The organism is Sphingomonas olei (genome assembly GCF_045369765.1).
Lineage (GTDB): Bacteria > Pseudomonadota > Alphaproteobacteria > Sphingomonadales > Sphingomonadaceae > Sphingomonas > Sphingomonas panaciterrae.
In genome coordinates, this window is sequence record NZ_JBIQEU010000017.1 from 1 (window position 1) to 56,627 (window position 56,627).

Here is a 56,627-nt window from a genome sequence, read left to right on the forward strand (position 1 = left end):
GAAGCCGGCGGGCGCTACGCGCCCTTGTCTCCATCAAGGCGACGCGGCCCTTCGAGAGGCCGCTTCCCAATGTGCTACGGAACCGAGCTGACCAGTCATGCCGTCCTGGCCTGGTGCCAGGACACCGGTGTCGAGTGGCACTACATCGCGCCCGGCAAGCCGCAGCAGAATGGCTTTGTGGAATCGTTCAATGGTCGCTTGCGCGACGAGTGCCTGAACGAGCACCTGTTCCCCTCGCTGGCTGCAGCGAGACGGATCATCGAGGCATGGCGGACCGACTACAACACCGTGCGTCCGCACAGCAGCCTCGGCGGTATGGCACCCGCCGAGTTCACCAACCGCCCCTGCCAGGGGCACGAGGACACCGAAGCTAACTTATCAGCGGCCTGAAACCGGGGAGCAGGTCACCTAGGGTGCGAGTCCGCCGGCATGGGCAAGAGAACCATGCCGGTGGCATTTACACATCCCCACGATCATCAGCCGTTCGGCCCCGGCGTGAAGGTGCTCTATCGGCGGCGGACGTTATAGATGCAGGTGTCACAACCGAACGTGGCTGTTGAAAAATTCAACGCGCGCTGTTGGTGCTACTCCAGATATTCAGCCCTCCATAAAGCGCCAAGAGTGCCATAAGCTTGGCCAGTGGACCAAATACGTCCTCCAAGCTTGCACCCATCTGATTCAAAGGAACGAAAATATGCATGGCGCAGGTGGCGGGGGAAAACCAGGCGAGCGCAGAAAGCCAGCCCGGCATTGCGTGGAGTGGCCAGGCAAAACCCGCTAGAAACACGAGCGGCACAGATGTCGGCAACAGGATCTTCAATGCATCGTCGCCGCTGTTGAACAACTTACCCAGCAACAGCCCGAGCGCCGCCACGGTTGCCGCAAAGACAGGAACTGCGACGAGGAGCGCCGGCAGCGCCCCAGCGTGCGGGATATCCTGGATCCAATAGATCATTCCGAAATAGAGCAAGGCGGACAGCACGCCGACAAGGGTGCATGCCGCCCACATGCCAAGCGCGGCTGCGACGGACATCCGCCGTTCCCTGCGGCGTTGGCGTTCCGCCATCAGCCGGGCGCAGGCGAGCAACAGCGTCTGCTGCAGGATGATGTTGGCAACCGCCGGGAAAATGTAGTCGCGGTAGCCGAGCGTGGTGTTGAACAACGGGTGGACAAGGATCGTCGGCATCGCCGCAAGCCGGGCACCGCCTTGCGCCGCGCGCCAGCGGTCGATCGCGCCGGCCAGCGTCGCCGCGACGCCGGTGCCGATGCTCTGCGCACGCAGCAGATACGTCCCGTTCAGCCACAATGCGATGCCCGCCGTACCTCTACCCGTCAGCGCGCCGCCGGTAAAATCGCGCGAGATCAGCAGGATGCCGTCCGCCTTCCGGTCACGCACGGCACCGCGCGCGGCGACCATGTCGGGAACCTCGCCGACGACGCGGACGCTGCGCGTTTCGCCAAGATCGTCGAGCAGGCGGCGCGCGGCGGTCCCGCCGTCGCCGTTCACAACCACCACGGGCAGCGCGCGGGCGGACTGGTGCGCATAGGGCGCTGGATAGTAGAAGGCATAGAGCAGCACCGACAATATCGCGAGCGATAGGAGATCGCGCGTCGTGACGATCGTCAATAGCGTGTGTTCGAGAGCCGCGCGAAACGTCATCGGCCTTCCCGGTCACGGCGGATAAGGATTATGCCCAGGCCGCCTGCGACCAGCGGATACAGCAGCAGCGTTCCCGCTGCCTTCAGGAACGGCCCGGCGGAGGCACCAAGCACCTGATCCATCTGCAGCGTCATGTAGTGGGTCAGCGGCAACACCTGGTGCCAGACCCGCGCGAACAGGCCCGCGCCATCGATCGGCAGCGAAGCGCCCGAATAGGCGAGCGCCGATCCCGCAACGATGACAGCGCCCGACAAGGCGGTGGCAATGCTGCGCGTTGCAGCGACGAGCAATAGCGCGACCGCCGCGGTGGCGACGAACAGCAATGCTTGCCCCGCCACGATCAGCAGCAGCGATCCGTCTGCGCGATAGCCTTGTGCGAGCGTGAGCCATAGCAGCCACGCAACACCCCAGAACGTTCCCGCAATCACATGAGGAGAAAGCCGCCCGGCCAGCGTTGCCGCAACGCCACCCCGTACGGCGAACGCGGCGAACGAGCCATCGTTCATCAGCACCCCGATGCTTCCTACGCAGGCAACCGCGATCAGCAGGTGCAACACCCCCGGGCCCAGCAGCAGTCCTAGATACCATTCCAGGCTGAGCGATGGATTGCCGAGCACCGTCACCTGCACGCCGGGCAGCAACGCCGGATCGATCGCGGCCAGTCCCGCCACGCCGTGGGTGGACGCCCCGTACTGCGCCAGCGTGGCGGCGACTGCAACGCGCAGGTTCGTCGCCGCGAGTGCCCCCGTCGACAGGAACGCCGCCTGATGGAATATCTCGACCGGGGCGCGACCGGCATTACGGGTCCCGACGCCCCGGGGGATCACCACGGCGGCGACCGCCTGTTCGCGCCGCATCATCGTCACCGCGGCAGCAACGTCGGGCACCCGGCCCACGATCTGCAAGCCTGGGGAGGCGTCGATGGCGCGCACGATCCGCCGGGCCAATACACCGCCATCGCGGTCTACGATGACGGTAGGCAAATGGTGCGGCGATCCGGCAGAGAGCATCGCCGCCATCGCGCCGAGCAACATCAGCGGCATGACGGTCAGCAACGCCAGATCGACAGGCGTCGAAATGATGCGGCCCCATTCGGCCCGGCACGCATTATACACGGTGACCATTGCGGGCGTCACGCCGGTGGTTCGAACAGGACGCTCATGCCCGGCCGCAACCCTTGCGCCCCGCCTTCGGGTTTCAGCGTGACCTCGAACGCGCGGACGTCATAGCCGCGCGACTGGCGCGTGGCGCGCCATGTCGCGAAACTGCCCTGCGGCGCAATGTGGCTGATCCGGAACCGTAGGTCGCGGCCGAGCGCCGGGACGTGGCCGACGAGAAGGCGACCGGGCGTCAGTCCGTGATAGGCATCTTCGCGCACGGTCAACGCAACGTGCGGGTGATCGACGTCGATCACCTGAAACGCCGGCAGGATCGGGCTCACGATCTCGCCGGGGCGCAGCAACCGGCGTGACACCTCGCCGTCGATCGGAGACACGAGCCGCTTCTCGCGCTCCAGTGCGGCAGCGGTCGCGGTCGCGGCTCCGGCGGCGCGGACCTGCGCGTCGGCGATCGCGCGATTTTGCGGCCTGATGCCGGCGCGTGCCTTGTCGTACTGGGCCTTTGTCGCCTCCGCCGCACGGCCGGTGCTGTCGCGCGCGGCATGAGCCTCGTCGCGGCGCTGCGCGGCGATAACACCTTGCGCATAAAGCGTGTCGGCACGGCGGCTCGACACCGCTGCTAGGTCGGCCGTCGCCTGTGCCGCCAGCCAGGTGGAACGCAACGAGGTCAGGTCTTCCGCCCTGGCCCCCTCGATCGCCACCGATTGCAGCGCCCGTGCGCTGTCGAGCGCCGCCTGCGCCTGCTGCTGACCACCATCGATCTCCGGCGCCGACAGGATCGCCATCACCTGCCCGCGGCGGACCCGGTCGCCCTCGTCCACCGCCAGCGTCTCCACACGAGCCAGCGCCTTGGTGGCAACATTGATCTCATCTGCCTCCACCTCGCCTTGCCATTGTTCGGGCGCGGGACGGCTCGCCAGCCACAGCCCGAGGCCGACGATTACGACGACGACGGCGATGCCGATCCACAGCAACCAGCGCGCGCGGCGCGAGGGGGCGGCAGGATCGACGTCGACTGCCGGATCGGTCATGGGCGGGCATCCGTGGGCAGATGGATGTCGGCGCCGGCGATATGATCCGCGAACGTATCGAGTTGGCCCGATGCTGACAGGAGCGCCGCCAGCGCGAGGTCATATTCATAGGCGATCGCCGCCCGCTGCGTGCGGGCCGTGGCAAGGGCGGCTTCCGCGGCCAGCACCGCGGTCATCGTTGCTTCTCCCTCGCGGAACGCAATCTCCTGCACTCGCAAATTCTCCTGTGCAGCCGCGAGCGAACTGTCGGTCAGCAGAAAGGCGCGCCGTGCCGATTCGACCAGATCCCACGCGCGCAACGTCGCGGTAATCGCGCTTTTGCGCGCTTCACGCGCGGCATCGTCGGCGGCCGCGGCGTTTGCCTTTGCTGCGTTCAGGGCATGGCGACGATCGACGTTGGACAGCAATGTGTAGCGCACGCCGACTCCGGCCACCCAGTCAGGCTCGGTCGGCAATGCATTCGATCGGTTGAGATTGTATTCGCCGAACGCGAACGCCTGCGGGCGGTAGCGCGATCTCGCAAGGTCCACGCCGGCGCGGGCGACCGCACCTGCCGCGTCGGCCTGCCGCGTCTGTGGTAATCTTGCCTCGCCGCCGGTGAAGCTGCCCGCGGGCGCAAGCGGATGACTGACGACAAAGAGACCGGTGGTGGGGCGTACCCGGTCCACCTCAAGCAGGCGGGCAAGGTCGTCCCGGGCACCATCGTGGGCGATCGCGGCGCGCTGCCAGGTTCGCTCGGCGGTGTCGCGCGCGACCTGCGCCTCGAGCGTGCGCGCGTGAGCAACGACCCCAGCGGCCTCCATTTTGCGAACGTCCGACAGCAGCCGGTCGAGTGCGTCGCGGCTTTCCCGCGCCGACGCGGCGAGCGCCGCAGCGGCCTGTTCGCCGAAATAGACGCGGATGAGGTTGAGCTGCGCGAGGTCGCGCCCTTGCGCCGCGCGCGCCGCGGCGATGTCAGCGGCTGCGCGGGCGCCGCGCTGGATCGCAGGTATCGCTCCGCCGGAATAGAGCGGCAGTACCCCCTGCACCGTTGGACGGAACACATCGTCACGGTAGCGATAGCTCAGCTGGTCGGGGATCGCGGTGAACAGGCCGGGCAAAGCCTGCCCGATCCTGCCCACGATGTCGGATGCAATCTGCTGAAACGCAGGCGGGACGGTCATCGGGATGCCGGACAGGAAATCCTGCGTCGCATCGCGCGCATCCTCTTTCTGTCCGGTTAGATCGACCGCCAGCGTCTTCTGATATTCAATGTACTGCGCCGACGCGGTAACGACCGGACGCCTGAGCGTCGCTACCGCGGCTGCCGTTTCGCGCGCAGCATCTTCTGCGTGGTCGGCGGCCGCCAGCGCTGGCGAGGTCGTTTCCAGGCGTCGGCTTGCCGCATCGAACGTCATGGCGACGTCCTGTGCTGCCGCGCCGGCAGCGATTGGCATCAGCGATGCCGCGATTATTGTCGCGCGTGCCATCCCGAACCCTGCCCAGCCCCCGATCATCGTCAATTCTGTCATCCCGGCCATACGCGGCAATCGACGAACCACGACCGCGATGATCCTGTTCTATTGATGATCGAAACGATCCGCGACGGCAAGATCGGCCGGGGTGGGCGGCGTCTTGCGCCACGAACCAGTGCGTCCCCGCTCGACGCCATAGGCGTACAGGCGTCGCATGTAGGTCGTCTCGAACAGGCGGTCACTGGGTGCGACGTCGTTCCCGATGAACGTCAAGTTCCAGTCGATGCCGTGGCGATGCGCGTAGACGTAGCTGGTTTCCGCCAGTGTCAGCAGCGCTGCCTGCTGGTTGAGCGCGAAGGCGCGCTTCAGGATTGGGACGAGCCGCGGCGTCACCATCTGAAAATCGCCGCCAAGCCTGCTGTTCATCAACAGGTAGACGTGCAGCCGGGCGGCGTCCCCGATCGGCGCGTCGCTGACCGCGAGCTGCGGCGGGATTGCGAGGATGCCAGCGGTCGTCCCGCCATCGGCATGAAGCTCGCGTACGGGCGCCCCGTTGCTGGACGCGTCGATCACCACCGGGGGAAACACCACAGGAATGGACGACGATGCCAGCAATACCCGCCGGAACAGCTCGACCTTGTCCGGCAACATGCTGGCGGCGATTGCCCCCATATCCCAGATCACGCTGCGTTGCGCGTCGAGATTGGCGGTGGCGACGAACAGGCGGCGCCCCTTGGCCTGTTCCTCCGCGATGCGCGCGACAAGTTCCGGTGTCACCTCACGTGCGATCAGTTTCGCAAGCGGTGCGGTGGAGGCGACACTGGTCGATCCCGGTATCGCAAGTGGGAAGCGGGGATGGAAGATGTCCCTTGCGGATACACTGGTGTAAAACCGGGCGATCGATGCATCGCCTTCCTTGCCCAGAAAGGCAAAGGGAGCGATCAATGCCCCGGTGCTGACCCCGGTGACAACGCTGAACTCCGGACGCGTGCCGCTCTGCGTCCAGCCGTTGAGCACACCGGCGCCATAGGCACCCTCGTCAGCACCACCCGAAAGGGCCAGCATCGTTACCGGCTGCCCGGCCGGCACATCGGGTCGCATCCGCTGCGCGGCATCCGGCAGATCCGCCCAGAAACGGACGTCCGGCGCACCGGCAATAGCGGCCGCGGCACTTTGCGCCCCGGTAAACGGCACGCGCTCCACCGTGGTACATCCACTGACAAACGCCATTGCGGCTATCGTAACGGCGCGGAGGATCTGTCTGGTCATCGCATGGCTCCACTAGCCGTAGTTGCTTCAGTGTCACGAAGATAAAAATGCTGAGCAAGATCGGGACGAATACGCACAAGTTGCCTGGACCCGCGATCGATGCACACCAGCGTAGACTCAACTATGGCAACGTCTTCGCCGTTTCGCTCGAAGCGAGTTTCAAAGTGGGCACGACATCCTTGATGACCAATGACGCGCACTACGGCGACGATCAGATCGTGCAGCACGGCGGGCCTGTGATAGACCACGTCATGACGGTGCGCGATCCAGGCGAGCGTCTCTACCTGTTCTGGCGGCGCGGTCTTGTGCCAATAGGCGTTGACCGCTTCTTGCATCCACATGAGATAGATGGCGTTGTTCACATGATCGAGATCGTCGATCGCTCCCGGACCGACCCTGATCGGATGCCGATATTTAACGTAGCGGCCCGGACCATGGTCAGGCATCTCAGTTCCACGATCCTGCCGCGATCCATCGCAAAGCGGTGAGCGAAGGCATGAACATATATTCGCCGCCACGCAGCCGGTTGTACGTGGTGACACCGTCTATACGGCGACGAACCGGCTCGGCAGGCACGGTGAAGCGTCCGGGTTCCTCATGCAGGCCGACCACAGGATCACGCTCCTTCCCCAGGTCGATGAAATTACCGCGATTGATCCATTCCTGCTGCAGAAACTCGATCGTGTCGAACGCACGTGCCGAGATGAAGATGAAGAAGATGCCGCGATCGTCCTCGCCATCGTCGGCAGCAGTCAGGTCGGCCGACCATTTCGGACCGAAGGTGGAAGAGCGGCGGATGATCCGGTGGATGTTTTCGTCGGTCAGGATCGTCAGTCGCTCACCGCGCGGATTGAGGCGGCGCATGTGCGCGCCATGCGGACAGACAATTCCCGCCTTGTCGCCCGAGAAATCAAAGTCGTTGCGCCGGGCCGGATCGGCGCCCAGCTCTTCGTCGTCGCGGGTCGGCGACAGGATCAGCGGTGCCCCCGATCGCCAGCGGCCGAACATCTTGGCGGCCAGCAGCTCCTGCGCCGCCTCATCGTTTGCCTGGCCGCGCACGAAATCGTTGAATGCGCCCGGTCGACTGTCATACTTACGCAGCACGACATAGGAACCGTTCCGCCCCAGCGCGTCAGGCTGCGGTATCTCCAGCGGCGCTCCCGTTTCGCTGTCCTCGCCCAGGATGAACTCGCCCGGCGCGATCGCGCGCTCCTGCCCCGGCTGTGGATCGACCCCGGCACCCGCGACGGTCGGCTGCGACACCGAGTCACGAAAGCCGAACGGGTTCTTGGCATCCGCATCGGCTCCGAAACGATGTGTTCCGATCAGCGTCACGCCGCTCGATGCATGATATTCGGACATTGCCCGGTCGGTGGCTTCGTCAAGCCGGGCCTGATCCGAAGCGAAGATGGTGAGCGCGATGTGGCAGCGATTGTCGCGATACGCCTCCTCCCATTGCTCGGGAGCATTCTCTCCCGCGTCACGCAGCTGCTCGGCGCGCGCCGCCATTCCCTGACGAAACGACAGAGGAAAGCTGGCGAGCGAGCCTTCGGGCACCCCAAGCGCCTTCAGACCCGCGTGACTGATCGCCACGCCGGTCCATGCCGTCAGCTCTTCGGTCCAGTCTGCTGCGGCAGGGATATGCGGCGCGAGCCTTCGCAGGAGATCGCGGCCACCCGCGGCGTCGTCGACGTGAAGCATTGCGTGAATGCCGACATACGGTTCAGGCCGCGCGCGCAGGATCAACGCCTGAATGTCGTCCAGCTGCAGCGTCACGCGGTCAGGGCGGAAGCGGTCCTTGAGGTGCTGGAGGATACCCATCAGTAATCCACTCCGTGCGGCACCGACACCTGCCTGGACAGCAGGGCCAGCGCGTCCCGTGTCGCGGGGTCCACAGCGGTGTTGCCGGCCATTGTATCGAGGAAGGCATCGAGCGCCGTCTCCATCCGCTGCAGCCGCCGCACGTCCACAACCGTCACCTGCGGGTTGGCGACGAACCAACCGGCCGCGTCGATCTGGTGATCGGCGATGAAATCCTTCACGTCAGGCGAGGCAATCCCCGGCCACCCTTCGACATTGGCGAACAAGAGATCCATCAGGTCAGGGATCTTGGTCGCGAAGTCGTTGATATAGGTATCCCAGTCACCGTCGTACGCCGTAGCGAACAGGATGCGCGTGTCGTCGTCGAACAGGACGAAACGCATGTCATGCAGCGTCGAAACTTTCTGGGCGCCGTCGAAATTGCCGCCGGTCAGGTTGAAGATGCGACGCAGCCGGTCGCCGCCGCCAGGCTTGAGTTTGGCGATTGCAGTCAGTTCGGACACATTGCCCGATTGCCGGCCGGCCCGGCCCGCCGACCCGGCGGTGCCCTTGAACAGAGGGTTGTGGTTGCGGATCAAGCCTTCGATCGCGATCCGGGCCAGCGTGGGGGCATCGGCGGCGATTTCTGCGGCGAGGCGACGGAACTCTTGCAGACGGGTTTCGTCATCAAGCCTGGGATCTTTACTGTCGGCCATGAACGGCTCCTTCTGGTTCGGATCAGTCCGGAATTTCATCAAGCGAGCGTGGTTCGCGCCGAGCCACGGCATTCAGCCTGTGCCGCTGGCTGGAGGACGATTCATACGCTGCCTTGCGGATTCGCATGATGCCGCCGAGCGGCCGATGCGCCGCGACCCCGTTCCACGGGTTGAAGGCGAGCGAGGGCCGCTTGCCGCGAAATTCGCTCCGCTCAGCCGGGCTGATCCTCCTGCACGCGTAACGTCGCCAGCGCGGCGAGGCCCATTACCCCGGCGGCGAAGGCCATCGTCCATACAGGCTCGTTGGGGAACAGGTGGCGGACGATCGTGCCCATCACGGTCGCGACCAGCAGCTGCGGCACGACGATGAAGACGTTGAACAACCCCATGTAGATGCCGAGCTTCGCCCGCGGCAGGCTGGACGCCAGGATAGCATAGGGCATCGCCAGTATCGATGCCCAGGCGATGCCGATCGCGACTTCGCTCAACAGCAACAGCTTGGCATCGCGAACGAACAGGAAGGACAGATAGCCGAGCGCGCCGATGGCGAGGCACAGCGCATGAGTGCGGACCTTGCCGATCGCGCGCGCAAGCGGCCGGAGCAGGAACAGCGCGGCAAGCGCCGCCACCGCATTATACGCGGCGAACAGGATGCCGACCCAATTGCCGCCGGCGTTGTAGGCGGCGCTGGTCGGGTCGCTCGATCCGAACACATATTGCGCGACGACCGGCGTCGTGTAGATCCACATGATGAACAGCGCAGACCAGGTGAAGAACTGGACGAGCGCGAGGCGCTTCATGATCGGCGGCATGCCGGCGAAGTCGCCGACGATGTGCGTCAGCAGGTTGTCGCTGCGCCCGCGCGCATGGAGCTGCGCTGCGACGATCCGGGCGATGCCATAGGCGGCGAGCAGGCCGGCGAGGACGTAGAGTTCCTTTTCCATCCCGACCGCGAAGACCAGCGCGGCGATGGCGACGCCGCCGGCGATCCAGGCGAGCGCGCCTGCGGTCGATTGCGGCGGGGCGGGCGTTTCGGCTGCGGTTGCGGTAGCGCCGTCGAACGCCGCGATTTGCTCGGGCGAATATTCGCGCGTCGTCAGCACCGTCCACAGCACCGCCAGGAATAGCGCCGCGCCGCCCGCGTAGAAGCTGTAGCGCACGGTATCGGGCACCCCGCCGCCTTGTCCGACATTCGCGACGCCCAGGTGATCGAGGACATAGGGCGTCACCGATCCGACCACCGCGCCTGCGCCGATGAACGCGGTCTGGATCGCATAGCCCGCGGTATGCTGGTCCTTGTCGAGCATGTCGCCGACGAAGGCGCGGAACGGCTCCATCGAAACGTTCAGCGACGCATCGAGCATCCACAGCAGCACCGCCGCCGCCCAGAGCGCGGGCGCGGTGGGCATGCCGAACAGCGCCAGCGCGGCGAAGACGCTGCCTGCAAAGAAATACGGCCGCCGCCGCCCGAACCGGCCCCAGGTGCGGTCGGAATAATGACCGATGATCGGCTGGACGATCAGCCCGGTCAGGGGGGCTGCGATCCACAGGAAGGCCAGATCGTCCAGGCTTTCGCCCAGCGACTGAAAGATGCGGCTCATGTTCGCGTTCTGCAGCGCGAAGCCGATCTGGATGCCGAAGAAGCCGAAACTGATGTTCCAGAGGCCGGCGAAGTCCTGCCGCGGGCGGCGGTTTGCTGTTTCGGTCATCGTCGCCTCTCTGGAGTCAAAACCTCCCCTCCCTGGATAAGGGAGGGGTCGGGGGTGGGTCGGTATGAGGCCGGGCAAATCCGCTGCGGCTGGCCAACCCACCCCCAGCCCCCCCCTTGTCCAGGGAGGGGAGACAATGCGGCCCGCGCTTAGCGCCGCCGCTTGCCCTTCGTCGCACCCGGCGCGACGAAGCGGATCGCCTGGCCGCCGCCCGGGGCCAGTGCCAGCGTCAGCGTGTCGCCGCGCTTCACCGCCTTGCTCTCGATCGTGATCGCGTGGCGGTTGGGCGTGCGGTAATCGGCGTTCGGCCCGTCGCGGTAGATTTGCGCGGTGTAGGTCTTGCCGGGATCGAGGAAGTCGAGTGTGATCGTCGTCGTGCGCGGCTGTTCGTCGCCGACCGACCCCAGGAACCAGTCGTTCGTGCCCTTCGCCTTGCGCACGATCGTCACGTAATCGCCGACTTCGCCGTTCAAAACGCGGGTGTCGGTCCAGTCGGTGGGGACATCCTTGATGAACTGGAAGGCGCCCGGATATTGCGCGTATGCTTCCGGCGTATCGGCGACCATCACCACCGGCGAGTAGATGACGACGTAATTCGCCAGCTGCTTGGCGAGCGTCGAGGGGATGTCGCTGTTCTCGCTGCCCTTGAGACTCACGATGCCGGGCGTGAAGTCCATCGGACCGCCCAGCAGCTGGGTGAAGACCATGTTGGCTTCATGCTCGGGCGGATTCTTGCCCGCCCAGCTCATATATTCCATGCCGCGCCCGCCTTCACGCGCGACCCAGTTGGGATAGGTGCGGCGGAGCCCGGTGTCCTTGACCGGTTCGTGCGCGTCGACCGACACCTTGTACCTGGCCGCGGTCTGCACGACGCGCAGGTGGTGGTTCACCATCCACTGGCCCTCATGCCATTCGCGATACTTCGAGCCATCGGGGTCGACGCGCTCGATCTGGCCGGCGTCGGTGACGTAGCCGGTCTTCACGAACCGCTCGCCATGATCGGCGGCGAATTTGAACGCGGTGTCGAGCTGCTTGTCATAGTGGCTGACCGAGCCACCCGTCTCGTGGTGGCCGATCAGGCGGACGCCTTTGCCGCGCGCGTATTCGCTCAGCGCCTTGATGTCGAAATCCTCGGTCGGCTGGCTGAAGTTCATGTCGTTGCCGTTGCCGAACCAGTCGCCGTCCCAGCCGACGTTCCACCCCTCGACCAGCACGTTCTTGATGCCGTTCGCCGCCGCGAAGTCGATATATTGGCGGACATGCGCGTTGGTCGCGCCGTGGATGGGCCCGCGTGACCAGCTCCACACGCCCTTGATCATGTTCCACCAGACGCCGGCGAACTTGCCCGGCTCGATCCACGACACGTCGCCGAGCTTGTTCGGCTCGTTGAGGTTCAGCGTCATGCGGCTGGCATAGTAGAGCCCCGGCGCGTCGTCGGCGATGGCGATGGTCCGCCACGGCGTCGAAAAGCCCGCGTCGCGGCTGACCTTGGGTGCGCCCGATCCGGGCGTCAGGTTCGCCTTGAACTTCGTGCCTTCGAACCGCTGAAGATTCATCGCCGAATAGTCGACCAGCGCCGCCTCGTGAATCGCCAGATGCGTGCCACTGGCGAGCTTGAACGTCGCGACGGTCTGCGCGGTGCCGACGCTGGAAATCGGCGTCGCGTTGTACAGATACTCCTCGCGGTTCCAGCCGTACGCCGGCTTCCACCAGGCGACGCCGTCTTCGACGATGGCGAATTCGGTCAGTTCGTCGGCGATGTTGGCGTGATGCAGGTTCGGCTGGTCGGGGAGCGTGTAGCGGAAGCCGACGCCGTCGTCGAAGATGCGGAAGGTGACCTGCATCTCACGCTGGTCGCGCACCTTTTCCTTCAGGCGGACGACCAGGTCGGTGTGGTTGTCGCGGATCGTCTGCCATTCGCCGAACGGCTGGGTCCAGGTCGTGTCGCTCTTCGTGGTCTTGGCATCGACCAGCGCGAAATAGCGGTCGAGCTTGGGCGCGTCGGTGAACAGGAAGCCGAGCGCGCTATTGGCGATGATCGGCTTCCCCTTGCGGTTGATCGCATAATAGGCGCGGCCGTCGCCCTCGACCGACACCGACACAGTGATCGACTTGTCGGGCGAACTCGCGGTCGCGACCACCTCGGCCAGGGCGGGCTGTGCGGCGACCAGCGCCAGCAGGCTCACGAACATCCGGGTCATTGCGTAGTCTCCCTTGCGATCAGCCCCGCGGGGCCGGTCAAAATCCATCCGTCGACCGTGCCGACGCGTTCGATGATCTGCCACCCTTCGACATCCGCGGGCGCCATATCAACCGGCGTGGTGCCGAAAGTGAAGATGCAGCGCAGCCGCTCGCTGGCGCACCGGCGTTCGAAGACGAGCACGTCGTCGGTCGCGGTCATTACGGTCATGTCGCCGCGCATCAGGGCGTCGCTGCCGTGGCGGACCTGGAGCAGGCGGCGGGTGAGGTGGAGGAGCGATGCTGCGTCCGCCTCTTGCCGGTCGACCGCCAGTGCGGCGTGGTCGGGGCCGGTCGGCAGCCAGGGTTCGGCGGTCGAGAAGCCCAGCCCCGCCGCATCGGCCGCCCAGGGCATCGGCGTGCGCGCGCCGTCGCGAGACAGGGTCAGCGGCCAGTTGGCGATCGCCTCGGGATCCTGCAGCCGGTCGAAGGGCACGTCGACCTGGGTCAGCCCCAGTTCCTCGCCATAATAGAGGATGATCGTGCCGCGAAGGCAGGCGAGCAGCAGCATTTTCATCGCCGCGAAGGCACGGGGGTCGCGCGTCCCCGCCCAGCGCGACACCGCGCGCGGCGCGTCGTGATTCTCGAACGCCCAGCTCGGCCAACCGGCATCGGGCGCGTCGGGCCAGGCGTGCACCGCCTCGGCAACCACGCGCGGGGTCAGTTCGCGGGCGTAGAGGAAGTCGAAGCCGTAGGAGCTGTCGAGGCGCCCCGGCGCGGTGAACGCCTTGCGTTCGCGTTCGCTGTCGTCGCCGCCGACCTCGGCCACCGTGAAGGTCGCGCCATAGTCGTCGACCACGCCGCGCAGCCGTTCGAGAAACAGCGGGATGTCGGGATGCGACTGGTTGTGGACATGCAGCTGGAAATCGAACGGCCGCGTGCGCACGCCGTTGCCGGTCGGCGCGGGCGGATTGTCGGTCAGCGCCGGGTCGTGCATCGAGAAGTTGATCGCATCGACGCGGAACCCGTCGACACCGCGGTCGAGCCAGAACCGCGCGACATCGAGCAGCGCGTCCTGAACATCCGGGTTGTGGCAGTTGAGCTGCGGCTGGCTGCTCAGGAAATTATGCATGTAATATTGCCCGCGCCGCGCGTCCCACGTCCACGCCGGGCCGCCGAACACCGACTGCCAGTTGTTGGGCGGCGCCCCTTCGGGTTTGGCATCGGCCCAGACGTACCAGTCGGCGCGGGGGTTGTGGCGGCTCGACCGGCTCTGCGCGAACCAGGCGTGCTGGTCCGAGGTGTGCGCGTAGACCTGGTCGACGATGACCTTCAGCCCCAGCGCATGGGCGCGCGCGACCAGCGCATCGAAATCGGCGAGCGTGCCGAAGATCGGATCGACGTCGCAGTAATCGGCGATGTCATAGCCGAAGTCGGCCATCGGCGACGTGTAGAAGGGCGACAGCCAGATTGCATCGACGCCGAGCGACGCGACATAGTCGAGATGCGCGGTGATGCCGGCCAAGTCGCCGACCCCATCGCCGTTCGCGTCGGCAAAGCTGCGCGGATAGATTTGATAGATCGCCGCACCACGCCACCAGTCGGCGGCGGTCGCGGTGTCGGTGTCGGTACGGGTCAGGATGGTCATGTCGGGTCCGAAGCACAGATGGCATAGCCGAGCGGCGGCAGCGTGACGGTGACGCTGCCGGGCGCGGCGGCGGTGGCGGCGCAGGGGCCGGACAGCGCGGTAAAGTTGCGCGAGCCGACTTCGACCTGCACCTGCGCACTGACCGGCGTGGTCGCGGTGTTGAACGTCAGCAGCACTTCGCGGCGCGTGTCTGGGTCGATCCGCGAGATGGCAAGCAGGCCCGGCGTATCCTGGCGATACCGGATCACGGTCGATCCGCGGCGCAGCGCTGCCTCAGCACGGCGGATGCGGGCGAGCTCGGCGATCTGGCGGAACAGCGGGCCGTCGGTGCCAAAATTCTCGGTCGCGGTGGTGCGCGTCGTGCCGACCAGCCGGTTGTCGTTGTAGCTCGCCACGCGGCTGGCGAACATGTCCTCGCGCGCGTCCTGGTCGCCGCCGTCGCCCGCGAACCCCTGCTCATCGCCCGAATAGATCGTCGGTACGCCGCGCAGCGTGAGCAGCAGCGCGTTGGTCAGCTTCACCCGGTCGAGGATCTCGGCTTCGGAGGCAGTCGGGAACGCCTTGCGGATCGACGTTGCAACGCGGCCGTCGTCGTGATTGCCGGTGAAGGTCGGCAGGATCCGCGCGGTGTCGGCGCCCTTCGCGTAGATCGCGTCGCCGTCGAACAGATGTTCGAACAGGATGGTACCGCCGGTCCCCACGACGGTTGCCGCCACGGCCTCCTTGAATGCGAAGTCGAGCACCGCCGGCAGCGCCGCCGTCCGCGTCCATTCCGCCAGCGCGGCGGGGCGGATATCGTGCTCCGACACTTCGCCGAACATGTGGAAATTGGCGATCCCCCTGGCCTTGGCCCGTGCCTCCATCGCGGGGACGAAGGCCTGCCAGAATTTGGGGTTCACATGCTTAGCGGTGTCGATGCGGAAACCGTCGATGCCATAGCGGTCGATCCAGCCGCCGAAGATGTCGATCATGCCGGCGACGACGCGCGGGTTTTCGGTCATCAGATCGTCGAGCCCGACGAAATCGCCCATCGTCGAGCTTTCGTTGCGATACGTCGTGTCGCCACGATTGTGGTAAAGCGTCACGTCGTTCAGCCACGCCGGCACCTTGATCGCCTTCTCCGCTGCGGGCACGACGGGCGTGTAGGCGTAGGTCGGGTCGGTCAGCTTCGCGAAGTTTTCCGCCGTACGGATGTCGTCCCCGGCAAACCCCGAATTGATCGCCGCACCGGTCACGCCGCCGCGCCGTTGATAGGGATAATCGGCGCGCGATCGGTACAGGCACTCACCCTTGCCGGCGCATTCGCGCATCTGAATCACGTCCGCCGTATGGTTGACGATGATGTCCATATAGACCTTCAGGCCCCGGGCATGCGCAGCATCGACCAGCGCGCGGAAATCGGCATCGGTGCCCAGATGCGGGTCGACGGTCGTGAAGTCGGTGATCCAATATCCGTGATAGCCGGCGCTCTCCTGGCCCAGCCCACCCTGCACCGCCTTGTTCTTGAAGATCGGCCCGACCCACAAAGCCGTCGCGCCGAGCGCCTGGATATAGTCGAGCCGCCGGATCAGCCCCTTCAGGTCGCCGCCATGGTAGAAACCCTTGGCGGTAGGATCGAAGCCGGTCTGAAGCGGGCCGCCCTTCAGGCCACCGCGGTCGCTGGCCGGGTCGGCGTTGTCGAAACGATCGGGCAGGACGAAGTAGATGATCTCGTCCTCGGGGGGACGGGCGCGATACGCCTGCCCATCCCCTTGCGTATGCCATGGCACGATGCTCCCAGATCCGTTCGCCCTGAGCTTCTCGAAGGGCTGCCCTTCTTCGGACCTCGAGCTTGCCGTCGAGGAAGAAGGCAGTGCTTCGACAAGCTCAGCACGAACGGGGTGAGGGCTGGTGGCTGCGACCAGCGCTAGGAGCAAACTCACGCCGCCAGCCCCTGCGGTGCGGCGCAATGCCGCGCGATAAAATCGGCATGTCCGGGCATCTGGGCCACCTCGCGCGCGTTGAGTTCGGGCAGGATGTCGAGGAACTCCGCGATCTGCGCCGCCGGCATCGCGTCGGCCAGCGGATGCCAGGCATCGGGCATCACGCCCTGACCGATCAGCACCTGAAGCCAGCCGACCTCGGTAAACAGCTCTTCGCGCTCCCGCGTGATCTGCGCCGACGCTGTCCACAAATCGAGCTTCGCCCGCAGCGTGTCGGGCAGCGCCGTCTCGCGCCGCTCGCGCCAGAACGGCTCGTCGCGGCGGTTGGCGATGTAGTGGAGCAGGATGAAGTCGCGGATCCGCTCATATTCGAACACCGCCTGGCGGTTGTATTCGTCGCGCAGCGCCGGAGCGATCTGACGACCGGGGAGCAGCTTCAGCACACGTTCGATCGCCGACTGGATCATGTGGATGCTGGTCGATTCGAGCGGTTCGAGGAAGCCCGACGCGAGGCCAACCGCGATGACGTTGGCCTTCCACAGCTCGCGCCGCCGACCGGTGGTGAAGCGCAACGGCCGCGGGTCGGCGAGGGCTGCGCTGTCGAGGTTCGCCAGCAGATGGTCGCGCGCCGCCTCTTCGCTCAGATGCTGCGAACTGTAAACGACGCCGTTACCGGTGCGGTGCTGGAGCGGGATGCGCCATTGCCAACCGGCACCATGCGCGGTCGCGCGGGTGTAGGGCGTAAAATCCTCCGCCCGCGCCGAGGGCACCGCCATCGCGCGATCGCAAGGCAACCAGTGCGTCCAATCCTCATACCCCGCGCCCAGCACGCCTTCGATCAGCAGTGCGCGGAAACCGGTGCAATCGAGGAACAGGTCGCCGTCGATCCGGCGGTCGCGGTCGAGCAGCAGCGCGGTGACGTCGCCGCTCTCGCCATCCCGCGCGACCTCTAAGATCCGCCCCTCGACCCGCGTGACGCCGCGCGCTTCGGCGAAGCGGCGAAGGTACGCGGCGTAGAGGCTCGCGTCGAAATGAAAGGCGTAGGGCATGTCGGGCAGCACCGACGCCGTCCGGGCCGGCCCCCGCTGCATCCGCCCGGCGAGCGCGGCCTGGTTGTTGAGCGAATAGGCCGCTAGCGGCTGCGCGACACCATCGCGCTGCCCCCTGAGCCAGGTGTGATGGAATGGCGTCAGCCCGCTGTCGCGCCCGATATTGCCGAACGCGTGCATGTAGCGCTCGCCCGGCGCACCCCAGCCGACGAACTCGATGCCCAGTTTGAACGTGGCGCCGGTCGCACGGACGAACTCGTCCTCGTCGATGCCCAGCGCCTGGTTGAACAGCCGAATCTGCGGGATCGTCGCTTCGCCGACCCCGACGATGCCGATCTCGTCGGATTCGACCAATGTGACGGTGAAGCCCGGCCCCAGGAACCGCCCGAGCGCCGCGGCACACATCCATCCCGCCGATCCGCCGCCGGCGACCACGATGCGGATCGGTGGGTTGGTCACGTTACGCCTCCATCACCTCAACCCAGTCCGTTCGTGTCGAGTAGGGATCGAGCTTGTCGAGAGCCCGTATCGAGACAGCTTTTTCGATACGCCGTCTCGACACGCTCGACGGCTACTCGAAACGAACGGCGCAGGCGCGGTTCGATCAGAACTTGTACGTCACGCCCAGATAATAGTCGCGCGTGTACCGCTGATATTCGCGCACCAGTCGGGGATCGCTCGCTTCGCTGGTGACGAACGGCTCGTCGGTCAGGTTCTTGCCCTGCAGCAGGATCGACAGCCCCGTCAGCGGCCCGGATTTGAACTCGTATCCGATCTGCGCGTCGAGCACGCCTTCGGCCTTGCCCTGGCGGAATTCGGGGTTGGCCGACAGGCCTGCCAGTTCGGCGAGGAAGCTGGAGCGATAGCGATAGGTCGCGCGTGCCTGGAAGCCGCCCTTTTCGAAATACGCCGTGCCCGTGCCGACCCATTTCGACTGGCCCGGCAGCGTGATCGCCTGCGTCGGGTTCGACCCGTATTTGATCGCGCTGTCGACATAGGTGCCGGTCACGAATACGCCGAAGCCGTCGAGCGCGTTCGTAAACATCTTGAACGGCAGCGATGCCGTCGCTTCGACGCCCATCACGTCGCCGCCGCCCGAATTGGTCGGCTGCGAAACGAGACCGAACTGCGCGTTCTGGCTGCGGATGACCGCCTGCTGCGCCGGGGTGAGCGCGCTCAGCAGCCCGGAGAAGTCGTACAACGTCGAGCTCGACGGATCGACGAAATCGGTCAGGTGCTTGTAGAAACCGGTCAGCGCGACATAGCCGCCCTGGTCGAAATATTTCTCCAGGCTGATGTCGATGTTGGTCGACTTGTACGGCCGCAGGTTGATGTTGCCGCCGGTCGAGCTGAACGGGCTGTTCTGCGGCAGGCTGCCCAGACCGATCTTCGACGTGTTGATCCCGACGTCCTGCGTGATCCGCTCCTGGTCCAGACGCGGGCGGACCATCGTCTGCGCCGCGTTCAGCTTGACGTAGAAGTTCGGGACCAGTTCGACCGACATCGTCGCCGACGGCAGCACGTTGGTGTAGGTCGTCTTGCCGAACGCCGGCGCGGTGGTGACGGCGCCGCCGTTCAGGCTGGCGATCGCCCCGCTCGAGCTCTGTTCGGTGTGCACCACCTGGACGCCCAGCGTGCCCTTCAGCGGCTTGCCGCCGGCCAGACCGTCAATCACGATCTTGCCGTAGCCGGTCCAGACATTCTCGGTGACGACATTGTCGCGCACCAGCGATGACGGGCGATTGTCGAACACCGGGTTCAGCAGCGCATAGACCTTGAGCGGGTCATAGGTCAGCATCTGCGGCACGCCGAGATAGTCGAGGCTCACCTTGCGATCGAGCAGCACGTCGGCAGGCACCACCAGGCTGGTCGGCGTACCGCTGGCGACGGTGCAGTTGGTCCCGCCGCCCTTCGGGCACAGGAAGAAGGAGGTGTAATTGCTCTCCTTCTGCCGGCGGCTGAAGTTGCCGCCGATTTCCCAGCCCTTGATGACGCCCAGATTGCCGAATTCGCCGTCCAGGCTGGCGCGCAGCGACTTCAGATCGTCGGTGAAGTCGGGCTGGTTGAGGAAGCCCGCCTGCACCACCGCGGCGGTGCCGTTATAGCCCCACCCGCGCGGGTCGGTCAGGCGAATGATGCTGGTGTTCGAATAATCGATCGTCGGCACGATGTCATAGGTGCCATCGCCGTTCTGGGTGATGCGGATCGTGTCCTTCGCCCCCGCGCCATTGTACCCGGCGCCCGAATAGGTCTCCAGTAGGAAGTCGGTGCGCGTCGCGCGGCTCCAGCTGGCGTCGACCTTCAGATGCGTCGTCTCGGTGATCGCAAAGTCGTTGTTCCACCCCAGCGACAGGTTTTCGGCGGTGCGGCGGTTGTAATCGTTGCGCTGGACCGCGGCGACGTTGCTGATCGTCGCGGCCGTCACCAGCCCGTTCGACACGGTATAGCCCGGCGCGATCACGGTCGTGCCGTTGTTCTGCGTGCCCGACCAGTCGGGGTTGATCGGGAATTCGATGCCGCGCAGCCGCTGCGTTTCCTCGAAGTTCGAATAGAGCACGTCGAACGTCGAATGGAAGCGGTCGGACGGACGCCATTCGATCGTCGCGACGCCGCCATAGCGCTTCAGCAGGTTCGACTGGACATAGGGCTTGGCGCCGCCGAGGATCAGGTTGCCGCCGGCCTGCGACGCGGTGGGGAAGCCCCAAGCGGCATAGCGTTCGATCTGGGTCGGGGTCTGCGTCGCCGAGGCGCCGATCGCGATGCCGAGCGTATCGTTCGCGAACTGGTCGACATAGGTCGCCGACGCGCGATAGCCGTAGCGGGTACCGTCAGGGTTCAGCGTCTTCTTGTCGTTCATCTGCCCGCGCGCCGACAGCACGACGGTCTGCTTGCCGGAATCGAGCGGGCGCAGCATCCTGAGATCGACGGTGCCCGAGATGCCGGCCGCGATCAGCGCCGGGTCCGCGCCCTTGTAGACGTTGACGTTCTGGAAGAATTCGGACGGATACTGGTCGTATTCGACGCCGCGGTTGTCACCGACCGTCACCTGCTCGCGACCGTTCAGCAGCGTCGTCGAGAAATCGGGGCCGAGGCCGCGGATCGACAGGCGCTGGTCGCGACCTTCCAGACGCTGGGCGGTGACGCCCGGGATGCGCGCGAGCGAGTCGGCGATCGACACGTCGGGCAGCTTGCCGACGTCTTCGGCCGAGACCGAGTCGACGATCATCGTCGCGTTGCGCTTGGTGCGGGCCGATGCCTCCAGCGCGCCGCGGATGCCGATGACGGTGATCTCGGCGCCCGCATCCTCTTCGGTCGTGCCGGGCGCGACCGGGCCGCTCGGCGGGTTCTGGACCGGCGCGTTCTCGGCCTGCTGGGCGAAGGCCGGCATGGCGATGCCGAGCGCGATGGCGCTCGCGCCCAGGACGAACCCGGCGCGGCGGCGCGTGGAAATGGTGCTGGAATACCGCATGGAAGTCCCCTCCTGTCGCCCGCGTCGCATCTTGCTGCACGCTTGTCGGGCACCGTCCCCGTGGACGGCCTCGTCCCGCGATGTGGAACACGGCGCGGGTTTGGGGAAGCGGACGGCATACGTATTCAGCCCCCTCCCTTTACCTATGTCAGTCGCACGCTACGGTGGGCGGACAGGGGAGAGTATGTCGCAGGACAAGCCGACATCGTTCGACATCGCGGAACTGGCGGGCGTGTCGCAGCCGACCGTCAGCCGGGCGCTGCGCGGCGACAAGACGGTCAGCGAGGCGACCCGCATTCGGATCGAGGCGGTCGCGCGGCAGCTCAATTACAAGGTCGACAAGAACGCCTCATCGCTCCGCCGCGGCATGACCAACACGCTGGCGCTGCTATTCTTCGAAGACCCCGCGCTCGATGATTCGCTCATCAACCCGTTCTTCCTATCGATGCTGGGGTCGATCACCCGCACCTGCGCCAAACGGGGCTTCGACCTGCTCGTGTCGATCCAGCAGCTGTCCGCCAACTGGCACGTCGATTACGAGGACAGCCGCAAGGCCGATGGGATCATCCTGCTCGGCTATGGCGATTATTCGGCGTACCGCGTGCGGCTCGACCAACTGGTCGCGCAACGCACGCATTTCGTCCGCTGGGGATCGGTGCGGCCGGGCCAGCCAGGAACGACGATAGGCTGCGACAATGTCGAGGGCGGGCGGCTGGCCGCGCAGCATCTGATCGACCGCGGGCGCAGGCGCATCGCGTTCTTGGGCGACGCGTCCGAACATTATCCCGAATTCGCCGACCGCTACCGCGGCTATGCCGACGCCCTGCGCGCCGCCGGCCTGCCGGTTGATCCCGGCTTGCAGGTCGATGTCGTCGCGTTCGAGGATGCTGGGGAAGACGCCGCGCGCCGCCTGATCGGCCGTGGCATCCCGTTCGACGCGATCTTCGCCGCATCCGACCTGATCGCGATTGGCGCGATGCGCGCGCTGGCCGACGCCGGCCTGTCGGTCCCGCGCGACGTCGCCATCGTCGGCTTCGACAACATCCCCGCCGCCGCCAGCGCCAACCCGCCGCTTACCACGATCGCGCAGGACTACGGCCACGCCGGCGAAGTGCTGGTCGACACGCTAATCGCGCAACTTGCCGGTCGCGATGTCGCCGGCGAGACGCTACCGCCGCGGCTGGTAACGCGCGCGTCGAGCTGACCTGCGCCGCAGACCGGACCACAAGTATCTGACGCACCTGCCCGCGGCAGTATTTCGAAATTTGAAGCATGATTAAGCGCACTTAATATTTCATCTTGGCTGCGTCTCGCCTTTGGAATTTGCTAGATGTTCCCAGGTCCGCAGCAAACGCGCACCCCCTTGCTATCCGGCGGCTGTAAGGACCGATCGCAGCGTGTCTCAGCCACCGTCCGCCAGATCGGTCGTCCCTGAACCCTCCGCCAGGTTATCGTAGTGTCCTGCCGCGCCATCTCCGCAGCAACGGCGCTTGCCTTGACCCAGAGGCCCGGTATCCGCCTGGCGAACTCGGCCTTCTGCCGGTCGGTTATCCCGTACGCGACCAGCATGAGGCTGTACGGGGTAGTCCGCGACCTGCCCGTTCGGTCAGAGAAGGGCAGGCGACCGCGGAGGAGGTAGATGTCGGCGGCCGCTGCGACCTTGCTCTGGAAGAAATCGCTGTCGGTCCTGACCGGCACCAGGCACAGTACCATCTCGACCTCGCCTGCGAACCACTGCTCGTACGCTCGGGCCATCCAGTCGAGGTAGCCGGAGTAGGGCGGGTTCATGAAGACGAGACGGCCGGCCCAGGAGTCCTTCAGGCCGTCATCGCCATTGGCCAGTAGGAAGCGGCGCCGCGCTACGACCGGGCTCAGCACATGTCCGCACGGGTCAAGGTCGATCGGACCGAAGACCTCAATCACCGGATTGATGAACCTCTTCGGCGTGAACCGCGCGTCGCGGTCCTCCTTATCGCCGGGACCCCAGTGCGACCGCTCCTGAGCGTGGCGGCGCACCTTGGGCCTGACGACGGCGAGCAGAGAAAGCAGGTTCTCTACCGAACCCTCTCCGGCCTCGAGTTCGACGATCTGGTTGGGCAGCAACGATACCTTTGCCGCGAGATCTTCGACAGACAGCCTAAGCGCATCGCGGCGATTCCGTAGCTTCTCGGGCAGGTTGCCGCCCCGAGCAAGGCCGGCAACCTTGAACGGCAGAGCCTTGAACACCGCATTCAGCGTGGCAACCGGTCCGCGGCCCGCTTCCAGCTCGACGATCGCCTCGGGAGCGACACCGGCCATCTCGGCCAGGTTCGAAACGGAGCGGAATTCCGCGATGCGCGCCTTGACGAGCTCGTCGACCAGATTGCTGCGACGAGGGGCACGGCCCCGCGGCTTTACGACTACGTCCACTGTCTCACCATCTGCCGCGGTCTTGGTCGGCTCGTTCTCTGGTTCAACGACGCAGTTGGTCATGACGATCTCCCTGGATGATATCTCACGCACCGGTCCGTCCAAGCTGATGCCTTGTCCTTCGGAATCGATGTGAACACGGACGACTGTAGGTCAGCTCGCCGGCCCGCGATGATCTTCGTTGAGGATGTGGTTGCCATCGACCGCGTAGGTTGCGTGGTATTCGCCTTCGAGGTCGAGATAGAAGCCGCGGAGGCGCTTCCACCGCATGACTGCAAGCGCCGCAGCCAGCGCGTTCATGTCGGCGATCTGGATGTTGCTGCGGTAGATCTCGAGGTCGCCGCCCTTCATCGGGATACGATCCCGATCGTGAACATGCGCGCGCATAGCCGGCGTGCTGGTGGTAACCCGCACGAGCCCCATCAGCCGGTCATCGACGATCGACAGGCCGAGCCCCGCGTCGATGAACGGCAGTCCGCGCTCTTCCAGCGCGGGAACCAGGAACGCACGCGCCTCGACGCTGTCGACGCACAGGAACACGAAGTCGGCCGCGTCGAGTAGCGCGAGGTTCTCGGGTGTCAGGTGCGTGGCATGTGTAACGATCCCGGCGTGCATGCGCCCGTAGATGCGTGCAAAATACTCCACCTTCGGCAGGTTATTTCCGACGTCCTCAGGCGAAGCCGCGCCGGGGCTGCGGTACGCATTGTGCGACTGCATGACGTCGCCGTCGATGAGGTGGATGGCATCGGCCGGCGTTTTCGCGATTTGATCGAGGATATAGGAGCCGGTGCCGCCGAGCCCCAGGATCGCGACGCTGCCGCCAACCAGCTTCTGCGACACCGCTTCGATCCCGGCGCGGGTCGTCGCGGTGTCTGGATAGACGAAGGGGCTAGCCGACGGCTGCATGCTATCAGCTCAGCACGGTGGCGTTGGCGTTGAAGAGCATGCCCTGAACGATCGGCACGACATCACCGGGGTTGAGCGACCCGGCCGAGCGGTCGGGCACACCACGCCGGTAGGTGACCGATAGCGCGGTGACGGTCTGGCCCGGGTTGACGGTGATGGCGAGGCCGACGATCTGCTCGAAAGTCGCCACGTCCGCACGCATTGCGTGCCACTTGCCATTGAGGCAGATCATCGTCCGCTCGGCCGCGACGACCGGCCTGGCTGCCGAACGGTCCTCCTCGCCGACGAGGTACAGCGCGCGACGCTGAACGGTGGCAGGGGCCGGCACGCCGTCGGCGCGGAGCGCCGCCGGCGGGCGAAGGCTGGTCGACGCGGTGCCTGCATGCTGGGTCATGATGCTCTCCTTCACTGCTGGTGAATGTTGACCGGGACGCCGAGCCGCGCGGCGGCAGCGTCGTATTGGGCTTCAATGATCGCCGTCCTGAGCTGGTCATAGGTGTCGCGCGGCGAGTGCCACGAGCCGGTCCACCAGACAGGACGCGAGTTGCGGAAACGAGGCTCGTCTCCGCCGGCAGAGCGGCTCAATTGGCCGCGCTCCACGATATCTTCCCAGCGAACGGCCGGATCGGCAGGCGGAATATCGAGGTCTGCAAGCACCTCGGCAAAGAGCGACACTATGATCTCGCTGCGCTCGTGAACGGACGCCTTCTGCATCGGAATGGTCGTGAGCTTGTCGGCGAGCGGTGCAGGGAGAAGCTCTGGCGCGTCTGCCTGAATGAGCCAGGTGACCTCGCCCAGGTCGATCACGGTCCCGATTTTTTCTTCCACAAACGCTCGGCTCAGCTTGGGGTCGACCAGCGACGCCAGCGCCACCGCGGCATCGGCGTTGATGTCGGCGCCGATCACCGTCACGATCGGGTTTGCGCATCGGGCTGCTGCCATGGCGGTGACGATCGGCGAAACCCACAGGGCCTCGCTCATGTCGGTCGAGCCGGAAATGCTGGTAGCGATCACAGGATCGGACAGATCGAGGAAGATGTGTTGCACGCCAGCCGCGCGGGCGAGCGATCGTGCCGCATGCGAGCGACCGGCACCCGCAGGTCCCGACAGCAGCGCGGGTGCCATGCGAAACCAGGGCCGGCCGGCTGCCAGCAGGTCGTCACACGTGGTGCGCACGGCATGAAGGAAGTCCGGCTGCCACTCGTGTCCAACCAGGAACGGGATGCCGGCGGGTCCGAGCCGATCGCCACCGAACAGGGCGAACGGCTCGCCGAGCCCGAGCGGCGGTACGCTATCGCTCACCGAACCCGCTGCGCGACCAGGCGGGCGCGGTCGAGAAGTGGATCGGGATCTGCAATGACATCGACGGCGCGAAGAAGCTGGAGGAGCTCCAGCAATTGATGATGGGCGAAATCAGCCATCGGGTGAAGAACAGCCTCGCGCTGGTCGCCTCGCTCTTGTCGCTGCAGGCGCGCACCGCGGGCGACGACCTGCGCGCCGCGTTGCAGGATGCCGCGGCACGGGTGCAGGCGGTGGCGATCGTGCATGACCAATTGTGGCGACAGGCTGATGCCAAGGCGGTCGATCTTGCCGTGTTCCTCCCCAGCCTCGTCCTCGCGGTCGCCAGGACCGCGCCCAAGCATGACACGGTGGTCAGGATCGACCCGGCGCTGGTCTCGGCGAAGATGGCGGTCCCGATCGGGCTGTTCGTCAACGAGCTGGTCACCAACGCGTACAAATATGCCTATGCGGAGGGCAGCGAGGGCGAGGTGCGGGTCATCGGGACGACGATCGGCGAGGAACGCTATCGCCTTGAGGTGGCCGACCAGGGCCGTGGGCTGCCCGAAGCCTTCGATCTCACCCGCGCGACGACCAGCCTCGGGATGCGCGTGATCACCAGCCTCGCGGCGCAGCTCAATGGCGAGCTTGCCGCCGCCTCCGCCGACCCGGGCGCGCAGTTCGTGCTGGAGTTTCCGCTGACGCCGCGGATGGCCGCGGGGCCGGGATGATCCGCCGCGGCCTGCGCGCCGCTATTGCCCGTCCGGCCGGCGCAGGCGCTGGGTCAGCTCCTGCAGCTTCACCAGCGTCACCTCGCTGACGTGATGTTCGATCCCTTCCGAATCGGCATGGGCGACCGCATCGTCCAGCCCCAGCGCGCGGAGGAATTCAAATACGATCCGGTGCCGTTCACGCGAGGCATCGGCGAGCTCGCGCCCGCGGTCAGTGAGGAAGATCGAGCGATAGCGCTTGTTTTCCACCAGCCCATCGCGGCGCAGCCGGGTGATGACCTTGGAGGCGGTCGCCTGTGATACGCCGAGCCGCTCGGCGACATCGGTCAGCCGCGCTTCCCCCTGTTCGGCGATGAGGTCGCCGATCAACTCGACATAATCCTCGGAAACTTCGGTGAGATGCGCGGCTCGCGTCTTGCGGAAGGCAGCAGCACGATCGGCGGCGGACAGCGTCATGCCGCCCCCTTAGCCGCTCCCCCGGAAGAATCCCAATCGGAACTTGAACTCGGGCAACGTATTTAGCAGTGGCTAACTCTCTTAGCAGGAGGTTTGATGCTTGGTGTGACCTTGGCCCTGGTGTTAGGAGGCGTGGCCGCGGCAGGGGATTCGCAGGGGAGACCGGCAGACGCCCCTGCGCCGGGTGCCAGCGACGGCCAGATCGTGGTGACGGGCACACGCACCCCGCGCACCATGCGCGAGGCGCCGGTCAGGACCGATGTGATCGGGGCGGCGGTGCTGGAGCGGTCGGGCGCGCGCAACCTGGCCGACGCACTCGATTTCCTTCCCGCCGCGCGGACGGAGAGCAATTGCCAGAATTGCAACACGACCGAGATCCAGCTGCTCGGCCTGTCCGGCGCGTACAACCAGATCCTGCTCGATGGCCTGCCGCTGATGACCGGCGTCGGCGTCGTCTATGGCGTGGAGCAGATCCCGGCGGTGCTGGTTGACCGGGTCGAGGTGGTGAAGGGCGGCGCGTCGGTCCTCTACGGCCCGGGCGCGGTTGCGGGCGTGGTCAACGTCGTGCCGATGCGCCCTGAAAAGGACGGTATCCGCGCCGCGCTCGACGTGCAGCGGGTGGACCGGAAGCTCACCGCCTTCGGCTCGCTGATGGTGGCCAAGACCTTTGCCGGCGGGTTCGTGAACCTCTTCGCGCAGGGCGATCACAACCCGGGGATCGACCTCAACGATGATGGCTATACCGAGCTTGCCCGTCGCAAGCTGATCACCGCAGGCGCGCGCGGCGAATGGGCGGCCGGCGCGGCGACCACCGTCGCGTTCGATTACCAGTTCACGAGCGAGGACCGGCGCGGTGGCAATCTGCTCGACCGGCCGGCGCACCTCGCCAACATCGCCGAGCAGATCGACAGCGACGTGCATCGCGGCTCGCTCAGCGTCACGCAGCAGCTCGGCGCCGATACGCGGCTGGTCGGCACCTATGCCCTGTCGGTGCTCAACCGGCGCAGCTTCTACGGCGGCCTGGGGGAGGTGGAGACGAACCCGGATGCCCCCGGCTATGACCCGGTCGCGCTGGCGGAAGCGGAGGCGGCCAGCCGCACCCAATATGGCCGCACCGGCGACACCTTCCATTATGGCGAGCTGCGGCTGGAGACGCGCGCGGGCGCGCACGCCGTGCTCGGCGGGGTGCAGATCCGCAGCGAAAAGGTGGTCGATCGCGGCGAGGATGCCGATGGCCGGCGGCTCGCGACGATCGTCGACGATCGCTTCAGCACGCTCGGCGCCTTCGTGCAGGACGAATGGTCGCTCAGCGAGGGACTGCGCCTCGTGCTGGGGGCGCGGCTCGACAAGAATTCCGAGATCGACGACGTGATCGTCTCACCGCGCATCGGGCTGTGGGCCTCGCCCAGCCCGCAACTGGTGCTGCGCGCCAATTACTCTACCGGCTACCGCGCGCCGGAGGTGTTCAGCGAGGACATTCACGTCGACGTGCTGGGCGCTGAGCCCATCCGCATCGTCAACGCGCCCGGCCTCACCACCGAACATGCGCGCAGTGTCGCGGTCGGCTTCGATTGGCGGCCGACGTGGCGCGACGGCGCCTTCACGCTCGACGGGCAGGCCTATTGGACGCAGCTGCGCGATACCTTCTTCCTCGGCGAAATCCGCGAGCGGGCGGACGGCAGCCTGTTTCGCGTCCGTTCCAACGCCGGGGGCAGCCGCGTGCTGGGCGCGGAAATGAGCGCGACCTATCGCTTCACCCCGACGCTGAACGCCAGCATCGGCGGCGCCTATATCGACGCGCGCTACGATGCGGCGCAGGTGATCTTCGACGATGACGCGACGCAGATTGCCACCCGGCGTTACCTGAAATCGCCGCGGCTGACCGGGGTCGGGCAGGTCATGTGGCGCGTCACGCCATCCTTCGACGCCTTTCTCGCGGCGCGCTACACCGGGTCGATGCCGGTGCTGAACAACCGCCTGGCGGAGCTTCGCAACAGCGACCCGTTCCTGGTGTTCGATCTGACCGCGACGCGCCATATTCCGATGCGCGACGACGGGTCGGAAATCGACGTGACGTTAGGCATCCGCAATCTGACCGACGCCCGCCAGCGCGACCTGGAGGTCGGCGCGGGGCGCGACAGCGACTATGTCTATGGCCCGCGCCTGCCGCGCACCTTCTTCGTGCGGATCAATGCGCGCCTCTAGGCTGCTGCTGCCGCTCTTGGCGTGGCTGGTGATCGGCGCGGGGCCTGACGACACGCTGGCGCGGACCGCCGGCAGCGCGTTCGAGCGGCTCGATCGTGGACGCGTCACCCGCGCCACCGTGCCTGCGGGCACGCGCATGCTGGCGGTCTATTATGGGGCAAGCTGGTGCGGGCCGTGCCGCGCCTTCGTCCCCGAGCTGATCGCTGCCTATCCCCGGCTGCGCGCGCGCGGCATCGAAATGCTGTTCGTCGGCGATGACGCCAGTTGCGCCGCGACGCTGGACTATGCCCGCACCAGCCGCATGCCGTGGCTGCTGCTGCCGTGCGATCGCGCGCGCCACGCGGTACTTCGCCGGCTGGGCGGAAAGGCGCTGCCCGGCATCGTCGTGCTCGACCGCACCGGCAAGCCGGTGGCGACCAGCTGGCAGGCGGACGGCGACAGCATGCCGCGCGCGACGCTTCGCCGGCTGCTGGGATCCGCCCCCGCCGACAGGTGACTTCCTACCGCCCCTGCTTGGTGCCACACTCCCTTCGACGCTGACGCAGGAACACACCCGGATCGCGGGGAGATGGGGCGCCGCGACGTGGGAGAGGGGATGATGATGACCGAGGACGTGCTGGAACCCGATCTGCCGATCATCGACCCGCACCATCATCTGTGGGATTTCACCCCGAACCCGCCGCGCGACAGCGACCATCCCTTCGGCGCGATCGTGAAGCAGAGCCCGCGCTACCTGTTCGAGGAGCTGCTGCGCGATTGCCGGCACAGCGGGCATAATGTGATCGGCACCGTCTTCCTCCAGTGCGGCGCCTTCTACCGGGCGGACGGGCCGGCCGAGATGAAGCCGGTGGGCGAGGTGGAATTCGTCAACGGCGTCGCGGCGCGCGCGGCAAGCGGCATCTATGGCCCGTTCCGCGCCTGCGCCGGCATCGTCGGACAGGCCGACCTGACGCTGGGCGCGGAGGTCGGCGCGGTACTGGATGCTGAGATCGCGGCGGGCAACGGCCGGTTCCGCGGCATCCGCCACATTGGCGCGCATGATGCCGATCCCGAGGTGCTCGGCCCGCTCGGCCATGCGCCGCCCGCGCTTTATGCCGATGCCCGCTTTCGCGAGGGGTTTGCCGAACTGGGCAAACGCGGGCTGACGTTCGACGCCTGGGTGCTGGAGCCGCAGATCGGGGAAGTGACGGCGCTTGCCCGCGCCTTTCCCGACCAGCCGATCGTGCTCGATCATGTGGGCACGCCGTTGGGCCTCGGCGTCTATGCCGGGCGGCACGATGACCGGTTCGCCGCGTGGAAGGGGGCGATCGAGGAACTCGCGACCTGCCCCAATGTCACGATCAAGCTCGGTGGCCTCGCCATGCCGTTCTGCAAGCTGGGGGAGCTGGGCCCGGAGACGCGGACCAGCGCGGCGCGGCTGGCCGATCTGTTCCGCCCCTATGTCGAAACCGCCATCGACGCGTTCGGCGCCCGGCGGGCGATGTTCGAAAGCAACTTCCCGGTCGACCGCTGGGGCGCCGACTACGGTACATTGTGGAACGCCTTCAAGCTGATCGCGAAGGGCGCCAGCGCGGACGAGAAACGCGAATTGTTCGCCGGCGCTGCCGCACGCTTTTACCGCGTCGAGCATCTGCTCGCCTGACAATCCGACCCAAGCACGCCTATAGCGGCAGCCATGACCGATCGCCTCAAAGTGCTGCTGCAATATGCCCTCCCCAAACAGGGGCTGACGACGCTCGCCGGGCGGGTCGCCGGGATGAAGGGCGGCGCGGTGACGACGCGGCTGATCCGGCTGTTCGCGGCACGCTACGGCGTCGACATGAGCGAGGCGGCGAACCCCGACGTCGCCGGCTATGCCACGTTCAACGACTTCTTCACCCGCCCGCTGCGCCCCGGCGTCCGGCCGATCGCCCAGGCGGATTTCGTCTGCCCGGTCGATGGCGCGATCAGCCAGTTCGGCGCGATCGACGACCATCATATCGTCCAGGCCAAGGGGCATCGCTTCACCACGACGCAGCTCGTCGGCGGCGATGCGGCGCTGGCGGCCGAGTTCCGGCATGGCAGCTTCGCCAATCTCTACCTGTCGCCGAAGGACTATCACCGCCTCCACATGCCGTGCGGCGGCCGGCTGGTGCGGATGATCCACGTCCCCGGCGCGCTGTTCTCGGTGAATCCGGTCACCGCGCGCGGGGTGCCCAACCTCTTCGCCCGTAACGAGCGCGTCGTGTGCGTGTTCGATTCGGCGCAGCACGGCCGCTTCGTCATGGTGCTGGTCGGGGCAACCATCGTCGGCAGCATGGCGACCGTCTGGCACGGGGTGGTCAATGTCAAGCGCGGGCGGGCCATCTCCGAATGGCGCTATGATGACCAGAACATCGTGCTGAAGCAGGGCGAGGAAATGGGCCGTTTCCTGCTCGGCTCGACGATCGTCATGCTGTTCCGCCCCGGTGTGATCGCCTTCAACCCCAATTGGGCGCCGGAGCGCAGCGTGCGCCTGGGCGAACGGATGGGCGACCGCCCCGCCTGAGTACGTCTGGCCTGAGCGCGCCCGGCCTGAGGACGTCCAGGATCGCAATTTTTGCCGCCAATCCACCTTGGCTTGGGGCGTCTGATTGCGCACAGGCACCCGCCCGGGTGCCCGATCGCTGCCCCGGCAACAGAGGAACCCCGTGTTGCGACCGTCGCTGTACCTGAACGACCTTGAGATCGGCCAGCGTTGGGCCGGTGGCCCGATCACGCTCACCGAGGCGGAGATCATCCGCTTCGCCGAGGAATTCGACCCCCAGCCGATGCATGTCGACAAGGAGGCTGCGGCCGCGGGCCGGTTCGGGGGGCTGATCGCCAGCGGCTGGCATGTCGCCTCCCGCGTCATGCGCGATTTCGTCGACACGGCGCCGTTCGGCGACACGCCGATGCTGGGGCTGAAGGTCGATGACCTGCAATGGCGGACGGCCGTGCGCCCGGGCGACGTTCTGTCGATCACGCGCGAGGTGGTCGACATCGCCGTCTCGCGCAGCAAGCCCGACCGCGGCGTGCTGACGATGCGCATGACGGTGACCAATCAGGATGGCGCGGTGGCGATGACCTTCCTGAACCTCATCCAGATGCCGGTCTCGGCAGGCTAAGTCGACGTGCTCAAGCACCAAGGGGCGGTCGGTCCGTCGCTTGTCCGCAAAGGCTGCGACCCGCGACCGGCTCCTCTTGCGATAAGAAATACCACCTGGTACAGAAAGCTGCTTGACGCAGCCTGAACCGATTTCTATACCAGTCGGTATCAAAGGGGTGCCACAGGGGTATCCAAGCGAAAGGCCGCACCATGGCTGATTGTCTGACCGGAGTGGTTGGCGCGCGTTAGCAGGCGCCTGTGAGCAGCCCCCACCGGGTGGTCCGGGTAAATAGTTAGTGCATTGTCGTCTCCGCCGCCATTGTCGGGCGGAGGTGGAGCGAAGCGGAACCGGAGACCGACAATGGTGGTGTCGCCGCTTCTGGTGCCGGTGGGCGGTAGCCCAAGCTGCTGTGCGGCCGGACGGTGTTGTAATGACGCCGCCACGCCTCGATCAGCACCCTTGCCTCGGCGAGGCTGTAGAAGATTTCGCCGTTAAGCAGCTCGTCGCGCAGCGAGCCGTTGAAGCTCTCGTTATAGCCGTTCTCCCAAGGCGAGCCCGGCGCGATGTAGAGCGTCTTCACGCCGACCTGCCCGAGCCATTTCTGGACCGCGGTGGCGATGAACTCGCTGCCATTGTCCGATCTGATGTGCGCCGGCGGGCCCCGAGCAATGAACAGCTCGGCAAGTGCTGCCAGTACGTCCTCATGCTTGAGCTGGCGCGCAACGATCAGCGCCAGGCACTCGCGGCTCGCCTCGTCGATGATGGTGAGGATGCGAAACTTACGGCCATCATGCGTCCGCCCTTCGACGAAGTCGTATGCCCAGACATGCCCCGGATATTCGGGTCGCAGCCGGACGCACGAGCCATCGTTTAACCAAAGCCGGCCACGTTTAGGTTGCTTCTGTGGCACCTTCAGCCCCTCACGACGCCAGATGCGTTCGACGCGCTTGTGGTTCACCGACCACCCAGCAGCATGCAACAGCGCGGTCACCCGACGATAACCGTAGCGCCCGTATTGCTTGGCCAACTCGATGATGTCCTCGGTCAACGCCTGTTCGTCATCTGCCCCGCACGGCACCTTGCGCTGCGTCGACCGATGCTGCCCGAGCACGCGGCACACGCGTCGCTCGGATACATCCAGCGTCTCCTTCACCTGATCGATGCAGCGCCGACGCCGTGCGGGGCTCAGAAGTTTCCCCGTGCCGCCTCCTGCAGGATCAGCTTGTCCAGTGTGAGGTCGGAGATCGCACGGCGCAGCCGCAGGTTCTCCTTCTCCAGGTCCTTCATCCGCCGAGCCTGATCCGTCTTCAGGCCGCCATACTCTTTGCGCCAGCGGTAGTAAGTCTGCTCGCTGACCGCGATCCGCCGGCATGCCTCCGCGGTCGTCCCGCCCTGGCCCAGCACGATTTCAACCTCACGCAGCTTCCCGATGATCTCCTCGGGCTTGTGCTTCTTGGCAGGCATTCGTCGTCCCTTCCTTGATCCAGACTGTCATAGTCAATGGACCACTCAGAAGGGGGCAGCTCACAGGTCAGTCGCCCTTCAACCAGATACTCGTGGAAAACACGCGCACCTATCTGGGAACCCCGGCGGGCATTCCGTTCATCCGCGATGCCGCGCGACTGGTCCCGGCCACCGCGGGCGGCACGACGTCCGTTGTCCGCAATGCGGCGGGCCAGATCCTGGGTTTCGATCGCAACAGCAATCTGGTGCCGTTCAACATCGGAACTCCGACGCAGGACCCCACCACGTTTCTGGGCGGTGACAACCTGAACTTCGCCGACATCACCAACGCCCGCGTGAAGGATGACCGGTTCAACGCGGTGGCGCTGGCGAAATTTGACTTTTCGGACCGGATCACCGCCTTCGGCGAGGCGTGGTATTCCCGGAACAAGGCCACCAATCTCGCTGGTCAGCCGGTTTACAACACGGCCTTCTTCAGCGCGAGCGACCCAGGCGCCTTTGACGTCAACGGCAATTTCATCATCCCGCTGAACAATCCGTTCCTGACGCCGCAGGCGCGGGCATTGATCGTGCAGAACCTGACGGCGGCGGGGCTGCCCGCGGGCGACACGGACGTTTTCTACCTTGGGCGCGCCAATACCGATATCGTCTCCGGCGTGGCGCGGCTGGATCAGGAAATGTACCGCTTCGTCGGCGGGCTGCGCGGCGATTTCTCGCTCGGCGAGCGGGTGTTCAACTGGGAAGTGTCGGCCAATTACGGCCGTACCAACAGCCGGTCGAGCCAGCCCTCGCTGGTGGAGCCAAACCTGCGGCGGGCGCTGAACGCCGGCTTCGACGCCAATGGCAATATCGTCTGCCTGCCGTTCAACCCGGACCCGAGCAACCCGGCGTCGCCGCCCAATGTGCCGCAATATAACGGCACCATCTCCACCACCTGCGCGCCGCTGAACCTGTTCGGTAGCGGCGCACCGAGCCAGGCGGCGCGCGATTATGTGACCACCAATGCGCGGACCGAGGCGATCACCTCGCAGCGCGATTTCCTGGCGACGCTGACCGGGCCGGTGTTCAAGCTGCCGGGCGGCGATTTCGCGATTTCCGTCGGCTATGAGAACCGCCGCGAATTCTCCCGCTTCTCGCCCGATGAATTCTACACCGAGGCGCTGGGCCGCTCGATCCCGATCCTTCCGGTGCGCGGGTCGTACACCACCAACGAAGTGTTCGGGGAGTTCCGCGCCCCGCTGATCGGGCCGGATCAGAACATCCCGTTGATCTACCAGCTGGAGATCAACGCGGCGGGCCGGTATGTCGACAATTCGGTCGCCGGCGGTGATTTCACCTGGACGGCGGGCGGCCGCTGGGCGCCGGTCGACGGCTTTGCGGTGCGGGGCAATTACACCCGCGCGATCCGCGCGCCGGCGGTGACGGAATTGTTCGCCGCCGACCAGCCGGCGTTCGATGGCGGGTTTGATCCGTGCGATTCCCAGAACCTGACCAGCGGGCCCAACCCGGCGGTGCGCCAGGCCAATTGCGCGGCGGCCGGCCTACCGACGGATTTCTCGTCGCTGATCAACTCGGTCACCGTGCCGATCACCGTGCTGGGCAATCGCGGACTGCAGAATGAGAAGGCCAATTCCTGGACCGTCGGCGGGGTCCTGACGCCCCGCTTCCTGCCCGGGTTTGCGCTGTCCGCCGATTATGTGAACATCAACCTCAAGAACACCATCGTATCGTCCAGTGCGACCGACGTGCTGAGCGGCTGCTACGACGCAACTGATTATCCGGACAATTTCTATTGCAGCCTGATCACCCGCGATACGACGCCGGGCGAAAGTTTCGGCCAGGTGCTGACGCTGGATGAGCCGTTCATCAACCAGGGCGGGCGTCGGTTTGAGGCAGTGATCGTCGAGGCGAGCTATCGCCGTACATTTGGCGAGATCGGGGTAAATGCCACCGTCAATTACCAGCATCTGATAAAGCAGGAGAACCAGATCAACTCGGCGACCCCTTGGGTTAGCGATCGAGGAGAGATCGGCCAGAGTATCGACCGTTTCAACGTCAATCTGACGCTGGATCGCGGGCCGATCAGCTGGTTCAACCAGGTGCAATATACCGGCCCGGCGGTGTTCAACGCGACCGATACGCCAACCACGCGCGAGTTCCGCGGGATCGGCAGCTACGCGATCTGGAATACCGCGATCATCATCCGTGCGAGCGACAATTTCGATTTCCGCTTCAACATCGACAATGTGACCGACCGGGGCGTCCCTTTCCCGGCGACGGCAGGAGCGGGGACGCTCAACACCTATTACCAGGGGCTGGTGGGCCGTGCGTTCCTGATGGGGGCGAACGTCCATTTCTGATGGGACGGGAGAGGGGCGGGAAAGCCGCCGCTCTCCCCCGCCCTATGCGTCAGAACAGCGGCGCCGCCATCGTCAGCAGATTATCGAAGAAGCGGCGCGGCAGCGATCGGGCGGTGACGCCGCCGGGGGAAATCTCGATCGCATCCGCCAGCCAGCGGCGCTGGTGCGCGCTGACCGCCTCGGCCAGCTCGGGCGACTGGATCAACATGTTGTTCTCGAAATTGAGGTCCAGGCTGCGGCGATCCATGTTGGCGGATCCCACCAGCATCAATGCTCCGTCCACCACCAGTGTCTTTGCGTGGAGCAGCCCGCCGCGAAATTCGAAGATGCGCGCACCGGCCCGGGCGAGGACGGGGTAATAGGCCCGGCTGATCGCGCCGGTGATGAAGCTGTCGTTGCGGTTGGGGAAGATGATGCTGAGGTCCACCCCGCGGCGCGCGGCGGCGACAATCGCGTCGAGCAGCGGGGGATCGGGCGCAAAATAGGGCGTGGTGATCACCACGTGATGCTCGGCGGCCGCGAGCACCGCGGCGAAAATGTTGGTCATGGTGGAGGCGGGGGACAGGGGGCCGGTGCCGACCGCGATGGCGGGATAGCCGTGACGCGGCGTGAGTGGCGGCTGGTCCGCGAACACGGCGGGCATGTCCTCCCCCGTTTCAACCATCCACGCCGAAGCGAAGATCAGTTCCGCCTGGCGGACCACCGGTCCTTCGAAGCGGAAGAGGATATCGACCCAGGGAGCAAAGCGGCGCTTGGGCAGGAAGGCGGCGTCGGCGCAATTCTGACTGCCGCACCACCCAATGCGGCCGTCGATGACCGCGATCTTGCGATGGTTGCGAAGATCGGTGCGGTGGCCGGCGAGGAAGCCGATCCCCCAGGGGACCGTGAGCGAGGCGCATAGCCGCGCGCCCGCCGCGCGCATCGCTGCCCATTGGGGCGAGCGGATCAGCGAGCGCGAGCCGATCGCGTCCGCGACGATGCGGCAGGTGACGCCGCGCTGCGCCGCGCGACAGATCGCATCGGCTACGCGTGAGCCGTTATGGTCGGTCAGCCATATGTAGAAGGACAGATGCACGCTCGACCGGGCAGCATCGATATCGGCGACGACGCGGTCGATCGCGCTGTCGGCATCGGGCGCCACCCAGGGGGCGGTCGCGGTCGACAATGGCCAGCCGCTCGCCGTCTCGCAGGTACGAAACGCGTTGCGTGCCACCGCGGAGGGCGGGTCCAGGGCTGGCGGCGGGGCGTGCTCGACCAGCGCGCGGTGGACGAGCCGCGTGCGGCGGCGAAGGCGCGGCGACACCCATGGCTCGCCGAACAACAGGTAGAGTATGGTTCCGATCGTCGGCAACGCGACCAGCAGCAGCAGCCACGCGGCGCGGGCATAAGGCTCCCGCCGCTCCAGCAGCACGGCGCGCACCACCACTGCGGTATAGACCGCCACCAGGATCAGCCATGGCGCCCAGCCGAGATGGTCCATCCGCTCTTCGCCGCGTCGGCCGAACGCCAACCGCGCCAGCCTACGCCTGTTTGCGAGGCGGGCGCCATCCCGTGTTGATGCGGATGGTCACTGTGCCGGGTCCGCCGAACGACCACGCCGGCGCTGCCAGCGCAACAGGCCGGTGACGAACAGCGCGGTGGGCGCCAGGCCGATCAGAACCGCGAGAATGCGGCCGACGACCCCGCCGGCTGATCCATCATGCAGCGGGCGCACCCAGGCATTGATCGCGGTGCCGAGACCGCCGTCACGCACATTGTGCAACGCGACGATGCCAGCGCTACGCTGATCGACGAAGACATAGCTGCCGGGAAAGCGGCGGTGCGGGTCGCCCGGCACCTGAATGCGGACGCGATACGGCACGGCGGGATCGCCCGGCACGTCGATGAAGGCGAGCCGGGCATCGGGCACTGCCGCACGGACGCCGGCCAGCGCGCGGGTAATCGGCAGCGCCGGTCCGCTGCCTGCGATCGCTGGCGGCTCCGGCACCGCCGCGGGCGACAGCAGCGCCGCCTTGACCGCCGGCAGTGCGAGGATGACGCCAGACGCGACAAGGATCAGCAGCAAGCCGCCGCTTCCCACCCCGACGAGCCGGTGGATGTCGTTGAGGCGGCGGATCGGCGGTGCGTTGCGACGTAACGCCAGCGCCTTGCGCCACGAGCCGCGCGGCCACCAGGCGATCAAGCCGCTCAACAGCAGCACCAGCATGATGACGCCCGACCAACCGACGACCTGCGCGCCGACGTCCCCCGCGAGGAGATGCATGTGCAGTTCGTAGAGCCAGCTCATCAGATAGCCGCCCCACGGCGCGACCCGCAGGATGCGGCTGCCATCGGCGGAGAACCACACCATCAGCCGCGGCGGGTGGCGCACGGCACCCGAAACAGGCGGATAATAGCGCGCGGGGATCGCGCCGCCGATGTCCGTCACCTCGAACGACCATTTGCCCGCCGGATCGAAGCGTGCGGCGTGCGCCGTCGCCAGCGCACGATCCCACACTGGCGACGTCCAGCCCGGCGCGGGTGCCCGCTGCTCCACCTGCGTTTCGGGATGCAGCGCCGCGTCGATGCCGACGTAGAAGACCAGCGCCGATCCGGTAAGGCTGATCACGGCGAACAGCAATCCGATCGTTAGCCCCAGCCACAGGTGGATACGGCGTGCGGCCGATCGCCAGGGCTGCCGTCCCGCCGTTACGGTCTGCGTTCCTATCCGGGACACGGTCAGAACCGCGCGCGGATCGCGCCGAACAGGCTGCGCGGATCGGCCGGCGCGTGCAGCCGCTGGGTGCCGTCGTACCAGACATATTCGTAGCGATCATTGGCGAGGTTGCGCACCTGCGCGGACAGCTCCAGCGCGTCGTTCAGCCGATAGGCGAGTTCCGCGGTAAGCTGGAAATAGCCGCCATAGCGTCCCTGATCGTTGGCGGTGGTGAGTTCATAGGAGGATTGCCCATTGCCCCACAGCGAGGCGCGCCACGGCAGGGTCGTCGGCGCCCATTCAACGCCCGCGGTGACGACGTTCTGGGGGACGTGATCGATCGCATTGCCCGCGGTGAGCGGTGCGGCGGGATCGGGCACGCGAATGACGGCCTTTTGATGCGACCAGCTGGCCCAGGCGGACAGGCCGGGCAGCGGGCGAACTTGAGCCTCCAGGTCGAGACCGCGGCGACGGGTTGCGCCGAGATTGTCGAATTCGCCGGAGGGATCGTTGAGGCGCCGGCGCAGCTCGCCACTTGCCGTCTGCTGCCAGACCGCGGCGCGCGCGGTCAGCCAGCGGCCGTGCGACAGTTTGACGCCGCCTTCCCACCCTTCGTTGATCGAAGGCGCCACATCGCGCACGCGCGGCGGCACGACAAAGGCACCGGAGCCCGCGCCGACCTGGAAGGTGCGACCGTAATTGGCGTAAGGGGTCAGCCCGGCCGTGGGCGTCACCGCGACCGACAGCTTCGGCTGGCTGATCGTGCCATAATCGTTGACCGGCGCGCGCGCGCCGTTCAGCCGGTTCAGGAAGTCACCGTCGACCCGGTCAATCCGCCACGCCGGGGTGATCGTCAGCCACGTCGCCGGGGTGACAATCGCCTGCACATAGGCGCCGCCCACCGTGAGGTCGAAATCCTGGTCGCGCGTCGGTGCGGTGATGATCCGCCGGTCGGTCGTCCAGCGCAGGCTGCGATTGTGTTGCCATTGCACGTCGCCCCCGGCCTCCGCCATCAGCCAGCCCGCGGCATGCCAGTGCACGCCGGCGACCACGCCATAATGCTGTTCCTGCGTCAGCCGGCGCTGCTGCGCGACATTGGCGGAGAAGCGCACGTAGCGATCGTCATCGTTGGTCGTCGCATAGCCGACCGCGGTCAGTGACAGGTCGCGCGCCAGATCGGCGTCGAGGTGCAGGCTGTACTGGCTGAGATTGCGGGTGCCGCCGTCGGTCTCAGACACGGCATAGGATCGCCGCCGGTCGGTATAGGCGTCGGCATCGGTGAGGTAGCCGGGCTCCTCGGCCGTGCTGCGGCTGTGCCGAGCGATCAGGCCGACCCGCGCGCCGCCCAGGTCGTAGAACCACTTGCCCGCCAGCGTCAGTCGGTCGAGGTCGGCGTGATCGCGGTAACCGTCCGTTCGGCGATAGGAGAGCGCGACATTCTGGCTGAGGCGGCCGGTTTCGACGCCGGCGGCGAGCTGCGCGTCATAGGTGCCGAACGCGCCGGCGATGCCGCGCATGTCGAGGTAATTGCCGCCGGTGCGCGTCTTGATATTGGCGCTGCCGGCGATGGCATGGAGGCCCCAGCGCGGGTCGGACGTGCCACGCACCAGCTCCACCGCGGCGATATCGAGCGGCGCCACCAGGTCGATGAAGTCGATCCGCCCGGCATTGTCGTTGGACGGGACGCCGTCGATCAGCAGCTTGACGGCGTTGATCTCGCCCTCACCGTTGAAGCCGCGGATCGAGAAGCGGCCCGATGTCGTGCCCTGGTTGAAATCGGTCAGCACCACCCCGGGCAGGCGGGCGAACAATTCCCACGCGTTGTCGACATTCTGCCGCTGGGCAAGATCGCCGCCGAGGACATCGACCGAGGTGAGCACATTGGCGGTGGAGCGCGCCATATCGCGCGCGGTGACGACGATGGCATCGTCGCCGATGGCAATATGGGTGTCGCCGCGCTGGGCGGGAGCGGCATCGGGAAGAGCAAGGACGGGGGAGGGAGCGGCGACGCACAGGGCGCCGCCGCCGAGCAACAGGCTGCGGACCATGACAGGACTTTCTTGCTGACGAGGGCCTGCCGGGCACGCGACGCGGCAGGGACGCCACCGCGCGAAAGCGAGGCGGCAGTGTCGCCGGCCGGTCGATCCGGTCGGCGCGTCAGATCAGCAGCGGTGGTCCGCGCAACGGAGGGCGCAGGTAGAGGGCGGCGCGCGGCAGGCGCCGCACCATCGGGCGAAGCGCCTGGCCCGCCACGATCGCCAGCGCGGCGACCAGCAGCACGGCATCGACCGCACCTAGGAACTGCGTCGAAAGCCCGGCAAAGGCGCAGGGCATGTCGCCCGCGCCACCATCCTTGGACGAGTCACTGCCGGGCGTGGCATGATCCATACCCGGGATGACGATCTCCATCGTCTGCGGGCCGAAGCCCGAACAGACCGCGACGGTGATCCGCCCGTCATCGGGAACGATCATGTAGCCGGTGGGGACCAGCACCTTCAGCAGCAACGCCGCGGCACAGATCAGCACTGGGACCAGGCGTTGCGCCAACAGATTCCGGATCGCCCCCACGATACCGTGGGTATCGCCTGCGTGCGGCGGTGTCACTGGGACATTTTGTCGCGGGGGATAATCAGGTTGGAAATGGGCGTCGCGGGCTTCAGCCGGTCAGTTCCTGCCGGACGATCTGCGCGCCAGCGCCCAGCGCCTTCAGCTTGCCCTGCGCCACGGCACGCGGCAGCGGGGCCATGCCGCAATTGGTGGCCGGATAAAGCTTGTCCGCATCGACGAAGCGCAGCGCCTGGCGGAGCGTCTCGGCAACCTCCTGCGCGGTTTCGACCTGTTCGGTCGCGACGTCGATCGCGCCGACCATGACCTTCTTGCCCCGGATCAGTTCCATTAGATCCATCGGCACCCGCGAATTGCGGCATTCGAGCGAGATGATGTCGATGCTCGATTGCTGCAGGCGAGGGAAGGTTTGCTCATATTGCCGCCACTCGGAGCCGAGCGTCTTTTTCCAGTCGGTATTGGCCTTGATGCCATAGCCGTAGCAGATGTGCACCGCCGTCTCGGCGGTCAGCCCCTCGGCGGCGCGTTCCAGCGCAGCGATGCCCCAGTCGTTCGCCTCGTCGAAGAACACGTTGAACGCCGGTTCGTCGAACTGGATGATGTCGACCCCAGCCGCCTCCAGCTCCCGCGCCTCCTGGTTGAGGATGCCGGCAAATTCCCACGCCAGCTTCTCCCGGCTGCGGTAATGCGCGTCGTACAAGGTATCGATCATCGTCATCGGGCCGGGGAGGGTCCATTTGATCGGTTGATCGGTCTGCGCGCGCAGATAGCGGGCATCATCGACGAACACAGGACGGGGGCGCGACACGGGGCCGGTTACCGTCGGCACGCTGGCGTCGTAGCGATTGCGGATGCGCACGGTCTCCCGACGATCGAAGTCGACGCCGTTCAGATGCTCGATGAAGGTGGTGACGAAATGCTGGCGGGTCTGCTCGCCGTCGCCGATGATGGTGATCCCGGCCTGGCGCTGATCATCCACCGCAAGCCGCAGGGCGTCGCGCTGCGCATCCGCGAGTTCGGCATCGGCGAGCTTCCACGGCGACCAGAGCGTCTCCGGCGTGGCGAGCCACGCGGGCTTGGGCAGACTGCCGGCGGTGGTGGTCGGCAACACTGTGGTCATCATTGGATTCCTTGGGTGAATGGGGGTCACAGGCCGCACGTCGCTGACCATTGTTCGAGCATCGCGCCATGCGGGCGGATGACATGTTCCTCGGCAAAGCGGCCCTGCGCGACGGCGAGGCGGCTGCGTTCTTCGCGGTCGTAGGCGATGCGCGTCAGCGAATAATCCTGCCGCGTGAGGCTGGGCCGATAGTCATGCGCGGCGACCGAATTGGCGTTGTAGATTTCCGGCCGGTAGATCTTCTGGAAGGTCTCCATCGTCGCGACGGTGCTGGCCAGTTCGACATGGGTATAATCGTCGAGCAGCCGACCCTGATGGTAGAAGGCGAGCGGGGCGGCGGCGTGCGGCGGCATGAAATAGCGCACCGCGAGGCCCATCTTGGCGAAATAGCTGTCGGTCGCGGAGTGATGCTCGCATCGATACTCCACGCCCAGGACCGGGTGGGAGTTGGTGGTGCGATGATAGATCTCGCGGCTGGAGACGCTGAGGCAGAACACCGGCGGCTTGCCAAACTGGTCGCGATAGGCGCTGGAGCCCAAGAAGTGCCGGAACAGCTTGCCATGTAACTCGCCGAACCCCTCCGGCGCACCGCCGCATGGGCTGCGCCGCTGGTAATCGGGCAGGCGGATGCTGAAATCATAGTCGCGGATGTAGGAGGACAGGCTGTTGCCGGTCATGCCGTCGGTCCACGCGCCGCTCTGCCGGTCGAGCACCGTCGTCGCCAGCATCTCGATCAGCGGCAGGCCGACCGGGTCGCCATCGGTGATCGCCAGGTGAGCGGAGACGATGCGCAGCGCGAGGGCGTAGCGATCACCGCCGGGATTGTCCCAGTGCATCAGTGCGTTGAAGCGATTGTCGATCATCCGCAGCGTGTTGCGCAGGTTCTCTGCCCGCGCCTCGCCCCGCGCCAGATTGGCGAAGTTGGTGGTCAGCCGCGTACTGTCGCCGGGCTGATAGTCCTCGTCAAAAGGGATGCTGCTGGTCGTGAACGTGAAACCGCTGTTCGTCATGACTCACCTGCTGTTGTACGAACAGGGGAGCCAGAGGGAGCGCGCACGTCATCGATGGTCCGCGATGGCAGTCACCATCCACGGTTCTCCGGCGCGATCCACCGGAGGAACCCCCGTCCGAGGAACGTTATCGCGTCGGAGGCAGGTCTCCTGGCTTGCGGGTCAACACGGCAGTTCCGGCCTTCCCGGACCCGTTACAGGGCCCAGTGACACGAAATGGAACTGCCGCTCTCCGCTCACAGTTGCGGGGGCAGCGCCGGAATCCGCCCCTTCTGGAACGTCACCGGCTTCCCGTCTTAGCCCCATCGCCACGCCTGGGATGGGGAACCTCGACAGGGCCGGTTGAACATCATCCAACCAGCCCTGTCAATGCTGATATAAAGATATGTTTATATCATGATGTCCGCTGCGGTCGTGCCGCTGCATTCATCAGAAACGAATGCCGATGCCGGCCACGACCTGATGCCGCTGCGGACGGAATTTGGAATAGGTGATGCCGTCGTCGAACTTGTCAGCCGAATAGTTGGTGAAGACGTATTCGAGCTTTCCATAGACGTTGTTGGCGACCATTACCTCGCCGCCGGCACCCAGATGGAAGCCGCCGTGATTGTCCTTGAACCGCACCCGTTCGTCATCGACGAAATCATCGGCCTCGAACTTCAGCTGGCCGTTGGAATAGCCGCCCTTAAGATAGACGACGCCCTGGTCCGTGACGTAGCCCGCCCGTGCGCCGACGGTGAAATTGCGTCCGCCCTTCAGACAGGCACGATCGCCGAACGGGCTGGTGTCGCAGTCCTTGATGGACGATCCCTCGACCCCGACATAGCCGCCAACCAGGAACCGGCTGTCGGTGACATAGTCATAGCCCGCTTCGATACCGTAAGTGACGCCGCTCTTTCCGTTCTTGTCGGAAATGTCTACCAGAGGGTCGCGAAATTCAGTCTTGAACTCACCCCGGTCCCAGCCGAACCGGGCTTCGACGCGACCGCTGGATTGGATCGCCCCGGCGGATTGCGCCGCAGCGGGCGCAGCGATGAGGATCGCAAGCGCGGTCCCGATGAAATACTTCATATCGCCTCACTCTCTTTGGCCGGATCACTCTTTACCGACACCCGCGACATAAGCGCGGCCCAAGCCACGGCATATCGGGAGATGCACGTATCGCGCGGCGCATGGTGGAAATGCGCCGCCGAAACCGATCAGAAGCGAAAGCCGAGTGTCGCCATGACGTTGCGCGGCGCGGCCATGAAGCAGTCGCCACGCGCCAGGCAGGAGGCGAAGGCGCGTTCGTCGAACAGATTGGTCGCGTTGACCGCGAGACGCCACTGGTTCCAGCTGACCTCCGCCAGCGCGTCCACGGTAGTACGTGCGGGCGTCACGATCGTGTAGAGCGTGCCGGGCGCAATCGCGGGGTTGAGGGCATAAGGATCGAGCGGGCCGGTCGACTTGCTGTTGCCGCTGTAGACGATGCCGGCACCGAGCCGCAGCTGCGGACCGTCCGCGCTGGTCGCGAAGGTCTTCGTCGACCACAAGGATGCGGTGTGCCGCGGCATGTAATCGAGGCTGGTGTTCACTTCCGAATCCAGCTCGCTGTAGCCGTAGTTCAGCAGCAGTTCGAAATTGCCCGGCAGCGTGTGGCTGGCCTCGAATTCGAACCCCTTGGTCGTGAGCTCGCCGGACTGAGTGGTCACGTTGTTGGCGAGGTAGAGGACGCGGTTGCGCTCCTTGATGTGGAATCCGGTGACGGTGACGAGCGTGGTGGGCGCGGGCTGCCACTTCACGCCGGCTTCATATTGCGTGCCGGTCTGCGGTCTGAATGGATTGCCCGGAACACCGCCGGGCCCGGACAGCCGCCCGGCGATCGGCAGGAAGCTTTCGGTATAGCTGAAGAAAGGCGAGATGCCGGCGCCGATCTCCCCGATAATGCCGGCACGGAAGGTGGTGGCGTTGTCTTCCTGCCCCGACGAATTGGTGACATGGTCCCGGCGGGCGCCGACGATCACCGAGACACGGTCGAACAGACGGATCTGGTCCTGCACGTACACGCCGAGCTGCTTTTGCGATTCATTGACGAACGGACCCGTCGGATCGTAGGTCAGCAGTGCATCGTAATCGATGTCATAGAGGTCGACGACCTCCGGCGCAGGCGACAGCGCTACGCCCCGCTTTCCGACCTTGTTCCAGCTATAGTCCAGCCCGACAAGCAACGTGTGTTCGACATTGGCGCCGGTGTTGAAAGTGAACTGCAGATTGTTGTCGGTCGAGAAGACGTTCATCCGCGCGTCGCTGGCATCAGCGGTCAGGCCGATATGGCGACCGTCGGTGCCATAGACCGAAAAGGGATCGGTCGGGTTGGTGTAGCTGTCGGCATAATGGGTGAAATATTCGAGGTCGCTGTCGATGTAGCGCGCCTTGAGGCTGAGCCGGACATTGTCGGAGAAACGGTGCACCAGCTGCCCGCCGCCCTGCAGTGAGCGTCCGTTGTAGCGATCCCACCCCGCCTTGCCGACGAACGTATAGGGATCGAGCCGCGCGCCCGGGTTTGCGGGATTGGGGCGGAAGGTGCCGACGATCGGCAGGAACTGCGAGGTCGAGCCGGTATCGTCCTCCTGGTACAGACCGGTCAGGATGATGTCGGTCGCGGCGGTCGGCTGCCAGCGGATCGAAGGCGCGGCCATCACGCGGTCATCGGGGACGTTGTCGACATAGGTGTCGGCATCGCGCACGCGGCCCACCAGGCGCACCGCCAGCGTGTCGGTGACGGCTAGGTTGACGTCGCCCAGCGCTTCCTTGCGGTTGTAATTGCCATAGACGAGGTTGAGTTCGCCGCCGGTGCGAAATTCCGGCACCTTGGACACCAGATTGACGAGGCCGCCGATCGACCCCTGGCCAAACAGAACCGAGGCAGGCCCGCGCACGATTTCCACACGGGAAAAGTTATACGGGTCCGAGGTGATGCTGGCGTAATAAGAGAAGATGTCGCGCATGCCGTCGCGGAACTGCAGCGCATTGATGCCGCGCACGTTGAACCCGTCGACGCGGGTGTCACGGCCATAGGGGTTGGCGAGCACGCCGGCGGCGTATTTCACCGTGTCGCTGATGTTGATCGCGCCCTGCGAAAGATAGGTGCCCGAATCGATGATCGTCAGCGGCTGGGGCACCTGCGTCAGCGGGGTTTCGGTCTTGGTACCGGCATTGCTGCCCACGACGACGATTTCGTCCTCCGGCGTGGTGGCCGCGTCGGTCTGCTGGGTAGCGGCGGGGGCGCCGGACGGGGTGAGCGCAGCCTCCTGCGCCAGAGCGGTCTGGCTCAGCAGCGCGCTTGCTACCCCCGCCGCTACGATCAGTTTCGCCATGTCCGCCCTTTCGAGAAATGTAATCGTTCGTTGCCGGCGCCCTCTAAATGCGTGCGAAAGATTATCAATAGCATTTTTCTTGCCATCGGCGGATCGTGTTTCTATTCGCTGCGCCATGGCCGAGCCGACCCCTTCAGCGCAGCCGAACGCCCGCCAGCGATGGGCGCGAATCCTGCTCGCCGGGCCGGGCGCGATCATCGTGACGCTGGCGCTGCTGGCCGGCATGCCGCTGTGGCTGCCGGGCGGCGCCGCAGGAATCGACAATCTGGCTATTCCGCTGGTGATGGCGCCCCTGATCTGGGCGCTGCTGTTTTTTCACGCCTGCCTTGATCGTAACCTGACGCGAGTCGCGCTGGTCGCTGGCGCATTGCTGCTGGTCCATGGCGGACTGGTCGCCACCCGCATGATGGCCGGGCCCCCTGCCGCGGAGAGGAACCTATGATTCAACTGAGGAAGGATCAGACCAAGGCGATGGTCGCGGTCCACGGCTGGTCGGGCATCCTGCTCGGCCTGCTGTTGTATGCGGTGGTGCTGACCGGCACGGCGGCGGTGTTCGCGCACGAGATCGGCGCCTGGTCGGCGGGCCATGTGGCGACCAAATCCTCCTTCGCGCAGCCGGTCGACGCCACGCTGCGCCGCCTGACCGCGCAGACGCCGCGGCAGTATCGGGAAGCGGTCAACATCTGGGAGACCGGCGACCATGGCCTGGGCGTGTTCTTCCACCGGCACGAGACGGGCGCTGACGGAGTTCCGACCGAGGCCGGCGTCTTCTACCAGCTCGACCATCAGGGGCGGGTGCTGAACGCCACCACCGGCAATATCGACGACCTGTTCGGGCCGCGCAACGACGATGCGCTGAGCACCTTCCTGGTCGACACGCACGTCCGGTTGCATGTGCCCAACCCATGGGGGCTGGTGCTGACCGGGATCCTGGGGCTGGCGATGCTGGTCGCCGCCATTTCGGGGCTGCTGATCCACCGCCATCTGTTCAAGGACATCTTCACCCTGCGCCGCGGTGCCAAGCCGGTGCTGGCGACGCGCGACCGCCATAGCGTGGCGGGCACGTGGAGCCTGCCGTTCGCCTTCGTACTGGCGTTCACCGGCAGCTTCTTCTCCTTCTACGGCACGGTCGGGCTTCCGGTCGTCGCGACGGCGGCGTTCGGCGGCGATGTCGAGGCGCTGCAGCATGCCGTCTTCGGCAATCCCGGCACGCCCGATCCGCGCCCGGCGGCGAGCGGCAACCTCGACCGGATCACCAGCGATGCGATCCGGCGCACGGGCGAAGTGCCGACCTTTGTCGCGATCGAGAATTTCGGGCGCGCCGACGCCACGGTGACCAGCTATCACAATCCGCGGGAAGGCGACCTGGAGCCGGTTGCGCTGCTCTATAACGGCGCCACGGCCGAGTTCATCCGCGCCAAGCCGCAGGTCGGCGCGGGGCCCTCCGCCGGAGGGACGCTGGTCGGCATCATGGGGCCGCTCCATTTCGGCAATTTCGCGGGGCTGTTGTCCAAGGCGATCTGGTTCGGGCTGGGATTTGCCATGTGCTACGTCACCTATACCGGGATGCGGTTGTGGGTGGTGCGGCGGCGTGAGGATGCGCGGTCGCTTGCGTGGCTCGAACGGACGCTAACCGTGGTGGCGTTTGGCCTGCCGCTGGGGCTGGTGGTGGCCGCGGCCGGCTTCCTCGTGACGATGCCGCAGGGCGGCGCGGTCTATTGGACGACGACCGCCTTTCTGATTGCGTCTGCAGTGGCGATCATCGCTGGCGTGGTGGCGCGCAGCAACGATGCGCTGACGCTCATGCTGAAGGGTGCGACCGGCCTCGTGATGCTGATGCTGCCGCTGCTGCGGCTTGTCGCTGCGGGCGGGCCGGGCTGGACCGCGGCGATCGCATCGGGCCAAGCGGTGATCCCCGCGCTTGACCTGGCCTTTGGCGTTGCTGGCGGCTGGCTGCTGCGGGGGTGCTGGCAGGCGCGCCCGCTGACGCTGCCCGAGCGGCCGCGGCGGATGGAGGCGGTGGAGGCGTGAGCACGCTGGCGCTTGCCCTCGTCGCACTGGCGCTGTCGGCGCCCGCCGTCCTTCTGTTGTGCCGCGACGATCCCAAGCGCCGCCGCGCCGCGGGGCAGGGCGGGGGCGCGACCCGGCGGGCGCGATCGTTGCTGGTGGGCTGGGCCTGTGCGCCGGCGCTTGGCTGCATTGCGCTGGGCAACAGCGCGGCGTTCATGCTGTGGCTTGGCGGGGCGGCGCTGCTCGGCTGGCTAGCGGCGGGGAGCTTTGCGCGGCCGGCAAGGTGAGGGCGGGTGGCACCTGTACTTAAGGACAGGTTAGCGGGAGTATCTCTGAACAAATCTTGTGATCGCGGATACTTGCGGCACAGTTCTGCAAAGAACAGTGAAGTTGAGCCGTGAAACCGGCGTGCGTCACATGCATTGGCAGCGGCATCTGGAACCTGAAAGGAAAGGAACCAACGTGTCCGCGCTTCGCAATCTGATGATCCTGGCGGCGGGAGGCATGATAACGGCCCCGCCCGCTTATGCCGAGCCGCAGGCGACGACGGCCGCAACCGCTGCCACCGCGTCCAAAACCATCGTCGAGAACGCCTCGGCGCTGCCCGATCTCAGCACGCTCGTCGCCGCGGTAAAGGCCGCAGGGCTGGTCGACACGCTGAACGGCGCTGGCCCGTTCACGGTCTTCGCCCCGACCAATTCGGCCTTTTCCGCGCTTCCGGCGGGCACCGTCGACACGCTGCTGAAGCCGGAGAACAAGGCGCAGCTGACCGGTGTCCTCACCTATCATGTCGTGTCGGGCAAGGTGACCGCGGCTGACCTTGCGCGCCAGATCCGAGCCGGCGGTGGCAAGGCGATGCTGACGACCGTGCAGGGCGCGCCGCTTACCGCGAGCATGTCGGGTCACAAGGTCATCATCACTGACGCGGCCGGCGGCACTGCAACGGTCAGCATGGCCGATGTTCAGCAGTCGAACGGCGTCGTGCACGTCATCGACAAGGTGCTGCTCCCCAGCGCGTAACGGCGCGCTGCTCACTACCCCTGCTACTACCCCTGTCGCTACCCCTGGTCCCTGCGGAGGGCTCCGGTCGAAAGGCCGGAGCCCGATGCGGGTGACTAGAACCCGGCCTCGACCGCCGTGCGGATCGCCTCCGCCGCGGTCCGGCACCCCAGCGCCTTCAGCAGCGCGGCGCGGTGCATCTTCACGGTCCGTTCGCTGATCCCCATTTCATAGGCGATCTGCTTGTTCATCAGCCCCCCGGTCATGAACCGCAGCACGTCGCGCTGGCGCGACGACAGGCGCTCGATCGCGCAGCGCCCGCCCGTCGTCGGTCGCCCGGCGGTCACGTCGAACTGAGAGCCCAGGATGAAGCGCAGCGCGCCGTCCGCCTCGAAGATCGGGGCGAGCATCACTGCATTGCGAAAGGGGCTGCCGTCCTTGCGATAATTCAGGATCTCGACCAGCGTCGTGCGCCGGTCACGCACCGCGCAGCGCAATTCCTCGGTCAGGTGCAGCTCCGTATCGGGGCCCCGGAGGAACCGGCAGTTGCGCCCGATCACTTCCTCGGCAGCATAGCCGGTCAACGCGCTGAAGGCGTCATTGCACGCCACGATGGGCGTGTCGGGCAGCGTCGGGTCGCTGATAACCGCGGCGACGGAGCTGCCGGAGATCATCTCGAGCGGCGACATGGTCGCCGGTTTTGCATTCCATCGCGCGCAATGCAAATTACAAGATGTTGCGCAGCATGTTGCGCCGCACTCTTCCTACCCTGCCCAGACAGTTCGTTTCCATTGGCGGCGCAGCGCCTCGTCGAGCGCAGTTATCACACTAGCCACGCAAGTCTAGTTGATGCGACGCCCTGAGATCACCTATTTTGCCAAAGTCAAGATGTCCGAACACCCATGGATGTGCAGTCTTGTCGTTTCGATTGTGCCCCGCACATCGGCACTGGGCGGCGCAGCCTTTCGGCACGCGCTGCTCATGTGGCTTTGATTAAGGGGATTGATATGCGGAAACTGGCCTATTTGCTGGCAGCACCGGCGGTGGTGCTTGCCATGCCGGCGGCAGCGCAGGATGTGTACGTGGGCGTCAGCGGCGGTCTGTCGCTGCCGGAGGATTCCGCCAATCGTGGCCGCTTCACCAGCAATGTTGCCGCGACCCCGGACTACCCGGCGATCGCATCGGGCACGCCGCTGACCTGGACGACCCGGTTCAAGAGCGGTTTCAACATTTCGGGCCAAATCGGCGCGCGCTTCGACAACGGCTTCCGGACCGAACTGGAGGTGGCCTACTCGCAATATGACGTGCGGCGTCACCGCAACCTCAGCGTCGGCGGAACGGAGATCGACGGCCTTGACGTGTCGGTGCTCACGCGCGGTGCCCCGGCCGCCGGCAACCCTACCGTCGGGCAGGTGATCAACGACGGTCGCGGCAAGGTGAAGAACCTGGGTGCTTTCGCCAACGTCTTCTACGATTTCAACCGTGCCGAGGCGTTCCAGCCCTATCTGGGCGCGGGCCTTGGTGTGCAGCGGGTCGACGTAGAATATCGCCCGTCGGGCGTCGACGTGACGAATGATGACCAGACGCGTTTCGCCTATCAGTTCATGGCCGGCGCAACCTACCAGGTGTCGCCGCGCGTCGACCTGTTCGCCCAGTACACCTATCGCCGCACCGAGGGGCGCGCGAATGTCGACCTTAACCTATTGCCCGCACGGCTCGGGGTGGAGTCCAACCAGTCGATCGTCGGGGCTGGCCTTCGCTTCAAGCTGAACTGACGTGCCGTATCGCCGCACCAGGCACGTCGGGGCCGGTCGGCGGCCGGGAAAGTCCTGCCCTCAACTCCCGGCACCGAGCGGCTGCGGCATCAACGGTGCGGCCCATGACTGAAGTATCCTGAGCAACCTCCCTGTGTGTCCTCCTCCTCCTGCGACGGTGCCACTGCCCCGGCACCGACGCGAGGCGCTTTTCTGCCGGAGTGCCAGCGCCGCGCTCGCTGGACCTTCCGCCCGCCTGCCGGGTTGTCCTGGTGCCGAACAAGGGAGTGACTGATGAAGACGCGCAATGCCGTGATCGCCGCAGGGCTGCTGGCCGGGGTCGTGACGACGGCCGCGATGTTCGCCGGGCGGAAGACGGGCGTGCTGGACAAGACGCTGGATCGTGACGCGGTCGACTGGATCGACGAGACCACCGGTTCCCGCGAGGTGATCGGCGACACGGGAACGAGCCTGGTCGAATTCACCAACCATCTCGGCGCGTCGGTGAGTTTTGCCGCGCTTTATCCACCGCTGCGCCGTGCCTTTCCGACGGTCTCGCCGGTGGTTCTCGGAACGCTCTATGGCACGGGGCTTTACGTGGTGAACATCGCCGGGATCGCGCCATTGCTCGGTATCACCGAAGGCGAATTTGCGGCGGGCCCGAAGAAAGCGGCAGAGCGGTGGTCGCTGCATGTCCTCCAGTCGGTCACCACCGCGCTGGCGATCGAGCGGCTGGCCGACGATCTGCCCTGAGAGCGCCGGCCTTACCCTTGTCCTGTAGACCATCGTCCGGCCGCGGCGCACGGCAACGGCGGGATGACGCGGGCCGCTAGGCAGACAGATGCTGATACAGGATCGTGCTGCCGACCACGACGAGGACCACGCCGCCTGCGATTGCGGCGTAATTGCCAAGATAGGCGCCCACGCGCTTGCCCAGCATCACGCCGCCCGTGGCGACAAAGCTGGTGGTGCCCCCGATAATGAGGCAGGCGATCCAGATGTTGACGTCCATCAGCGCCAGCGTGACACCGACGGCGGCCGCATCGATGCTGGTCGCAATCGCGGTGAGAGATAGCTTGAGGTAGCTCGGCTGCTCGAGCGCTGCCGTCGACGCGGCGGGAGGTGTCCCGTCACCCTTCAGCGCCTGAACGATCATGTGCCCACCAATGCCAAGCAGCAGGACAAACGACGCCCAGTGATCCCAGTCGGCGATCCAGTCGTTGACCAGGTAGCCGAGGAGCCAGCCCAGCGCCGGCGTCACCGCCTCAAAGAAACCGAAGACCAGCCCGATCCGAAGCGCGTCCCCCCAGCGGGCCTTGGGCTGTTGCGCGCCCTTGCCGAGCGCCGCGGCGAATGCGTCGACGGACAGGCTCGCGCCCAAGGCGCCGAGCGTCAGAATTCCTGGCATTATTGATCAAATCCCGGGGCCAACGACCAAACGACACCCACCCCTCCCGGCCCAACGCGGAAAGGCGGTGTCGTGGTCTCGCCTGGCAACGCGAAGGTTGCTGCAATCGCCACGATCCCAGGGATCGAGTATGTTGACGATTGCCCCGGGGCCGGGTGGCTACTCCCCAAGAACGGCAGCCTGTCTAGCGGATGCCGGTAATCGGATCAATAGTATCCGATTTGGTGCCTGGCGACCAAGGTGTGCCTGCCGTTCAGCTCTGATCGTCTACGACGCGGGGCCAACAAGGGCTGATGACGATGAAAAGCACGATCTGCGCGGGGATTGCAGCGCTTGTGGCGCTGGGTGGCTGTGCGTCGATGCGCCCGGTGGTAGGGCCGGTGAGGCTGGGGCAAGTGGCCTATGTCGATGGGCCGCGCGTCCGCGTGGATGAGATTATCGAGGACAGTCGCTGCCCGAGCGACTTGCTGTGCGTCTGGGCTGGCCGCCTGATCGTGCGGGCAACGGTACTGGGCCGCGGATGGGAAAAGCAGCTCAGGATGACGCTGGGTGAGCCTGTCGCTGTGGCGGACGGCGCGCTGACGCTTATCACCGCGACCCCGGTGCCGACGCGGCGGAAGCCCGTTGGAATGCCGGAGCCTTACCGCTTCACCTTCGCCTTTCAGGGCGGGCTGTAGAACAGGGTGCGCCCTAGGAGCCTTAGCCAGCTGCCGCGTTCTTGGGCGTCGGCGCTGACCCGGCGAGCCTCAGGATGCGATCGAGCAATTTTTCGTGGATCGGCCTGCCGGTGAGCAAATAGGCCGTGAAATTGGCCGCAAGGCAGGTGGTGAGCAACGGCAGCGACAGGGGGTAAGCATTGGTCAGTTCCAGCGTCAGGACGACCCTAGCGGCGAGCGGACCGAGGCGGTGAACAAGCCGCCCATCGGCGCGATGACAAAGGCGCTGGTCGCGGAGCTGCCATCCGGCAGGAACGCACTGGCGGCACGGGCAAAGGCGACGCCGACGCAGGCGGCCAGCGACAGGATCGGGGCAAAGATTCCGCCCGGCACCCCGGTCGAATAGCTTGCCACCGTGGCGCAGAAGCGTGCTGCCGCCAGCAGCAGCATGACGAGCACGCCCGCCTGCGCGCTCGCCCAGCCCGGGATCATTGCCTCACCATCGGTGACCGCCTGCGGCACCAGCGCCACCAGTGCGCCCATCGCCAATCCTATCACCGCCGGATAGACATAAGGCACGCGCTGTTCGGCCGCCCCCGCAAAGGCCACCCAGCACAAAGCCAAGCAGCGCGAACAAGGGCAGCATCGTCATCGGCACAACAGCTGTTGCCATGCCCAGGTCAACGGTATTCCCGGCAATCCAGCGGTCATCACCGTCGCGATGACGGCGGCGAGGATGACTGCCATGTAGGTGTCGGTCCGCTAGGCAAACTGACGCCGCGTCTCCTCGATCACGAACAACACGCCGGCAATCGGCGCGTTGAAGGCGCAAGCGAGTCCCGTCCCGCCCCGGCCGCCAGCAGGCCGTTGCGCCGTGTCGCATCGAGCCGGAATCTGCCGATGACGATTGACGCCACAGAGGCACCAATGTGGATGATCGGCCCCTCGCGACCGAGCACCAGCCCGGCGCTGATCGACATGATCCCACCGACGAACTTGACCGGTAGCACCTTGCTGCCGTGGATCTCGCGCAGCCTGTCCATCGCGCCTTCCACTTCCTGGACGTCGCTGCCGCCGGCCTCGGGCGCGAAATGACGGACCACCGCGCGGGACGTGAGCGTCGCCACCATGGTGAGCAACGCGGCGGTCAGTACCAGTAGCGGCCCCTCCATGTAGATGCGGAGCAGCGACGGCCAGTGCAGCAGCATGTTGATCGACAGGTGAAACAGCGAGCCAATCGTCCCCGTCGCAGCGCGACGACCGCTGCCAGCGCCATGTAATGGAGAACCGGTCGCCGGCTTTCGCACATGGGCCGACGTTCGGACGTGGGCTGACTTTCGGACAGGGATTGTGCCGCAACACCATCGTTCATGTGTCCACGTCCTCGAGTTGATACGGGTACGGCAGCGAACACCAGCGCCGCCGACGGCCTCAGGGTCACGTGAATGGCAATACCGGGCAGACGACGGATCGATCGGAGGCACCGAGTTGGCAGAAAGGTTGCCGCGTTGCGGTTCGGCGTGAAATACCGGTTAACCGCAAGCTCGAGCGGGCAATATTCGCTTCCGTTACCGATAGATGGTACTGCCGGGAAAGCTCATCTGCCCGATTACATCAGGGAAGTCATGCACTCATGTCTTACGGCCTCCCCAGGGACTTGGACCCTCGATCGCACCTTATCGGATGAACCAGGCGTTCCAGCACGAGATCGCGGCAGAGAAGGCTGCGTCGCTCGCTCGGTCGGGGAAGAAGCTCGCCGCCACGCTGGCGCAGCTGCGCGCCGCTCCCGATGGCAGCGATCGCGCAATGCTGATCCGGAACGTTGCGGAGGCCGCACACCACTATTTCATCCAGCGCGAATTGTGTGGCTTGTTCGTCCACCAGTCCATCATCGACGATCACGATACCCCGCGAGAAGTATTGGCGCAGATGGGTGCTCGCTAAGGTCAGGCTATAACTTGCCGACCACCTTGGCAGCCGCATTTGACTCAACGGCGAGCGCCTGAGCGTAGCGCGCCGGCTGGGCGGGGGATTTCCAGCGCAGCGCCTGCATGATCCCGGCGAGGTCCTGGCCGCTGGCGAACAGGTCCTGCGTCAGGCCGACGCGCGTTGAGTGCGCGGTGAGGCTCGCGCGCCAGATGTCGAAATCGGCGCTGTCGATCATTCCCAGCAGCCCCGCCGCATGGGCCGCGTCCAGCATCGCCCTATATATAAGAGTCACGGATTGCGCGGAGAGCGCGGCGCCGACGCTCCAGATATCGGCGCCCGACTTGTCACGCGTCCGATGGAGGCGGCGAAACAGCGCGCCGTCGCTGCGCCCGCCACATGCCGCGCGCCACTCGCCCAGCGCGGTCATCGTCCGGGCGGAGAGATAAGCGTAGGCGCCCGCTCCCTCCTGATCTGCCTTGGAGCGCGGCACGAACAACCTGCCGCCGCCCGCGCCACCGCGCTCCACATGCGGCCAGCGGATCGCGACGATCTCCGAGCGTCGCAGGCCGGTGTCGAACGCAAGGCTGAGCAGCGCGCGATTACGCTGACCCGGCAGATCGTCGCCGGTCGCCGCCAGCATAGCCTCGACGCAGACGCCGACTGGCCCGGCGGCCGCCAGCGGATCGGCAACCTCGCCGCGGAAACGCAGCCCGCGCGCCTGTCGCTGCCGCACCCCCAGCGCGCGTCGCTGCGCCTTCAGCTCAAGACGCACACGCTCGGTACGGGTGGGATCGGGTTGGTCGGCCAGCGCATGCAGCCGCGCGATCGACGCCGTATAGCGCGCCAGCGTGGCCGCCTTCTTTCCGTGATCGGCCTGATCGGCGAGGAACGTCGCGACGGTCGCAGGCAAGGCGGGCAATGTCATTAGTCCGCGTGCGGCACACCAACCGGCGAACACGCGAATGTCGGCGCGCAGCGCGCGCCACGAATTGGGGCTCATCGCGCGGCGCGCCGCATCGATCACATCGGCGTCGATCGCAACGATGCCCGACCCGGTCACGTCATCGGCAAATGGCAGCAACGCGTTCATTGTTTTCGACCGTGCGCGACTGTAGGTTTCCCTAAAATGGTGGACGCCATCCTACCTACAGCAGCAGCTGAAAAGAGTGGATCTGCGCCCGAAACA

Annotated in this window: 49 protein-coding genes, 1 pseudogene and 2 riboswitches; of the genes and pseudogenes, 17 read left to right on the forward strand and 33 right to left on the reverse strand. The window is 66.1% G+C overall.

The window, feature by feature from the left end; all coding sequences use genetic code 11:
- Positions 1-390, forward strand: a 390-nt coding sequence (locus ACH0BU_RS14655; RefSeq protein ID WP_500264229.1) for an integrase core domain-containing protein, incomplete at its 5' end; no start/stop codon positions are given.
- 175 nt (positions 391-565) lie between these two features.
- On the opposite strand, the gene ACH0BU_RS14660 is transcribed toward ACH0BU_RS14655, so the two are convergent.
- The 14 genes from ACH0BU_RS14660 to ACH0BU_RS14725 form a co-directional block, all read right to left on the reverse strand.
- Positions 566-1,660 carry an ABC transporter permease gene (locus ACH0BU_RS14660; protein WP_063690355.1) on the reverse strand — a complete coding sequence of 365 codons (1,095 nt, stop codon included), beginning with the start codon at positions 1,658-1,660 and terminating at the stop codon, positions 566-568.
- A complete protein-coding gene (locus ACH0BU_RS14665) occupies positions 1,657-2,784 on the reverse strand; it encodes an ABC transporter permease (protein WP_500264230.1) in 1,128 nt (375 codons plus the stop codon). The genes ACH0BU_RS14660 and ACH0BU_RS14665 overlap by 4 nt, the downstream gene beginning before the upstream one ends.
- Positions 2,785-2,792: 8 nt before the next feature.
- Positions 2,793-3,809: an HlyD family secretion protein gene (locus tag ACH0BU_RS14670; protein WP_174195218.1), complete on the reverse strand. Its 1,017-nt coding sequence runs from the start codon at positions 3,807-3,809 to the stop codon at positions 2,793-2,795.
- Positions 3,806-5,305: a TolC family protein gene (locus tag ACH0BU_RS14675; protein WP_500264258.1), complete on the reverse strand. Its 1,500-nt coding sequence runs from the start codon at positions 5,303-5,305 to the stop codon at positions 3,806-3,808. The genes ACH0BU_RS14670 and ACH0BU_RS14675 overlap by 4 nt, the downstream gene beginning before the upstream one ends.
- A gap of 63 nt (positions 5,306-5,368) precedes the next feature.
- Complete coding sequence (locus ACH0BU_RS14680; RefSeq protein ID WP_500264231.1) at positions 5,369-6,532, reverse strand: patatin-like phospholipase family protein; 1,164 nt, start codon at positions 6,530-6,532, stop codon at positions 5,369-5,371.
- A complete protein-coding gene (locus tag ACH0BU_RS14685) occupies positions 6,529-6,978 on the reverse strand; it encodes an acyl-CoA thioesterase (RefSeq protein ID WP_500264232.1) in 450 nt (149 codons plus the stop codon). Before ACH0BU_RS14685 ends, ACH0BU_RS14680 begins: the two co-directional genes overlap by 4 nt.
- Before the next feature lies 1 nt (position 6,979).
- Positions 6,980-8,353 carry a Dyp-type peroxidase gene (locus tag ACH0BU_RS14690; protein ID WP_066693436.1) on the reverse strand — a complete coding sequence of 458 codons (1,374 nt, stop codon included), beginning with the start codon at positions 8,351-8,353 and terminating at the stop codon, positions 6,980-6,982.
- On the reverse strand, positions 8,353-9,048 hold the full coding sequence (locus ACH0BU_RS14695) for a hypothetical protein (RefSeq protein WP_066693438.1): 696 nt from the start codon (positions 9,046-9,048) through the stop codon (positions 8,353-8,355). The genes ACH0BU_RS14690 and ACH0BU_RS14695 overlap by 1 nt, the downstream gene beginning before the upstream one ends.
- 212 nt (positions 9,049-9,260) lie before the next feature.
- A complete protein-coding gene (locus tag ACH0BU_RS14700; protein ID WP_500264233.1) occupies positions 9,261-10,757 on the reverse strand; it encodes an MFS transporter in 1,497 nt (498 codons plus the stop codon).
- A gap of 149 nt (positions 10,758-10,906) precedes the next feature.
- A complete protein-coding gene (locus tag ACH0BU_RS14705) occupies positions 10,907-12,949 on the reverse strand; it encodes a glycoside hydrolase family 97 protein (RefSeq protein ID WP_500264259.1) in 2,043 nt (680 codons plus the stop codon).
- Between the two features lie 5 nt (positions 12,950-12,954).
- Complete coding sequence (locus ACH0BU_RS14710; protein ID WP_500264234.1) at positions 12,955-14,583, reverse strand: alpha-amylase family glycosyl hydrolase; 1,629 nt, start codon at positions 14,581-14,583, stop codon at positions 12,955-12,957.
- A complete protein-coding gene (locus ACH0BU_RS14715; RefSeq protein ID WP_500264235.1) occupies positions 14,580-16,352 on the reverse strand; it encodes an alpha-amylase family glycosyl hydrolase in 1,773 nt (590 codons plus the stop codon). Before ACH0BU_RS14715 ends, ACH0BU_RS14710 begins: the two co-directional genes overlap by 4 nt.
- 149 nt (positions 16,353-16,501) lie before the next feature.
- Positions 16,502-18,013, reverse strand: a complete 1,512-nt coding sequence (locus tag ACH0BU_RS14720; RefSeq protein WP_500264236.1) for a tryptophan halogenase family protein — start codon at positions 18,011-18,013, stop codon at positions 16,502-16,504.
- A 145-nt stretch (positions 18,014-18,158) separates the two neighbouring features.
- Positions 18,159-21,023, reverse strand: coding sequence for a TonB-dependent receptor (locus ACH0BU_RS14725; protein ID WP_500264237.1), 2,865 nt, complete (start codon positions 21,021-21,023; stop codon positions 18,159-18,161).
- Positions 21,024-21,207: 184 nt separating this feature from the next.
- Here ACH0BU_RS14725 and ACH0BU_RS14730 point away from each other — a divergent pair, with 184 nt between their 5' ends.
- The gene (locus ACH0BU_RS14730) at positions 21,208-22,227 is read left to right on the forward strand and encodes a LacI family DNA-binding transcriptional regulator (protein ID WP_500264238.1); all 1,020 of its coding nucleotides are present in this window, start codon (positions 21,208-21,210) and stop codon (positions 22,225-22,227) included.
- A 122-nt stretch (positions 22,228-22,349) separates the two neighbouring features.
- On the opposite strand, the gene ACH0BU_RS14735 is transcribed toward ACH0BU_RS14730, so the two are convergent.
- From ACH0BU_RS14735 to ACH0BU_RS14750, 4 genes are all read right to left on the reverse strand, one after another.
- Positions 22,350-23,495 (reverse strand): DNA N-6-adenine-methyltransferase, encoded by a 1,146-nt coding sequence (locus tag ACH0BU_RS14735; protein WP_500264239.1) that lies wholly within the window; start codon positions 23,493-23,495, stop codon positions 22,350-22,352.
- Between the two features lie 90 nt (positions 23,496-23,585).
- On the reverse strand, positions 23,586-24,338 hold the full coding sequence (locus ACH0BU_RS14740; protein WP_500264240.1) for a ThiF family adenylyltransferase: 753 nt from the start codon (positions 24,336-24,338) through the stop codon (positions 23,586-23,588).
- Positions 24,339-24,342: 4 nt separating this feature from the next.
- Complete coding sequence (locus ACH0BU_RS14745; RefSeq protein WP_500264241.1) at positions 24,343-24,732, reverse strand: hypothetical protein; 390 nt, start codon at positions 24,730-24,732, stop codon at positions 24,343-24,345.
- 11 nt (positions 24,733-24,743) lie between these two features.
- Positions 24,744-25,640, reverse strand: a complete 897-nt coding sequence (locus tag ACH0BU_RS14750) for a P-loop NTPase family protein (RefSeq protein WP_500264242.1) — start codon at positions 25,638-25,640, stop codon at positions 24,744-24,746.
- Positions 25,641-25,738: 98 nt separating this feature from the next.
- On the opposite strand from ACH0BU_RS14750, the gene ACH0BU_RS14755 reads away from it, so the two are divergent.
- Positions 25,739-26,347, forward strand: a complete 609-nt coding sequence (locus tag ACH0BU_RS14755; protein WP_500264243.1) for a sensor histidine kinase — start codon at positions 25,739-25,741, stop codon at positions 26,345-26,347.
- Positions 26,348-26,368: 21 nt separating this feature from the next.
- Here ACH0BU_RS14755 and mntR read toward each other — a convergent pair whose 3' ends face one another.
- Positions 26,369-26,803, reverse strand: coding sequence for a manganese-binding transcriptional regulator MntR (mntR, locus tag ACH0BU_RS14760; protein WP_046406625.1), 435 nt, complete (start codon positions 26,801-26,803; stop codon positions 26,369-26,371).
- Positions 26,804-26,899: 96 nt separating this feature from the next.
- On the opposite strand from mntR, the gene ACH0BU_RS14765 reads away from it, so the two are divergent.
- The 5 genes from ACH0BU_RS14765 (at position 26,900) to ACH0BU_RS14785 (ending at position 32,133) form a co-directional block, all read left to right on the forward strand.
- Positions 26,900-29,008, forward strand: coding sequence for a TonB-dependent receptor plug domain-containing protein (locus tag ACH0BU_RS14765; protein ID WP_500264244.1), 2,109 nt, complete (start codon positions 26,900-26,902; stop codon positions 29,006-29,008).
- On the forward strand, positions 28,995-29,504 hold the full coding sequence (locus ACH0BU_RS14770) for a thioredoxin-like domain-containing protein (protein ID WP_500264245.1): 510 nt from the start codon (positions 28,995-28,997) through the stop codon (positions 29,502-29,504). Before ACH0BU_RS14765 ends, ACH0BU_RS14770 begins: the two co-directional genes overlap by 14 nt.
- A 72-nt stretch (positions 29,505-29,576) precedes the next feature.
- Positions 29,577-30,650, forward strand: a complete 1,074-nt coding sequence (locus ACH0BU_RS14775) for an amidohydrolase family protein (RefSeq protein WP_500264246.1) — start codon at positions 29,577-29,579, stop codon at positions 30,648-30,650.
- 33 nt (positions 30,651-30,683) lie between these two features.
- Positions 30,684-31,535, forward strand: coding sequence for an archaetidylserine decarboxylase (gene asd, locus ACH0BU_RS14780; protein WP_500264247.1), 852 nt, complete (start codon positions 30,684-30,686; stop codon positions 31,533-31,535).
- Between the two features lie 142 nt (positions 31,536-31,677).
- Positions 31,678-32,133, forward strand: a complete 456-nt coding sequence (locus tag ACH0BU_RS14785) for a MaoC family dehydratase (RefSeq protein ID WP_197075251.1) — start codon at positions 31,678-31,680, stop codon at positions 32,131-32,133.
- Between the two features lie 274 nt (positions 32,134-32,407).
- Here ACH0BU_RS14785 and ACH0BU_RS14790 read toward each other — a convergent pair.
- Positions 32,408-33,579 (reverse strand): IS3 family transposase gene (locus tag ACH0BU_RS14790; RefSeq protein ID WP_152680168.1). Its coding sequence is split into 2 segments (ribosomal slippage): positions 32,408-33,315 and positions 33,315-33,579, totalling 1,173 coding nucleotides; the frame shifts between segments, so codons are not numbered across the junction.
- 92 nt (positions 33,580-33,671) lie between these two features.
- Between ACH0BU_RS14790 and ACH0BU_RS14795 the strand changes: the two genes are divergently transcribed.
- Positions 33,672-35,939: a TonB-dependent receptor domain-containing protein gene (locus ACH0BU_RS14795; protein WP_500264248.1), complete on the forward strand. Its 2,268-nt coding sequence runs from the start codon at positions 33,672-33,674 to the stop codon at positions 35,937-35,939.
- A 49-nt stretch (positions 35,940-35,988) separates the two neighbouring features.
- On the opposite strand, the gene cls is transcribed toward ACH0BU_RS14795, so the two are convergent.
- The 8 genes from cls to ACH0BU_RS14835 form a co-directional block, all read right to left on the reverse strand.
- A complete protein-coding gene (cls, locus tag ACH0BU_RS14800) occupies positions 35,989-37,449 on the reverse strand; it encodes a cardiolipin synthase (RefSeq protein WP_500264249.1) in 1,461 nt (486 codons plus the stop codon).
- A 57-nt stretch (positions 37,450-37,506) separates the two neighbouring features.
- The gene (locus tag ACH0BU_RS14805) at positions 37,507-38,655 is read right to left on the reverse strand and encodes a PepSY-associated TM helix domain-containing protein (protein ID WP_500264250.1); all 1,149 of its coding nucleotides are present in this window, start codon (positions 38,653-38,655) and stop codon (positions 37,507-37,509) included.
- Between the two features lie 2 nt (positions 38,656-38,657).
- Positions 38,658-40,682, reverse strand: coding sequence for a TonB-dependent receptor (locus ACH0BU_RS14810; protein ID WP_500264251.1), 2,025 nt, complete (start codon positions 40,680-40,682; stop codon positions 38,658-38,660).
- 109 nt (positions 40,683-40,791) lie between these two features.
- On the reverse strand, positions 40,792-41,181 hold the full coding sequence (locus tag ACH0BU_RS14815) for a DUF2946 family protein (RefSeq protein WP_500264252.1): 390 nt from the start codon (positions 41,179-41,181) through the stop codon (positions 40,792-40,794).
- Positions 41,182-41,290: 109 nt separating this feature from the next.
- The gene (locus ACH0BU_RS14820; protein ID WP_145121042.1) at positions 41,291-42,319 is read right to left on the reverse strand and encodes a methionine synthase; all 1,029 of its coding nucleotides are present in this window, start codon (positions 42,317-42,319) and stop codon (positions 41,291-41,293) included.
- Positions 42,320-42,345: 26 nt separating this feature from the next.
- Positions 42,346-43,329: a putative oxygenase MesX gene (locus ACH0BU_RS14825; protein ID WP_125946041.1), complete on the reverse strand. Its 984-nt coding sequence runs from the start codon at positions 43,327-43,329 to the stop codon at positions 42,346-42,348.
- 123 nt (positions 43,330-43,452) lie between these two features.
- Positions 43,453-43,676, reverse strand: a riboswitch (cobalamin riboswitch).
- 82 nt (positions 43,677-43,758) lie between these two features.
- Positions 43,759-44,400: an outer membrane protein gene (locus ACH0BU_RS14830; protein ID WP_125946040.1), complete on the reverse strand. Its 642-nt coding sequence runs from the start codon at positions 44,398-44,400 to the stop codon at positions 43,759-43,761.
- 128 nt (positions 44,401-44,528) lie between these two features.
- Positions 44,529-46,685, reverse strand: coding sequence for a TonB-dependent siderophore receptor (locus tag ACH0BU_RS14835; protein WP_500264253.1), 2,157 nt, complete (start codon positions 46,683-46,685; stop codon positions 44,529-44,531).
- A gap of 115 nt (positions 46,686-46,800) precedes the next feature.
- Here ACH0BU_RS14835 and ACH0BU_RS14840 point away from each other — a divergent pair, with 115 nt between their 5' ends.
- The 4 genes from ACH0BU_RS14840 to ACH0BU_RS14855 all read left to right on the forward strand — a co-directional run bounded on the left by ACH0BU_RS14840 (position 46,801) and on the right by ACH0BU_RS14855 (position 49,715).
- Entirely contained in the window at positions 46,801-47,127 is a 327-nt protein-coding gene (locus ACH0BU_RS14840; protein ID WP_125946038.1) for a hypothetical protein, read from the forward strand.
- On the forward strand, positions 47,124-48,716 hold the full coding sequence (locus ACH0BU_RS14845) for a PepSY-associated TM helix domain-containing protein (RefSeq protein WP_136451947.1): 1,593 nt from the start codon (positions 47,124-47,126) through the stop codon (positions 48,714-48,716). Before ACH0BU_RS14840 ends, ACH0BU_RS14845 begins: the two co-directional genes overlap by 4 nt.
- The gene (locus tag ACH0BU_RS14850) at positions 48,713-48,982 is read left to right on the forward strand and encodes a hypothetical protein (protein ID WP_046407484.1); all 270 of its coding nucleotides are present in this window, start codon (positions 48,713-48,715) and stop codon (positions 48,980-48,982) included. Before ACH0BU_RS14845 ends, ACH0BU_RS14850 begins: the two co-directional genes overlap by 4 nt.
- 196 nt (positions 48,983-49,178) lie before the next feature.
- On the forward strand, positions 49,179-49,715 hold the full coding sequence (locus tag ACH0BU_RS14855) for a fasciclin domain-containing protein (RefSeq protein WP_500264260.1): 537 nt from the start codon (positions 49,179-49,181) through the stop codon (positions 49,713-49,715).
- A gap of 95 nt (positions 49,716-49,810) precedes the next feature.
- Here the strand turns inward: ACH0BU_RS14855 and ACH0BU_RS14860 are convergent, their stop codons facing one another.
- Entirely contained in the window at positions 49,811-50,383 is a 573-nt protein-coding gene (locus ACH0BU_RS14860; RefSeq protein ID WP_046407486.1) for a LuxR C-terminal-related transcriptional regulator, read from the reverse strand.
- Positions 50,384-50,701: 318 nt separating this feature from the next.
- On the opposite strand from ACH0BU_RS14860, the gene ACH0BU_RS14865 reads away from it, so the two are divergent.
- Both ACH0BU_RS14865 and ACH0BU_RS14870 read left to right on the forward strand, forming a co-directional pair.
- Entirely contained in the window at positions 50,702-51,469 is a 768-nt protein-coding gene (locus tag ACH0BU_RS14865) for an outer membrane beta-barrel protein (protein WP_500264254.1), read from the forward strand.
- Between the two features lie 273 nt (positions 51,470-51,742).
- On the forward strand, positions 51,743-52,201 hold the full coding sequence (locus ACH0BU_RS14870; protein ID WP_046407489.1) for a hypothetical protein: 459 nt from the start codon (positions 51,743-51,745) through the stop codon (positions 52,199-52,201).
- Positions 52,202-52,277: 76 nt separating this feature from the next.
- Here the strand turns inward: ACH0BU_RS14870 and ACH0BU_RS14875 are convergent, their stop codons facing one another.
- Positions 52,278-52,856, reverse strand: coding sequence for a manganese efflux pump MntP (locus tag ACH0BU_RS14875; RefSeq protein WP_046407491.1), 579 nt, complete (start codon positions 52,854-52,856; stop codon positions 52,278-52,280).
- Positions 52,857-52,860: 4 nt separating this feature from the next.
- Positions 52,861-53,036: riboswitch (yybP-ykoY riboswitch) on the reverse strand.
- Positions 53,037-53,149: 113 nt separating this feature from the next.
- Here ACH0BU_RS14875 and ACH0BU_RS14880 point away from each other — a divergent pair.
- The gene (locus ACH0BU_RS14880; RefSeq protein ID WP_500264255.1) at positions 53,150-53,533 is read left to right on the forward strand and encodes a hypothetical protein; all 384 of its coding nucleotides are present in this window, start codon (positions 53,150-53,152) and stop codon (positions 53,531-53,533) included.
- 195 nt (positions 53,534-53,728) lie between these two features.
- Here ACH0BU_RS14880 and ACH0BU_RS14885 read toward each other — a convergent pair whose 3' ends face one another.
- Positions 53,729-54,121: a chloride channel protein gene (locus tag ACH0BU_RS14885; RefSeq protein WP_500264256.1), complete on the reverse strand. Its 393-nt coding sequence runs from the start codon at positions 54,119-54,121 to the stop codon at positions 53,729-53,731.
- A gap of 153 nt (positions 54,122-54,274) precedes the next feature.
- Positions 54,275-54,720: pseudogene (locus tag ACH0BU_RS14890) on the reverse strand (chloride channel protein).
- 475 nt (positions 54,721-55,195) lie between these two features.
- On the opposite strand from ACH0BU_RS14890, the gene ACH0BU_RS14895 reads away from it, so the two are divergent.
- The gene (locus ACH0BU_RS14895; RefSeq protein ID WP_500264257.1) at positions 55,196-55,456 is read left to right on the forward strand and encodes a DUF6665 family protein; all 261 of its coding nucleotides are present in this window, start codon (positions 55,196-55,198) and stop codon (positions 55,454-55,456) included.
- Between the two features lie 7 nt (positions 55,457-55,463).
- Here ACH0BU_RS14895 and ACH0BU_RS14900 read toward each other — a convergent pair whose 3' ends face one another.
- Entirely contained in the window at positions 55,464-56,531 is a 1,068-nt protein-coding gene (locus ACH0BU_RS14900; protein ID WP_046407494.1) for a tyrosine-type recombinase/integrase, read from the reverse strand.
- Positions 56,532-56,627: the final 96 nt, after the last annotated feature.

Excerpts from the sequence above, each read along its gene's own strand:
- mntR (WP_046406625.1), bottom strand. The coding sequence starts at position 26,803 with ATGACGCTGTCCGCCGCCGATCGTGCTGCTGCCTTCCGCAAGACGCGA.
- ACH0BU_RS14870 (WP_046407489.1), top strand. The coding sequence starts at position 51,743 with ATGAAGACGCGCAATGCCGTGATCGCCGCAGGGCTGCTGGCCGGGGTC.
- ACH0BU_RS14855 (WP_500264260.1), top strand. The coding sequence starts at position 49,179 with ATGATCCTGGCGGCGGGAGGCATGATAACGGCCCCGCCCGCTTATGCC.
- ACH0BU_RS14865 (WP_500264254.1), top strand. The coding sequence starts at position 50,702 with ATGCGGAAACTGGCCTATTTGCTGGCAGCACCGGCGGTGGTGCTTGCC.
- ACH0BU_RS14845 (WP_136451947.1), top strand. The coding sequence starts at position 47,124 with ATGATTCAACTGAGGAAGGATCAGACCAAGGCGATGGTCGCGGTCCAC.
- ACH0BU_RS14775 (WP_500264246.1), top strand. The coding sequence starts at position 29,577 with ATGGGGCGCCGCGACGTGGGAGAGGGGATGATGATGACCGAGGACGTG.
- ACH0BU_RS14685 (WP_500264232.1), bottom strand. The coding sequence starts at position 6,978 with ATGCCTGACCATGGTCCGGGCCGCTACGTTAAATATCGGCATCCGATC.
- ACH0BU_RS14680 (WP_500264231.1), bottom strand. The coding sequence starts at position 6,532 with ATGACCAGACAGATCCTCCGCGCCGTTACGATAGCCGCAATGGCGTTT.
- ACH0BU_RS14900 (WP_046407494.1), bottom strand. The coding sequence starts at position 56,531 with ATGAACGCGTTGCTGCCATTTGCCGATGACGTGACCGGGTCGGGCATC.
- ACH0BU_RS14875 (WP_046407491.1), bottom strand. The coding sequence starts at position 52,856 with ATGCCAGGAATTCTGACGCTCGGCGCCTTGGGCGCGAGCCTGTCCGTC.
- ACH0BU_RS14670 (WP_174195218.1), bottom strand. The coding sequence starts at position 3,809 with ATGACCGATCCGGCAGTCGACGTCGATCCTGCCGCCCCCTCGCGCCGC.
- ACH0BU_RS14710 (WP_500264234.1), bottom strand. The coding sequence starts at position 14,583 with ATGACCATCCTGACCCGTACCGACACCGACACCGCGACCGCCGCCGAC.
- asd (WP_500264247.1), top strand. The coding sequence starts at position 30,684 with ATGACCGATCGCCTCAAAGTGCTGCTGCAATATGCCCTCCCCAAACAG.
- ACH0BU_RS14675 (WP_500264258.1), bottom strand. The coding sequence starts at position 5,305 with ATGATCGGGGGCTGGGCAGGGTTCGGGATGGCACGCGCGACAATAATC.
- ACH0BU_RS14755 (WP_500264243.1), top strand. The coding sequence starts at position 25,739 with ATGATGGGCGAAATCAGCCATCGGGTGAAGAACAGCCTCGCGCTGGTC.
- ACH0BU_RS14765 (WP_500264244.1), top strand. The coding sequence starts at position 26,900 with ATGCTTGGTGTGACCTTGGCCCTGGTGTTAGGAGGCGTGGCCGCGGCA.
- ACH0BU_RS14895 (WP_500264257.1), top strand. The coding sequence starts at position 55,196 with ATGAACCAGGCGTTCCAGCACGAGATCGCGGCAGAGAAGGCTGCGTCG.
- ACH0BU_RS14740 (WP_500264240.1), bottom strand. The coding sequence starts at position 24,338 with ATGCAGCCGTCGGCTAGCCCCTTCGTCTATCCAGACACCGCGACGACC.
- ACH0BU_RS14730 (WP_500264238.1), top strand. The coding sequence starts at position 21,208 with ATGTCGCAGGACAAGCCGACATCGTTCGACATCGCGGAACTGGCGGGC.
- ACH0BU_RS14705 (WP_500264259.1), bottom strand. The coding sequence starts at position 12,949 with ATGTTCGTGAGCCTGCTGGCGCTGGTCGCCGCACAGCCCGCCCTGGCC.
- ACH0BU_RS14770 (WP_500264245.1), top strand. The coding sequence starts at position 28,995 with ATGCGCGCCTCTAGGCTGCTGCTGCCGCTCTTGGCGTGGCTGGTGATC.
- ACH0BU_RS14860 (WP_046407486.1), bottom strand. The coding sequence starts at position 50,383 with ATGTCGCCGCTCGAGATGATCTCCGGCAGCTCCGTCGCCGCGGTTATC.
- ACH0BU_RS14690 (WP_066693436.1), bottom strand. The coding sequence starts at position 8,353 with ATGGGTATCCTCCAGCACCTCAAGGACCGCTTCCGCCCTGACCGCGTG.
- ACH0BU_RS14830 (WP_125946040.1), bottom strand. The coding sequence starts at position 44,400 with ATGAAGTATTTCATCGGGACCGCGCTTGCGATCCTCATCGCTGCGCCC.
- ACH0BU_RS14880 (WP_500264255.1), top strand. The coding sequence starts at position 53,150 with ATGACGATGAAAAGCACGATCTGCGCGGGGATTGCAGCGCTTGTGGCG.
- ACH0BU_RS14840 (WP_125946038.1), top strand. The coding sequence starts at position 46,801 with ATGGCCGAGCCGACCCCTTCAGCGCAGCCGAACGCCCGCCAGCGATGG.
- ACH0BU_RS14700 (WP_500264233.1), bottom strand. The coding sequence starts at position 10,757 with ATGACCGAAACAGCAAACCGCCGCCCGCGGCAGGACTTCGCCGGCCTC.
- ACH0BU_RS14810 (WP_500264251.1), bottom strand. The coding sequence starts at position 40,682 with ATGGTCCGCAGCCTGTTGCTCGGCGGCGGCGCCCTGTGCGTCGCCGCT.
- ACH0BU_RS14660 (WP_063690355.1), bottom strand. The coding sequence starts at position 1,660 with ATGACGTTTCGCGCGGCTCTCGAACACACGCTATTGACGATCGTCACG.
- ACH0BU_RS14735 (WP_500264239.1), bottom strand. The coding sequence starts at position 23,495 with ATGACCAACTGCGTCGTTGAACCAGAGAACGAGCCGACCAAGACCGCG.
- ACH0BU_RS14695 (WP_066693438.1), bottom strand. The coding sequence starts at position 9,048 with ATGGCCGACAGTAAAGATCCCAGGCTTGATGACGAAACCCGTCTGCAA.
- ACH0BU_RS14825 (WP_125946041.1), bottom strand. The coding sequence starts at position 43,329 with ATGACGAACAGCGGTTTCACGTTCACGACCAGCAGCATCCCTTTTGAC.
- ACH0BU_RS14835 (WP_500264253.1), bottom strand. The coding sequence starts at position 46,685 with ATGGCGAAACTGATCGTAGCGGCGGGGGTAGCAAGCGCGCTGCTGAGC.
- ACH0BU_RS14665 (WP_500264230.1), bottom strand. The coding sequence starts at position 2,784 with ATGGTCACCGTGTATAATGCGTGCCGGGCCGAATGGGGCCGCATCATT.
- ACH0BU_RS14725 (WP_500264237.1), bottom strand. The coding sequence starts at position 21,023 with ATGCGGTATTCCAGCACCATTTCCACGCGCCGCCGCGCCGGGTTCGTC.
- ACH0BU_RS14820 (WP_145121042.1), bottom strand. The coding sequence starts at position 42,319 with ATGACCACAGTGTTGCCGACCACCACCGCCGGCAGTCTGCCCAAGCCC.
- ACH0BU_RS14745 (WP_500264241.1), bottom strand. The coding sequence starts at position 24,732 with ATGACCCAGCATGCAGGCACCGCGTCGACCAGCCTTCGCCCGCCGGCG.